The organism is Gordonia sp. CPCC 205333, assembly GCF_048537885.1.
Taxonomy (GTDB): domain Bacteria; phylum Actinomycetota; class Actinomycetes; order Mycobacteriales; family Mycobacteriaceae; genus Gordonia.
In genome coordinates, this window is record NZ_JBCLVI010000004.1 from 173,015 (window position 1) to 230,685 (window position 57,671).

The 57,671-nt window shown below is 62.5% G+C and carries 56 protein-coding genes and 2 riboswitches (2 of these 58 running past the window's edge); of the genes, 30 read left to right on the forward strand and 26 right to left on the reverse strand.

Translation table 11 applies throughout. The annotated features are described in order from the left end of the window. Nucleotides 1-1,241 carry the 3' portion of a thiamine pyrophosphate-binding protein gene (locus AAFP29_RS15310; RefSeq protein WP_419218256.1) on the forward strand. It extends 445 nt beyond the left edge of the window, so the window shows 1,241 of its 1,686 coding nt (coding positions 446-1,686); its start codon lies off the left edge, out of view; it ends in the stop codon at nt 1,239-1,241. Here AAFP29_RS15310 and AAFP29_RS15315 read toward each other — a convergent pair. The 4 genes from AAFP29_RS15315 to AAFP29_RS15330 all read right to left on the reverse strand — a co-directional run bounded on the left by AAFP29_RS15315 (nt 1,210) and on the right by AAFP29_RS15330 (nt 4,721). Beyond that, nucleotides 1,210-2,322: an adenosine deaminase gene (locus AAFP29_RS15315; protein ID WP_419218744.1), complete on the reverse strand. Its 1,113-nt coding sequence runs from the start codon at nt 2,320-2,322 to the stop codon at nt 1,210-1,212. The genes AAFP29_RS15310 and AAFP29_RS15315 overlap by 32 nt on opposite strands. 96 nt (nt 2,323-2,418) lie before the next feature. After that, nucleotides 2,419-2,991, reverse strand: a complete 573-nt coding sequence (locus tag AAFP29_RS15320) for a deaminase (RefSeq protein ID WP_419218257.1) — start codon at nt 2,989-2,991, stop codon at nt 2,419-2,421. A 36-nt stretch (nt 2,992-3,027) separates the two neighbouring features. Next, a complete protein-coding gene (locus AAFP29_RS15325; RefSeq protein WP_419218258.1) occupies nt 3,028-4,320 on the reverse strand; it encodes a thymidine phosphorylase in 1,293 nt (430 codons plus the stop codon). Next, complete coding sequence (locus AAFP29_RS15330; protein ID WP_419218259.1) at nt 4,317-4,721, reverse strand: cytidine deaminase; 405 nt, start codon at nt 4,719-4,721, stop codon at nt 4,317-4,319. The genes AAFP29_RS15325 and AAFP29_RS15330 overlap by 4 nt, the downstream gene beginning before the upstream one ends. Nucleotides 4,722-4,969: 248 nt before the next feature. Between AAFP29_RS15330 and sdhC the strand changes: the two genes are divergently transcribed. From sdhC to AAFP29_RS15360, 6 genes are all read left to right on the forward strand, one after another. Beyond that, a complete protein-coding gene (sdhC, locus tag AAFP29_RS15335; protein WP_419218260.1) occupies nt 4,970-5,374 on the forward strand; it encodes a succinate dehydrogenase, cytochrome b556 subunit in 405 nt (134 codons plus the stop codon). A 13-nt stretch (nt 5,375-5,387) separates the two neighbouring features. Then, nucleotides 5,388-5,849: a succinate dehydrogenase hydrophobic membrane anchor subunit gene (locus tag AAFP29_RS15340; RefSeq protein WP_419218261.1), complete on the forward strand. Its 462-nt coding sequence runs from the start codon at nt 5,388-5,390 to the stop codon at nt 5,847-5,849. A 60-nt stretch (nt 5,850-5,909) separates the two neighbouring features. Next, the gene (sdhA, locus tag AAFP29_RS15345) at nt 5,910-7,664 is read left to right on the forward strand and encodes a succinate dehydrogenase flavoprotein subunit (protein ID WP_419218262.1); all 1,755 of its coding nucleotides are present in this window, start codon (nt 5,910-5,912) and stop codon (nt 7,662-7,664) included. Further along, nucleotides 7,664-8,449: a succinate dehydrogenase iron-sulfur subunit gene (locus AAFP29_RS15350; protein ID WP_419218263.1), complete on the forward strand. Its 786-nt coding sequence runs from the start codon at nt 7,664-7,666 to the stop codon at nt 8,447-8,449. The genes sdhA and AAFP29_RS15350 overlap by 1 nt, the downstream gene beginning before the upstream one ends. Before the next feature lie 120 nt (nt 8,450-8,569). After that, on the forward strand, nt 8,570-9,004 hold the full coding sequence (locus AAFP29_RS15355; protein WP_419218264.1) for a hypothetical protein: 435 nt from the start codon (nt 8,570-8,572) through the stop codon (nt 9,002-9,004). Between the two features lie 41 nt (nt 9,005-9,045). Next, a complete protein-coding gene (locus tag AAFP29_RS15360; RefSeq protein ID WP_419218265.1) occupies nt 9,046-10,332 on the forward strand; it encodes a serine hydrolase in 1,287 nt (428 codons plus the stop codon). Nucleotides 10,333-10,360: 28 nt separating this feature from the next. Here the strand turns inward: AAFP29_RS15360 and AAFP29_RS15365 are convergent, their stop codons facing one another. The 6 genes from AAFP29_RS15365 to AAFP29_RS15390 form a co-directional block, all read right to left on the reverse strand. Then, nucleotides 10,361-11,419 carry a YhjD/YihY/BrkB family envelope integrity protein gene (locus tag AAFP29_RS15365; protein WP_419218266.1) on the reverse strand — a complete coding sequence of 353 codons (1,059 nt, stop codon included), beginning with the start codon at nt 11,417-11,419 and terminating at the stop codon, nt 10,361-10,363. Nucleotides 11,420-11,422: 3 nt separating this feature from the next. Beyond that, entirely contained in the window at nt 11,423-12,427 is a 1,005-nt protein-coding gene (trpS, locus tag AAFP29_RS15370) for a tryptophan--tRNA ligase (protein WP_419218267.1), read from the reverse strand. Between the two features lie 25 nt (nt 12,428-12,452). Continuing rightward, a complete protein-coding gene (locus AAFP29_RS15375) occupies nt 12,453-13,301 on the reverse strand; it encodes an exodeoxyribonuclease III (protein ID WP_419218268.1) in 849 nt (282 codons plus the stop codon). Nucleotides 13,302-13,408: 107 nt separating this feature from the next. Continuing rightward, entirely contained in the window at nt 13,409-14,656 is a 1,248-nt protein-coding gene (locus AAFP29_RS15380; protein WP_419218269.1) for an MFS transporter, read from the reverse strand. Between the two features lie 202 nt (nt 14,657-14,858). Continuing rightward, the gene (locus tag AAFP29_RS15385; protein WP_419218745.1) at nt 14,859-15,113 is read right to left on the reverse strand and encodes a toxin; all 255 of its coding nucleotides are present in this window, start codon (nt 15,111-15,113) and stop codon (nt 14,859-14,861) included. A 44-nt stretch (nt 15,114-15,157) separates the two neighbouring features. Next, the gene (locus AAFP29_RS15390) at nt 15,158-15,385 is read right to left on the reverse strand and encodes a ribbon-helix-helix domain-containing protein (RefSeq protein ID WP_419218270.1); all 228 of its coding nucleotides are present in this window, start codon (nt 15,383-15,385) and stop codon (nt 15,158-15,160) included. Between the two features lie 168 nt (nt 15,386-15,553). On the opposite strand from AAFP29_RS15390, the gene AAFP29_RS15395 reads away from it, so the two are divergent. The 4 genes from AAFP29_RS15395 to AAFP29_RS15410 all read left to right on the forward strand — a co-directional run bounded on the left by AAFP29_RS15395 (nt 15,554) and on the right by AAFP29_RS15410 (nt 18,771). Beyond that, a complete protein-coding gene (locus tag AAFP29_RS15395) occupies nt 15,554-15,751 on the forward strand; it encodes a (2Fe-2S)-binding protein (protein ID WP_419218271.1) in 198 nt (65 codons plus the stop codon). A 133-nt stretch (nt 15,752-15,884) separates the two neighbouring features. Next, a complete protein-coding gene (gene bfr / locus AAFP29_RS15400) occupies nt 15,885-16,370 on the forward strand; it encodes a bacterioferritin (protein ID WP_419218272.1) in 486 nt (161 codons plus the stop codon). Between the two features lie 77 nt (nt 16,371-16,447). Further along, nucleotides 16,448-16,624: riboswitch (M-box (ykoK) riboswitch) on the forward strand. A gap of 345 nt (nt 16,625-16,969) precedes the next feature. Continuing rightward, nucleotides 16,970-17,680 carry an MgtC/SapB family protein gene (locus tag AAFP29_RS15405; RefSeq protein WP_419218273.1) on the forward strand — a complete coding sequence of 237 codons (711 nt, stop codon included), beginning with the start codon at nt 16,970-16,972 and terminating at the stop codon, nt 17,678-17,680. 125 nt (nt 17,681-17,805) lie between these two features. Continuing rightward, entirely contained in the window at nt 17,806-18,771 is a 966-nt protein-coding gene (locus AAFP29_RS15410; RefSeq protein WP_419218274.1) for an acyl-CoA thioesterase, read from the forward strand. 20 nt (nt 18,772-18,791) lie between these two features. On the opposite strand, the gene AAFP29_RS15415 is transcribed toward AAFP29_RS15410, so the two are convergent. Then, a complete protein-coding gene (locus tag AAFP29_RS15415; protein ID WP_419218275.1) occupies nt 18,792-19,559 on the reverse strand; it encodes a hypothetical protein in 768 nt (255 codons plus the stop codon). 183 nt (nt 19,560-19,742) lie between these two features. After that, nucleotides 19,743-19,873, forward strand: a riboswitch (SAM riboswitch). Nucleotides 19,874-19,934: 61 nt separating this feature from the next. On the opposite strand from AAFP29_RS15415, the gene AAFP29_RS15420 reads away from it, so the two are divergent. Next, nucleotides 19,935-21,260, forward strand: a complete 1,326-nt coding sequence (locus tag AAFP29_RS15420; protein ID WP_419218276.1) for a bifunctional o-acetylhomoserine/o-acetylserine sulfhydrylase — start codon at nt 19,935-19,937, stop codon at nt 21,258-21,260. Nucleotides 21,261-21,303: 43 nt separating this feature from the next. Next, nucleotides 21,304-22,464: a homoserine O-acetyltransferase MetX gene (metX, locus tag AAFP29_RS15425; RefSeq protein WP_419218746.1), complete on the forward strand. Its 1,161-nt coding sequence runs from the start codon at nt 21,304-21,306 to the stop codon at nt 22,462-22,464. An 11-nt stretch (nt 22,465-22,475) separates the two neighbouring features. On the opposite strand, the gene AAFP29_RS15430 is transcribed toward metX, so the two are convergent. The 3 genes from AAFP29_RS15430 to AAFP29_RS15440 form a co-directional block, all read right to left on the reverse strand. Then, the gene (locus AAFP29_RS15430; protein ID WP_419218277.1) at nt 22,476-23,879 is read right to left on the reverse strand and encodes a hypothetical protein; all 1,404 of its coding nucleotides are present in this window, start codon (nt 23,877-23,879) and stop codon (nt 22,476-22,478) included. A gap of 170 nt (nt 23,880-24,049) precedes the next feature. After that, nucleotides 24,050-24,379 (reverse strand): DUF3017 domain-containing protein, encoded by a 330-nt coding sequence (locus AAFP29_RS15435; protein WP_419218278.1) that lies wholly within the window; start codon nt 24,377-24,379, stop codon nt 24,050-24,052. Nucleotides 24,380-24,387: 8 nt separating this feature from the next. Further along, nucleotides 24,388-25,245 (reverse strand): bifunctional methylenetetrahydrofolate dehydrogenase/methenyltetrahydrofolate cyclohydrolase, encoded by an 858-nt coding sequence (locus tag AAFP29_RS15440; protein WP_419218279.1) that lies wholly within the window; start codon nt 25,243-25,245, stop codon nt 24,388-24,390. A 118-nt stretch (nt 25,246-25,363) separates the two neighbouring features. On the opposite strand from AAFP29_RS15440, the gene AAFP29_RS15445 reads away from it, so the two are divergent. Both AAFP29_RS15445 and AAFP29_RS15450 read left to right on the forward strand, forming a co-directional pair. Continuing rightward, nucleotides 25,364-25,828 carry a tRNA (cytidine(34)-2'-O)-methyltransferase gene (locus AAFP29_RS15445; protein ID WP_419218280.1) on the forward strand — a complete coding sequence of 155 codons (465 nt, stop codon included), beginning with the start codon at nt 25,364-25,366 and terminating at the stop codon, nt 25,826-25,828. Nucleotides 25,829-25,988: 160 nt separating this feature from the next. Continuing rightward, on the forward strand, nt 25,989-26,933 hold the full coding sequence (locus tag AAFP29_RS15450) for an amidohydrolase family protein (RefSeq protein WP_419218281.1): 945 nt from the start codon (nt 25,989-25,991) through the stop codon (nt 26,931-26,933). 15 nt (nt 26,934-26,948) lie between these two features. Here AAFP29_RS15450 and AAFP29_RS15455 read toward each other — a convergent pair whose 3' ends face one another. The 4 genes from AAFP29_RS15455 to AAFP29_RS15470 form a co-directional block, all read right to left on the reverse strand. Next, nucleotides 26,949-28,196: a reverse transcriptase family protein gene (locus AAFP29_RS15455; RefSeq protein ID WP_419218282.1), complete on the reverse strand. Its 1,248-nt coding sequence runs from the start codon at nt 28,194-28,196 to the stop codon at nt 26,949-26,951. Between the two features lie 323 nt (nt 28,197-28,519). Continuing rightward, entirely contained in the window at nt 28,520-31,831 is a 3,312-nt protein-coding gene (locus AAFP29_RS15460) for an error-prone DNA polymerase (protein WP_419218283.1), read from the reverse strand. A 121-nt stretch (nt 31,832-31,952) separates the two neighbouring features. Next, complete coding sequence (locus AAFP29_RS15465; RefSeq protein ID WP_419218284.1) at nt 31,953-32,294, reverse strand: GntR family transcriptional regulator; 342 nt, start codon at nt 32,292-32,294, stop codon at nt 31,953-31,955. A gap of 14 nt (nt 32,295-32,308) precedes the next feature. Beyond that, the gene (locus tag AAFP29_RS15470; RefSeq protein WP_419218285.1) at nt 32,309-33,214 is read right to left on the reverse strand and encodes a hypothetical protein; all 906 of its coding nucleotides are present in this window, start codon (nt 33,212-33,214) and stop codon (nt 32,309-32,311) included. A 170-nt stretch (nt 33,215-33,384) separates the two neighbouring features. On the opposite strand from AAFP29_RS15470, the gene AAFP29_RS15475 reads away from it, so the two are divergent. The 4 genes from AAFP29_RS15475 (at nt 33,385) to AAFP29_RS15490 (ending at nt 37,607) form a co-directional block, all read left to right on the forward strand. Further along, nucleotides 33,385-34,326 carry a hypothetical protein gene (locus AAFP29_RS15475; RefSeq protein ID WP_419218286.1) on the forward strand — a complete coding sequence of 314 codons (942 nt, stop codon included), beginning with the start codon at nt 33,385-33,387 and terminating at the stop codon, nt 34,324-34,326. Further along, on the forward strand, nt 34,323-34,712 hold the full coding sequence (locus AAFP29_RS15480; protein ID WP_419218287.1) for a GntR family transcriptional regulator: 390 nt from the start codon (nt 34,323-34,325) through the stop codon (nt 34,710-34,712). Before AAFP29_RS15475 ends, AAFP29_RS15480 begins: the two co-directional genes overlap by 4 nt. A gap of 98 nt (nt 34,713-34,810) precedes the next feature. Next, complete coding sequence (locus tag AAFP29_RS15485) at nt 34,811-35,590, forward strand: putative protein N(5)-glutamine methyltransferase (RefSeq protein WP_419218288.1); 780 nt, start codon at nt 34,811-34,813, stop codon at nt 35,588-35,590. A 121-nt stretch (nt 35,591-35,711) separates the two neighbouring features. Then, nucleotides 35,712-37,607 carry an SDR family oxidoreductase gene (locus AAFP29_RS15490; protein ID WP_419218289.1) on the forward strand — a complete coding sequence of 632 codons (1,896 nt, stop codon included), beginning with the start codon at nt 35,712-35,714 and terminating at the stop codon, nt 37,605-37,607. Between the two features lie 89 nt (nt 37,608-37,696). Here the strand turns inward: AAFP29_RS15490 and AAFP29_RS15495 are convergent, their stop codons facing one another. The 3 genes from AAFP29_RS15495 to AAFP29_RS15505 all read right to left on the reverse strand — a co-directional run bounded on the left by AAFP29_RS15495 (nt 37,697) and on the right by AAFP29_RS15505 (nt 41,304). Next, nucleotides 37,697-39,274 (reverse strand): DNA polymerase Y family protein, encoded by a 1,578-nt coding sequence (locus AAFP29_RS15495; RefSeq protein ID WP_419218290.1) that lies wholly within the window; start codon nt 39,272-39,274, stop codon nt 37,697-37,699. Between the two features lie 26 nt (nt 39,275-39,300). Beyond that, the gene (locus AAFP29_RS15500; protein ID WP_419218291.1) at nt 39,301-40,053 is read right to left on the reverse strand and encodes a hypothetical protein; all 753 of its coding nucleotides are present in this window, start codon (nt 40,051-40,053) and stop codon (nt 39,301-39,303) included. Between the two features lie 219 nt (nt 40,054-40,272). Further along, the gene (locus AAFP29_RS15505) at nt 40,273-41,304 is read right to left on the reverse strand and encodes an Rv2578c family radical SAM protein (protein ID WP_419218292.1); all 1,032 of its coding nucleotides are present in this window, start codon (nt 41,302-41,304) and stop codon (nt 40,273-40,275) included. Nucleotides 41,305-41,373: 69 nt separating this feature from the next. Between AAFP29_RS15505 and AAFP29_RS15510 the strand changes: the two genes are divergently transcribed. Next, the gene (locus tag AAFP29_RS15510) at nt 41,374-42,648 is read left to right on the forward strand and encodes a serine/threonine-protein kinase (protein WP_419218293.1); all 1,275 of its coding nucleotides are present in this window, start codon (nt 41,374-41,376) and stop codon (nt 42,646-42,648) included. Between the two features lie 71 nt (nt 42,649-42,719). Here the strand turns inward: AAFP29_RS15510 and AAFP29_RS15515 are convergent, their stop codons facing one another. Further along, nucleotides 42,720-43,406 carry a response regulator gene (locus tag AAFP29_RS15515; protein WP_419218294.1) on the reverse strand — a complete coding sequence of 229 codons (687 nt, stop codon included), beginning with the start codon at nt 43,404-43,406 and terminating at the stop codon, nt 42,720-42,722. Nucleotides 43,407-43,413: 7 nt separating this feature from the next. Next, nucleotides 43,414-44,637 carry a PspC domain-containing protein gene (locus tag AAFP29_RS15520; RefSeq protein WP_419218747.1) on the reverse strand — a complete coding sequence of 408 codons (1,224 nt, stop codon included), beginning with the start codon at nt 44,635-44,637 and terminating at the stop codon, nt 43,414-43,416. A gap of 150 nt (nt 44,638-44,787) precedes the next feature. Here AAFP29_RS15520 and AAFP29_RS15525 point away from each other — a divergent pair, with 150 nt between their 5' ends. Both AAFP29_RS15525 and AAFP29_RS15530 read left to right on the forward strand, forming a co-directional pair. Then, nucleotides 44,788-46,230, forward strand: a complete 1,443-nt coding sequence (locus AAFP29_RS15525) for a PspC domain-containing protein (protein WP_419218295.1) — start codon at nt 44,788-44,790, stop codon at nt 46,228-46,230. Beyond that, entirely contained in the window at nt 46,223-46,435 is a 213-nt protein-coding gene (locus AAFP29_RS15530; RefSeq protein WP_419218296.1) for a hypothetical protein, read from the forward strand. The genes AAFP29_RS15525 and AAFP29_RS15530 overlap by 8 nt, the downstream gene beginning before the upstream one ends. Before the next feature lie 12 nt (nt 46,436-46,447). Here AAFP29_RS15530 and AAFP29_RS15535 read toward each other — a convergent pair whose 3' ends face one another. Beyond that, complete coding sequence (locus AAFP29_RS15535) at nt 46,448-46,690, reverse strand: hypothetical protein (protein ID WP_419218297.1); 243 nt, start codon at nt 46,688-46,690, stop codon at nt 46,448-46,450. Between the two features lie 322 nt (nt 46,691-47,012). Between AAFP29_RS15535 and AAFP29_RS15540 the strand changes: the two genes are divergently transcribed. The 8 genes from AAFP29_RS15540 (at nt 47,013) to AAFP29_RS15575 (ending at nt 54,640) form a co-directional block, all read left to right on the forward strand. Continuing rightward, complete coding sequence (locus tag AAFP29_RS15540; protein WP_419218298.1) at nt 47,013-47,663, forward strand: MspA family porin; 651 nt, start codon at nt 47,013-47,015, stop codon at nt 47,661-47,663. A 124-nt stretch (nt 47,664-47,787) separates the two neighbouring features. Continuing rightward, nucleotides 47,788-48,006: a hypothetical protein gene (locus AAFP29_RS15545; RefSeq protein WP_419218299.1), complete on the forward strand. Its 219-nt coding sequence runs from the start codon at nt 47,788-47,790 to the stop codon at nt 48,004-48,006. A gap of 19 nt (nt 48,007-48,025) precedes the next feature. Then, nucleotides 48,026-48,853: a hypothetical protein gene (locus AAFP29_RS15550; protein WP_419218300.1), complete on the forward strand. Its 828-nt coding sequence runs from the start codon at nt 48,026-48,028 to the stop codon at nt 48,851-48,853. After that, nucleotides 48,853-49,722 carry a hypothetical protein gene (locus AAFP29_RS15555; protein ID WP_419218301.1) on the forward strand — a complete coding sequence of 290 codons (870 nt, stop codon included), beginning with the start codon at nt 48,853-48,855 and terminating at the stop codon, nt 49,720-49,722. Before AAFP29_RS15550 ends, AAFP29_RS15555 begins: the two co-directional genes overlap by 1 nt. Next, the gene (locus AAFP29_RS15560; protein ID WP_419218302.1) at nt 49,715-50,296 is read left to right on the forward strand and encodes a hypothetical protein; all 582 of its coding nucleotides are present in this window, start codon (nt 49,715-49,717) and stop codon (nt 50,294-50,296) included. The genes AAFP29_RS15555 and AAFP29_RS15560 overlap by 8 nt, the downstream gene beginning before the upstream one ends. Beyond that, entirely contained in the window at nt 50,293-51,186 is an 894-nt protein-coding gene (locus tag AAFP29_RS15565; RefSeq protein WP_419218303.1) for a M23 family metallopeptidase, read from the forward strand. Before AAFP29_RS15560 ends, AAFP29_RS15565 begins: the two co-directional genes overlap by 4 nt. 74 nt (nt 51,187-51,260) lie before the next feature. Next, nucleotides 51,261-52,934 carry an ABC transporter transmembrane domain-containing protein gene (locus AAFP29_RS15570; protein ID WP_419218304.1) on the forward strand — a complete coding sequence of 558 codons (1,674 nt, stop codon included), beginning with the start codon at nt 51,261-51,263 and terminating at the stop codon, nt 52,932-52,934. Then, the gene (locus AAFP29_RS15575; protein ID WP_419218305.1) at nt 52,931-54,640 is read left to right on the forward strand and encodes an ABC transporter ATP-binding protein; all 1,710 of its coding nucleotides are present in this window, start codon (nt 52,931-52,933) and stop codon (nt 54,638-54,640) included. The genes AAFP29_RS15570 and AAFP29_RS15575 overlap by 4 nt, the downstream gene beginning before the upstream one ends. A gap of 16 nt (nt 54,641-54,656) precedes the next feature. Here the strand turns inward: AAFP29_RS15575 and guaA are convergent, their stop codons facing one another. Next, complete coding sequence (guaA, locus tag AAFP29_RS15580; protein WP_419218306.1) at nt 54,657-56,249, reverse strand: glutamine-hydrolyzing GMP synthase; 1,593 nt, start codon at nt 56,247-56,249, stop codon at nt 54,657-54,659. A 68-nt stretch (nt 56,250-56,317) separates the two neighbouring features. Then, a protein-coding gene (locus AAFP29_RS15585) for a GMC oxidoreductase (protein WP_419218307.1) crosses the window boundary here: on the reverse strand, nt 56,318-57,671 show its 3' portion. It continues 434 nt past the right edge of the window; the window shows 1,354 of its 1,788 coding nt (coding positions 435-1,788); its start codon lies off the right edge, out of view; the stop codon is at nt 56,318-56,320.

Sequence of the window (57,671 nt, forward strand, 5' to 3'; positions counted from 1 at the left end):
GCCTGCTCGAGCAGGCGATCGACGCAGCACTTTCGGGCGGACCGGCAACACTGCTGTTGCCCAAAGATATTCAGCAAACCGCCCTGATAGCCGACCATCCAGCGGCACCACGAACCAAGCCTCCTGCCGACGTTGTCGAGTCGCCGAACCGAGGTGCGGCGCTCGACCTGATGTCATCGACAGACGGACCGGCGGTGATACTCGTCGGTGCCGGTGTCGCCAGAACGGACGCTCGCGACGCACTTCTGCGACTCGCCGAGGTCCTAGCAGCCGGTGTGATCGTAGCTCCAGATGCGAAAGATGCTTTCCCCCAGTCACATCCGCTTTATGTTGGCGTATGCGGAGTGATGGGACATCGAGGCATCGCGGGTGTCGTCGCCGACGCCGCGGTATGCCTCGTTATCGGCTCGCCACTAACGATGACCGAACGTGCTGGCCTCGACAACGCACTCGCAAGCACCCGCATCCTGTATATCGGCGAGGGTCGACCCTTCGTCTCCGCTGATGCCAGTATCGGCGGAGATCTCAGCGAATCGCTGAACTGGTTGGCGGACAAGGTGACACGTAGACCACCGGTGCCGGAATTGTCGCGGGTAGGCAACCTAGATGTGCCTCGCGGGAATGGTCCCGGAGTGCGCTACCAACCGGCGATGGCGGCGATCAGCGCTCGACTCCAGGCTGGCGACGGAATTTTCGCCGACGCCGGCAACACTGGAGCTGCGGCGGTGCACTATCTGGCTGTGCCACGCGACGGACGATTCGTGGTGGCACTGGGGATGGGAGGGATGGGCTACACCTTCGGCGCAGGCATCGGCAGCGCCTTGGCCCGGAACCGACGAACATATGTTTTGGCCGGCGATGGCGCGTTCTACATGCACGGTTTGGAAATGCATACCGCGGTCGAATACCACGTACCGGTGACCTTCATTGTCTTCAACAACAACGCACACGCGATGTGCGTCACGCGTGAGCAGGCCTACTTCGACGCCGATTACAGCTTCAACCGCTTCTCCCCCGCCAATATCGGCGATGCGATCGCGACGATGTTCCCCACCATGAACGCGTGGACGGTTCAGACGGTCGACGCACTTTCCCGAGCGCTCGCCGAACTTGCCGACGTCGACGGTCCAGCATTCATCTGTGTGGAATGCGACCCCGACGAAATCCCGCCGTTCGCACCGTTAATACCCGATGCTGACGCAGGCGATGTTAGCCCAGCAGTACCGCGTACCCCGGCTTGATTACATCGTCGATCAACGCTAGTCGCTCGTCGAATGGGATGAACGCCGACTTCATGGCATTCACCGTAAACCGTTGGAAATCGCTCCACCCGTAACCGAATTGCTCTGCCAGACAGCGAAATTCGTTGCTCATCGTGGTGTCGGACATTAGCCGGTTGTCGGTGTTGACGGTGACTCGAAACCGAAGTCGGGCCAGAATATTGAATGGGTGGGATGCCAGATCGGCGACAGCGCCAGTCTGCACATTGGAGCTCGGGCACAGCTCCAGCGGAATTCGCTTGTCTCGCACATAGTTCGCGACATCGCCCAGTATCGCACCATCGAACGACTGATCGTCGGGTGCGGCACCTTCGGGCAACCTGATGTCGTCGATGACACGAACGCCGTGCCCCAGCCGGTCTGTTCCGCAAAAACCGATCGCCTCGTGGATCGACGGCAAGCCGAATGCCTCTCCGGCGTGAATCGTGAAGTGCGCGTTGTTGGCCCGCATATAGTCGAACGCGTCGAGATGCCGGGTGGGTGGATACCCCGCCTCAGCTCCGGCGATGTCGAATCCGACGACACCCTGGTGGCGGTACCGGACTGCCAACTCGGCGATTTCACGCGACCGCGCGGCGTGACGCATTGCGGTTACCAGGCAGCGCACGATGATCGGCTTCCCCCGCCGCACGGCGTCCTCCTCACCATCAGCGAATCCCGCCATGACAGCTTCAACGACCTCGTCAAGGGTCAGATCGCGTTCGGTATGCAATTCGGGCGCATAGCGCACCTCTGCGTACACCACGCCGTCTTCGGCCAGATCTGCGACGCATTCGCGCGCCACTCGGCGCAGCGCCGACGGCGTCTGCATCACCGCGACGGTGTGGGCGAACGTTTCCAAATAGGTCTCCAGCGACCCGCTGTTGGCGGCTTCGGCAAACCATCGTCCCAGCTCATCGACCTCAGTGGAGGGCAGTTTGTCATAGCCAACTTCCTCGGCCAGATCGATCACGGTCTGTGGCCGCAACCCGCCGTCGAGATGATCGTGGAGCACCACTTTGGGGGCGAGTGCCAATTTCGCGGGATCGAGTGACGTGATCATCAACTCAGCCTGCCAAAGATCGGCTGCCGATGCAGCGTCTGACACTGAGCGAACGCAATAACGCTGGCCGACGCCGGGATGAATTACCTCGCACGATCAGTCCAACGGAATGTCGTTGCCGCCCTTGGACTCCTGATAGTCCTGGGACAGACTCGCGTAACTGTCGCGTATTCGTTGAACCCTGCTCACCAATTCGGTGTCCGCCGAATCGACCAGTGCGGGAATCGAATACGCCGTCCAGAACGCGTTGCTTCGTCGATAGCCACCGACGGGCAACCCGAAAACCTCGTTGAGAATCTTGAGATCATGCGGAATCGCGAAAGCATCCCGGGAATCCTCATGGCTGAAGAAGTAGTAGAAATTGTCGAAACCCGCCCACGTGATCGCCGACATGCACATCGAGCAGGGCTCGTGGGTCGACAGGAAGATCAGCTCCGACGTCGGCGGCCGTTGTGGCAATTCGTAAAACTGCTTGAGGGTGTGAACCTCACCGTGCCACAGGGGATTCGACGTCTCGTCATTGGTTCCGGCGAGGACTAGCGAGAGATCCGACTTTCGAATCAGCGCCGCACCAAACACTTTGTTGCCAGTCGCGACGCCGTCTTCGGTCAGCGGAAGGACGTCGGACTCGATGACCTCGAGGAGTCTGGATACCAGCGTGTCAACCATCGGCCCAGACTAAGGGCGAGGCGTTGAGTTCGCTCGTCAGGTAATCCTGCCCAGTATCCGCTGCGGCACCTGAACAGCAACGTCGCTTACCTCGACCGCTCCAACCAAAGCCGCACGCGCCGTATCGAATCGCTCAGGAGTCTGGGTATGCAGCGTGAACAACCGATCACCCGCACGCACTTGATCCCCCAGCCCCACATGCCATTGCACGCCGGCCTCGGCCTGGACCGGGTGCCCTGGCGCGGCCCGACCTGCGCCGAGCAACCACGCCGCACGACCAACGGCCATCGCGTCGAGGCGACTCACCCTACCGTCGGCGGATGCCACGACGGCGTCGCGATCCGAGGCGACCGGCAACGCCGCATAGGGGTCGCCACCCTGCCCCGCGATCATCGCCCGCCAGGTATCCATCGCCCGACCATTGCGCAAATTCTCTGCTGGGTCGACGTCGGAAACGCCAGCCGAGGAGAGCATCTCCTGCGCCAGCGCCATTGTCAGTTCGACGACGTCGTCGGGGCCACCACCGGCTAGTACCTCGAGCGACTCGGCGACTTCCAGGGCGTTGCCCGCAGTCCGTCCCAGCGGCGTATTCATATCGGTGAGCAGAGCGGTGGTGGCAACGCCGGCATCAGCTCCCAATTCGACCATCGTGCGTGCCAACTCGGCGGCATCGTCGAGATTCTTCATGAACGCGCCTGACCCAACCTTCACATCGAGGACGAGTGCCGCGGTTCCCTCGGCGATCTTCTTGCTCATGATGCTGCTGGCGATCAGCGGAATGGATTCGACGGTTCCCGTCACATCGCGCAGCGCGTAGATCTTCCGATCGGCCGGCGCGAGATCGGCGCCAGCCGCGCACACTACTGCCCCGACATCGGCGAGCTGCCGCGTCATCTCCTCGACGGTCAAATCCGCGCGCCAGCCGGCGATCGACTCCAGCTTGTCCAGCGTGCCGCCAGTGTGACCGAGCCCGCGCCCCGACAACTGCGGTACCGCAACTCCATACGACGCGACGAGCGGGCCAAGCGGCAAGGTGATCTTGTCCCCGACGCCACCGGTTGAATGTTTGTCGACAGTCGTCAGTCGACGACCGTTGCGGCGAATCTCGGAGAAGTCCAGACGCGTGCCGGTCGCGATCATGGCCGCGGTCCACCTCGCGATCTCGCGTCGCGTCATCCCACGCCAGACGATCGCCATCAGCAACGCCGACATCTGTTCCTCGGCGATGTCACCAGCGGTGTACGACGCGACCGCATAGTCGATCTGCTCATCGCTGAGTGCCGCGCCGTCGCGTTTGGCGGCGATGATCGACACGGCATCGAGGGTCATAACCGACCTCCGGACAGGTCCTGCGGCCCGAAGGCGTCGGGCAGTAGGTCACCGAGTCGGCGCGGCCCTGCGGGCGAAGCAACCAGCAGCTCGACGCCGCCGTGTTCGAGCAACACTTGCCGGCACCGGCCGCAGGGCATCAGCAATTCCCCTCGCGAGTCGCACACCGACACCGCGACTAGTCGCCCACCCCCGGTAACCGCAAGGTTTCCGGCGAGTGTCACCTCGGCACAGACTCCTAGTCCGTATGAGACATTTTCCACATTGCATCCGTGGACTAAACGTCCATCATCGACTAGTGCCGCGGCCCCGACGGGGAAGCTCGAGTATGGTGCGTAAGCGTTACGCATGGCAGTAATTGCCTTGTCACGCAACATATCCCAATCGACTTGCGATGTCACCGACGTCCTCTCGCGGAGCCTTATCTAGCGAATCTCGCCTGTGCTTATAGCAATAAAAGCTTGGTAAGGCAATCCTTAGTTGAATTCTTTAGTCGCTCAGATCACTTCAGCCAGTTAACAATGGCACTCAGCTTAGGTTTAAAGTCTGTTGCTATGGGTCTGAGTGATCTAAGCGGTACAAGCCACTGTGTCGCTCGACCACACAGTTGAGCGGTCCAGCCCGAGAACAGCGGAGGCCATTTTTCGCCATGAGCACCCCCACCGAAGTTGCACCCGCACCGGTGCGCAAGATCTCGTTATACCGAGGCGATCCAGGCATGTGGTCCTGGGTCCTGCACCGCATCACCGGTGTGACGATCTTCTTCTTCCTCTTCGTGCATGTGCTCGACACGGCGGTCATCCGTATTGACCCGAACAAGTACTCCGAGATCATCGAGACCTACAAGACTCCGCTCATCGGCCTGATGGAGATCGCGCTGGTCTTCTGCGTGCTCTATCACGCACTCAACGGGCTTCGGATCATCCTGGTCGACTTCTGGTCGAAGGGCCCGCGCTACCAGCGCCAGATGCTCTGGACCATTCTCGCCGTCTTCGCCCTCGTATTCGGTGCGGCTGCCATCCGGTTGCTGCAGATCCTCATCCACTCGCTCTAAAAGGAGGCACCTGATGACCGCATCGCAAGCCGCGCCGGGTACCGCCAAGTCCCTGGGCAAGGAATATGACCGTCCGGCCAGCCTGGACAACCCCCGCTCACCTCGTAAACCCAAGGGCGGCAACTTCGAGAAGAACGCATGGCTGTTCATGCGCTTCTCGGGTCTGGCCCTGATCATCCTCACCATCGGTCACATGTTCATCATGCTGGCCTGGGACGACGGCGTGCATCGCATCGACGCCTCGTTCGTCGCAGCGCGGTGGAAGGAACCGTTCTGGCAGGTGTGGGACCTGACCATGCTGTGGCTGGCCCAATTGCACGGCGGCAACGGCGTGCGCACCGTGATCGCCGACTACTCCCGCAAGGATTCGACGCGTTTCTGGCTCAACGTGCTGCTCGCTCTGTCGATGATCCTCGTGCTGGTGCTCGGCACCTACGCGCTACTCACTTTCGACACCAGCAGCGTCGGCAACTAGAGCCACCCCGGACTATCGGCAACTAGCAGCTAGCCCCGCCCAGAGGAGACCCAGGGAAACATGCAGGAACACCGTTACGACGTCGTCATCGTGGGTGCCGGCGGTGCCGGTATGCGCGCAGCAATCGAATCAGCGCCGCGGGCCCGCACCGCAGTGCTGACCAAGCTGTACCCCACCCGCAGCCACACCGGGGCGGCGCAGGGCGGCATGTGCGCCGCACTGGCGAACGTCGAGGAAGACAACTGGGAGTGGCACACCTTCGACACCGTCAAGGGCGGCGACTACCTCGCCGACCAGGATGCGGTGGAGATCATGGCGAAGGAAGCCATCGACGCCGTTCTCGACCTGGAGAAGATGGGCCTGCCCTTCAACCGCACGCCCGAAGGCAAGATCGACCAGCGCCGCTTTGGCGGACACACCCGCGATCACGGTAAAGCTCCAGTGCGACGCGCCTGTTACGCCGCGGACCGCACCGGACACATGATCCTGCAGACGCTGTACCAGAACTGCGTGAAACACGACGTCGAGTTCTACAACGAGTTCTACGCCCTCGACATCGCACTCACCGAGAACGAGAAGGGTGAGCAGGTCGCCACCGGCGTCATCGCTTACGAGTTGTCCACCGGCGAGATCCACGTCTTCCACGCCAAATCGATCGTCTTCGCCACCGGCGGCTCGGGCCGCATGTACAAGACGACGTCGAACGCTCACACCCTCACCGGTGACGGCATGGGCATCGTCTTCCGCAAGGGACTTCCCTTGGAGGATATGGAATTTCACCAGTTCCATCCGACCGGCCTGGCTGGCCTGGGCATCCTCATCTCCGAGGCGGTCCGCGGCGAGGGTGGCATCTTGCGCAACGTCGACGGCGAGCGTTTCATGGAGCGCTACGCACCGACCATCAAGGACCTCGCCCCCCGTGACATCGTCGCCCGGTCGATGGTGCTCGAGGTACTCGAAGGCCGAGGCGCCGGACCGAATAAGGATTACGTCTACATCGACGTCACCCACCTCGGCGAGGACGTGCTCAACGAAAAACTCCCCGACATCACAGAATTCGCCCGCACCTACCTAGGCGTCGACCCGGTCACCGAATACGTGCCGGTCTACCCGACCTGCCACTACGTGATGGGCGGCATCCCGACCAATATCGAGGGTCAGGTGCTCTCCGACAACGACACCGTCGTGCACGGGCTCTACGCGGCCGGTGAATGCGCCTGCGTCTCGGTACACGGCGCAAACCGCCTGGGCACCAACTCGCTGCTCGACATCAACGTCTTCGGCCGCCGGGCCGGTATCGCCGCGGCCGACTACGCCAACTCGGTCGGCTTCACCGAGCTCCCCGAAGCGCCGACCGCGATGGTCGACGACTGGCTCGAGTCGGTCCTGTCCGAACACGGCAACGAGCGCGTCGCCGACATTCGCACCACCCTGCAACGCGTCATGGATGACAACGCATCAGTGTTCCGCACCGAAGAGACGCTGACCACCGCGCTCACCGAAGTGCGTGCCCTCAAAGAGCGTTACGCCCACATTCGGGTGCACGACAAGGGCAAGCGATTCAACTCCGACCTCCTCGAAGCCATCGAGCTTGGCTTCCTGTTGGAGATGGCTGAGGTCACCGTTGTCGGTGCACTCAACCGCAAGGAGTCGCGCGGTGGCCACGCCCGCGAGGACTACCCCACCCGCGACGACGCGAATTTCATGAAGCACACCATGGCCTACAAGCGTGGCGATGGTCTGCTTGCCGACATCGAGTTGGACTACAAGCCCGTGATCCAGACCCGCTACGAGCCGATGGAGCGTAAGTACTGATGACCGCTATCGTCGAAGAAAACCCGGCAACCACCGAGCCGCCGTTGCCCTCGGTGCCGCCGGAGGCAACCATGGTGACGCTGAAGATCTACCGGTTCAACCCGGAAGATCCCGACGCCGCCGGGTTCGAAAGCTTCCGCGTTCCCGCGCTGCCGACCGACCGGTTGCTCAACCTTCTGCTGTATGTGAAGGGCTACCTGGACGGCACGCTGACCTTCCGCCGCAGCTGCGCCCACGGCGTCTGCGGTTCCGACGCCATGCGGATCAATGGCGTCAACCGCCTGGCCTGCAAGCTCCTGATGAAGGACATGCTGCCGAAGGACAAGAATAAAGACGTCACCATCACCATCGAGCCGATTAAAGGCCTTCCCGTGGAGAAGGACCTCATCGTCAACATGGAACCGTTCTTCGACGCGTACCGGGCGATCAAACCGTTCCTGATCACCAGCGGCAACGAGCCGACCTACGAGCGCATCCAGTCGCAGAAGGACCGCGCGCGTTTCGATGACACCACCAAATGCATCCTGTGTGCCTGCTGCACCACCAGCTGCCCGGTGTTCTGGAATGAGGGAAGCTACTTCGGCCCCGCCGCGATCGTCAACGCGCACCGGTTCATCTTCGACAGTCGCGACGAGGCTGCAGTCGAGCGGCTCGACATCCTCAACGACTCCGACGGTGTGTGGCGCTGCCGCACCACCTTCAACTGCACCGACGCCTGCCCGCGTGGTATTCAGGTCACCCAGGCCATCCAAGAGGTCAAACGCGCATTGATGTTCTCGCGCTAAGACTTTCGACAAAGCCACCGCCCCGTCCGACGATCGTCGGGCGGGGCGGTTTCCAATTTCCGTCCGACGAGATCGCGTTCGGATGGAACCAAACCGTCATTGTGCTGCGTCCAAGAGGCCATGAACTACATCGCCGCTCGGATACGCACCGTCCTCACCGCCGCACTTCTCACCGCCGCACTTCTCACCGCCGCACTTCTCACCGCCGCACTTCTCACCGCCGCTCTTCTCACCGCCCACGCCGATGCGGCACCGCGCGTTGGTCACATCGTCGAGATCACGTTCAGCTCTGATAGTCGCGAGAACGTCGCGGCCGGCTGGATCGACTCGGCCAATCGACCGCGGACACAGCAGAAGCCAATCCTGCCCAGCTTCGACGACAAGACCCGACTGTGGTCGTCGACCTTGACCTACTCAACGCGCACCCCGACCACCGCCTTCGTCGTCTATCTGCAAACCAGCGGCTCCCATGCCAGTTGTGAAGTCGCGGTCGACGGTGCCGTAAAGACCCGCAACACGGTGAACCGACGTCGAGGAATCGCCGTCTGCGGTTGAGGTCACACGGCCGAATCGGGGATGACTTAGACTTCACGACGATGAGGTATGTCACACGACGGCCCGACGGGGGCACAGCGATCGCGGTCGCCGCACGATTCGTTGTCGTCGCAACACTGGTGGCGGTCTTCGGTCTCCTCACCGTCCCCGCGACGCCGGGTCACGCCTCCCCGGTGCCCACCGACCACTGCCCACACAAGGTCAGCACCCCACCCGCGGTCGACGAGTCGGAGGTGCCCAAACCCGGTGACACCGTGCCAACTCCGTTGCCAGTGCACTCCCCGACCATCGGCGGCGACCGCCTCGCACACTGCGGGATGGCCACGTCGTCACCGGCACCGCAGCTCGCCGCCATGGCTCCTGCCGGATGGCTGATCGCCGACCTCGATTCCGGAAAAGTGCTCGCCGCCAAGGACGCCCACGGGCGCTACCGCCCGGCATCGACGATCAAGGTGCTGCTCGCACTGGTGGCACTCGATGAACTCGACCTCGAGAAGACTGTCTCGGTAACCGCGGAGGATTACAGCACCGAGGGCGACTCCTGCGGCACCGGACCCCGCGGGCACTACACCAACCGTCAACTGCTGACGGGCCTGGTGATGGTATCGGGCAATGACTGCGCGAGTGCACTGGCGCGAGAGCTCGGCGGCACCGAAGCCACTTTGACCAAGATGAATGACAAGGCAAAGTCGTTGCAGGCGTACGACACTCGTGCTGCCTCACCGTCGGGTCTGGACGCGCCCGGAATGTCGACGTCGGCATACGATCTGGCCCTCATTTTCCGCGCCGCGATGCGCAACGAGACATTTCGCGAACTCATCGCCCTGCCGACCTACCGGTTTCCCGGCTATCCGCGTGACCCGTCGATCCCTGGCGACAAGGACCATCCGTCATATCTGATGCAGACGTCGTGCTCGTTGCTTCTCAACGGCTACCCGGGAATGCTCGGCGGCAAGACAGGTTTCACTGACGACGCCCGTAAGACCTTCGTCGGAGCGGCGCAGCGCGACGGTCGCAGGGTGGTCATCGTGCAGATGTACGGCCTCAATACCAAGACGTCCAACGACTACTGGGATCAGGCGAAACTCATGTTCGACCATGGTTTCGCCACGTCCGAATCCGACGCCGTCGGAACTCTGGTTGAGCCGGCGAACTCGGCGACCGAGCAGACAACCACGGTCGCAGCGGATCCGGAGAATGCCGCGCATCGCACGACGTCGGGAACCAACGAGTCGGGTAACTGGTCCAAGCGAGTACTTATCGGGCTGGTAGCGGCGCTGATCGCCGTACTGCTCGCGGCAGCGGGGCTGAGTATCAACAAGCGATAGCTCCGGCTAGGACTGCTGGGGCCTAGCGCTACGGCTTGTGACGCCAGCCGCTGGCGAGGTAGCCCACCAGCGCTCCGACTCCGACGCTGGCCAACATCGTTTTCGGGCTTGGCACGGGATGCGCCTCGTACACGGGTGAGAGATATACCGGCGGCAATGGCTCTGGTTCCTCGACGACCTGGAACTCTTCGTTGACTGTCGCCGTCGCGCACCACGCGCTCGCGTACAAAATGATGCGCGCGGCGAGATACGCCAGCACCATGAGACCCAGGAGCGGTCCGAACGCCACCCCGGCCGGACTGCCGATCACCGACTTGAAGTAGATGCCGGCCAGTTGTTTGACCACTTCGAAGATCAGCGCGGTTGCCAGCCCGGCGGTCAACGCTCGACGAAATGGCAAGTCTACCAAAGGAATCCGAGACAAGATGAAGCTGAACAACAACGTGCTCGCCGCAATCGACACCACGAAGGCGACAATTCTCAACGTACCGGGCACCCAGCCTTGATCCGACAATCCCAGCCACGAGAGCACCTCGCGCAACACGGTGCCGCCACCGAGTACCGATATCCCGATAGTCGCCAGGAAGGTCAACCCGAGCAGCACGAAGCTGCCCAGGTCGAAGACCTTCGACAGCACAGCGTTACGTTCGACCTTCCCGCCCCACATCTGGGTGAGCGCTCCGCGCAGCGCGGTCATCCACCCGATGCCGGTATACGCCGCCGCGACCAGGCCGACGATGCCCAGGGTGGTACGGGAGGCGATTGCCGAGTCCATGATCTTGTTGAGCTGGGTGCCGAGTTCGCCGGGCACGGCGTCGATGATCGCGTCCTTCATCGTCTGAATCAGATCCGGTCGCGACGCCAGCACAAAACCGGCGGCCGCGAAGGCAACCATCATTATGGGTACCAGCGCCAGCACGGTGCGATAGGTCAGACCCGCCGCGAAGACATTGCCCTCTTTGTCGTTATAGCGCCCGACGGTCCTTATCGCATGGTCGACCACGCCGAACCGAGCACGTAGCCGAGCCAAAAGCGCCTTCAACATCTCCACGATGTGCATTACCCATTGCTTGACACGGTCAAACATCCGTTAGCTTTCCGGTGGAAGGAATCCGACCTTGTCATAAACGGCCGCAAGGGTTTTCGATGCCACTTCACGCGCGCGTCCGGCGCCGTCGGCAAGGATCTTGTCGATATAGTCCGGCGCGGCGAGCACCTCGTCGAACTTGTCCCGCAACGGCGTGACGAATTCGGTGAGGACATCGGCGGTGTCGACTTTGAGGTCGCCATAGCCTTTACCCGTATAACCGTCGACCAGGTCGTCGACTGGTGTGCCGGTTAGCGCGGACTGAATGGTCAGCAGGTTAGAAACGCCCGGCTTCGTCTCACGATTGAATTCGATCACCCGGTCGTTGTCGGTGACCGCGGAGCGGATCTTCTTCGCCGATTTCTTGGGTTCATCGAGCAGACTGATCAGCCCGGCATCGGACTCGGCTGACTTGCTCATCTTGGCGGTTGGATTCTGCAGATCGTAGATCTTCGCGACATCGGCGACGATATACGCCTCCGGGACCCGGAGCGTCTTCCCGAAGCGAGAATTGAAGCGCTGCGCCAGATTTCGTGTCAACTCGAGATGCTGACGCTGATCCTCTCCGACCGGCACCGCGTTGACTTGGAACGCAAGGATATCGGCGGCCATCAAAATCGGATACGTGAAGAGACCGACGCCTGCGGCATCGGTGCCCCCCTTGGCCGACTTATCTTTGAATTGCGTCATGCGACTCGCTTCACCAAAACCGGTGATGCAGGACAACACCCACGTCAGCTGCGCGATCTCGGGCACGTGCGACTGTACGTAAATCGTCGCGCGGGACGGGTCGATCCCAACCGCGAGTAATTGCGCGACGCTGCGCCGAGTGCGCTCCCGCAGCACCTTGGGATCGTGCGGCATCGTGATCGCGTGCATATCCGGGATGAAGTAATAGGCTTCGTCGAATTCATCCTGAAGTGAGACCCACTGACGCACCGCACCGAGGTAGTTTCCGAGGTGGAATGAATCGCTGGTCGGCTGAATACCGGAGAGAACTCTGGTCATGCGGTCCAGTCTTTCAGACGAGTTTCTAGCCGAAGACGGCGGTCACCGGGGCATGATCGGACCACCGTAGGTCGTAGGCGTCGGGTCGGTCGACATATGCCTTGACTGCGCGGCGCGCCAATGCTGCGGTCGCCGCGTGGAAGTCGATCCGCCAGCCCGAATCATTATCGAAAGCCTTTCCGCGCCATGACCACCACGAATACGGCCCGGGTTCGTCGCCGACCAGATCCCGCATGACGTCGTTCCAGCCGTCGTCGAACAGACCTGCCAGCCACTCCCGTTCATGCGGTAGGAAGCCGGGGCTCTTCTTATTCGTCTTCCATGCCTTGATGTCGTTCTCGGTTGCCGCGATATTCCAGTCGCCGCCGACCACGACGTCGCGTCCCGATGCCGCGTGCCGGGCGAGGAAGTCGCCGAATTCGGCTAGGAAACGTCTCTTCTCGTCGAATTTCACGACATCTTTCTCAGTCGCGGTACGAGTGAGTTCCGGATCGACAGCACCTTTGGGCAGGTAGAGACTGCCCGCGGTCAGTGATTCGCCGCCGACCAGATAGTCCGCTTCGATATAGCGACCGAGATCGTCGAACTCGGTACTGCCGATGCCGGCGCGCACCGCGGTCGGCTCGCTGCGACTGAGCAGCGCCACCCCAGCGTGTCCCTTGACCGATGACGGAGCCGTCACCAAATACCAGCCATCGTCGAGCGCGGGGCCCAGGGATTCACGCGCTTCGTCGTCGGTCGCCCGAACCTCTTGCAGCGCAATGACATCCGAATCCGACGCGGCCAACCACGGCAGCAAACCGTGATTGTGCTCGTTCCGATGCTTTACCGCCGCGCGAATACCGTTGACGTTGATCGTGGTGATGATTGGCACGCGACCACGCTACCCAAGGCCTATGACAATCGTCCGACCGCCGCCGCCGTCCCGCGAAAATCGTCCGAATAGTGCGTCGGCGAGGGCATATTGCCCTCGCCGAGCAACTATTCGGACGATTTTCGACGCCGGGGGGTGGCGGCCGGGCGTCGAGCGGTCAGCACGGCGATGCCGAGCACCATCAGACCGGCAAACGCTAACAGAACACCGACCTCCGACGGGGCTCGATAACTCATCCCGGCCGCGATCACGACGCCACCGAGCCATGCCCCGAGTGCATTGGCGACATTTAGAGCAGAGTGGTTGAGTGCGGCGGCCAAGGTCTGCGCATCCTGTGCGACATCCATCAACCGCGTCTGCAGCGCGGGCACCAGCGAGGACCCGGACGCGCCGACGAAGAAGGTCAACACCATCGCCAGCCACGTTACGTCGACGACAGCGACGAAGACCGCGAGGGCAACGGCAACCGACGCCAGGCCCGCGAACATGCTCCACCCCACACTGCGATCGGCAGCAATGCCGCCGACGATATTGCCGGCGACCATGCCTAGCCCGAACAACGCGAGCGCCAACGGAATCAGCCCCTCAGAGACCCCGGACAGCGACGTCAGGGTTGTGTGGAGGTAGGTGTAGAACGCGAACATGCCGCCGAAGCCGACCGTGCCGATGAGCAGCGTCAGCCACACCTGTCCGCGGCGCAGCGCGCCGAGTTCGGTCATCGGGTTGGTGATTTTCATATCGCGGAGCGCCGGCAGGCTGCGCTGAAGTGCCAGCACGGTCACGACGCCAATGGCGACGACCAGAATCAGTGCGACTCGCCAGCCGAATTGTCCACCGAGCCACGCCGCGATCGGCACCCCCGCGACGTTGGCGACCGACAAACCCAACATCACCTGCCCCACCGCCTTAGCTCTGTTACCCGGCTTGGCAAGATGCGCGGCGACCAGTGCCGCGACGCCGAAGTACGCACCATGCGGAAGTCCGGCGACGAATCGCGCGATCATCAATGTCGCATAGTTGGGAGCGAGCACCGAAGCCGCATTGCCGACGACAAACGCGACCATCAAACCGATGAGGAGGGTACGCCGGGACATTCGTGCGGTGAGTGCCGCGATCAGCGGCGCACCGACGACCACACCCAGGGCATACGCCGAGATCACGTGCCCGGCCGTCGGCTCGGAGATTCGCAGCGACTCGGCGATGTCGGGCAGCAGGCCCATCGCGACGAATTCGGTTGTGCCGATACCGAATCCGCCCAGCGCCATCGCAATCATGGCTGCGCGACGAGCCCGATCGGTGATCGGGACTGTTACGGGAGCATCGACGGAGGTCGAGGAGTCAATGGAAACCGGCACCTTTGCGTAACTCTTCCGCAATCACCAGTCATCCCCGATCAGTGGTGAAATCGTTCACAGTCGGTTGTACTTACGTTGACGATGGTCGCGAAATGTCGGGATTGAGTCGAAATGCTCAACCATGTTTCATGCCGACGGGGAACGCACGAATACGGGCGACTGCGACTCGGCCCGCCGATACCGGCAATCGAACCCCGAAACATCACCTCACCAGTGCCGCTACGACAGCGGCGGTCCGATGAACTACGTCCGCCCCCACGTTACCGATCGATTCGCCGAGAGCGACATCGGGAAGCCACTGTACAAGTTCGGGAAGCACGACACCGACGGGTCGGTCCACTGGTACGACCATTGCCGTCGCATCGGCGGGGATGGCTCCGGGGATGAATGGGCAGGTGATCACGCGCCCGGTGTTCGCAGCCAAATGGATCGAGTTCGACAACACCACCACGTACATTTCGTGGTCGGTATCGCGACGTGGCGATATGTCGCCGGATACGGTCACAGTCCACCGGCCCGGTTTGCCCGGTAGATCTTCTCGGCGTAGTCGTCGATGTTCAGCGCCGGGACCGTCTGCTCGGTGTAGCGGCGCAGAGCGAGTCGGAGATGCTCGTGCCGCAGCGCTTGTTCGATCAACTCCGACCGATTCAGTCCAGCCGCTTTGGCGTCCCCATCCGCCTCAGCAAGCACTGCCCGATCTAGTGTCACCGATACCTTATCTTTTGCCATATTCTCATCCTACCGTTGGTCGGATACATCAGGCGACAATCACTCGCACACCAGCGGGCATCGTTTCCTGATCGCACGCAGTCGCCCTAACCCCTGCAAGGTAAGCCAACCCTTGATATGTCCTGGCTCGGTATGTAATCCTTACCTAATCTGGATCAGGAGTTCTACATGTTCGTTTGTATTTGCCGCGGCGTTACCGAAGACGACGTCAATGGTTACCTCGATGAGGGCGCAAGCAGCGTCGACGCCATCGGGGATCGCTGCGGAGCCGGCGAAGGATGCGGAACATGCCTGGACAGACTCGATGAAATGGTCTGCGAACGCGCAGCAACATGTGGCCTCAGGAGGGCAGTAACGGCAGCCTGACCTCACTAAATACGCACCGCACGTCGAACGGATTCACCCGACGCGCGGCTTTTTCGCGTGTTACGTTCAGTTCGGTACGTCCCGTGTTCACGGGACGTCAGCCCGAGAACTTTCAGTACTGAACGGAGAGATCATGCGTGGGGACGACGAGGTCATTACCCTTCTGAACGAGCAGCTCACCAGTGAGCTGACAGCCATCAATCAGTACTTTCTGCATGCCAAGATGCAGGCCAACTGGGGTCTGACCGAGATCGCCGCGAAGACCCGCGCCGAATCCATCGAAGAGATGACGCATGCGGAGATCCTCACCGACCGCATCCTCTTCCTCGAAGGCCTACCCAACTACCAGAAGCTACTGCCATTGCGCATCGGCCAGACGTTGCGGGAGCAGTTCGAGGCGGATCTGAATATTGAGGTCGAGGTGGTCGAGCGGCTACGTCCCGGCATCAAACTTTGCCGCGAAAAGGGCGACATCACCTCGGCCAAGCTTTTCGAGCGAATCCTCGGCGAGGAAGAGGAACATATCGACTACCTCGAGACACAACTTGAATTGATGGATCGCCTCGGCGACCAGCTGTACCAGGCGAAGACCGTCGCCACTCCCCCGTCCAACGGATGAGGTCCGACGGGTGAGTTAGCCCACGACTCGATAGCCGCGCTTGGCAACCAGAGCCGAGTGCGGCTATCGTCGTCTGCGCAGCGCTTCGTTAGGCGAGGCTCCTGCACGAATACAGGCCACTGATCTCACGACGTCGAGAGACGCCCAAGGTTAGGACAGGTCCTCCCGGATTAAGGGTTGACCCAAAGTGGCTATCGGCCGTCCGCGGTACGAACTACGTCGTGCAGTGCCAAAGCTCAACGTGGAGGCGTCTTTTCAGAACTACTCTGACCAATTCACCTGCGCCGCAATATTTTTGGTTCGCGCTCGGCATAAGGCCGGGCACTCTGGGCGAGGAGGTGACGGTGTGGACGACAGTCGAAGTAGCACGGCGGATTCACACCGCCTTCTCGTTGTCGGCGCCGAATCGCGCTGATTCAACGCCACGACGCCTCGGCATCCCCGGAGCTCGATCATCGAGGCCCAACCTGACCGGCAAAGCAGGTTCGCTTCTTACGATCTTTCGCTATGCCCCAACACCTTTCACCCGGCTACGGCACATGTGACATTCCTAAGCGTGTCCCGACGCCAATGCATCTTGATCTCGGAGGTACCGACCAATGACTACCTGGGATATCGCGCTACGCGTGGGCAGCGGATTGCTATTCGGCGCGACCATCGGATTCGAGCGTCAATGGCGGTCCCGGTCTGCCGGCCTACGCACCAACGCATTGGTTAGTCTCGGTGCGGCGCTATTTGTGGTGATGGGCGCCTATTCGTTCACCGGCCCCGACGCCGACCCCACTCGCGTTGCGGCACAAGTTGTTTCGGGTATCGGCTTCCTTGGAGCGGGTGTCATCATGAAGCAGGGATCCACGGTGTCGGGCCTCAATACCGCGGCGACCTTGTGGGCGTCGGCCGCCGTCGGCGCGTTGGCGGGCGGCGGAATGATCTGGGTTTCGCTGGCTGGTGCGGTCGCCATCATCGCGGCGAACATGGTGCTGCGCCCGCTCGGACGGGCGATGGACCGACAGCACCGGGACAGCCGTGAGGACAACCCGGCCGAGTACCAATTCGAAGTCCGCTGCCCCACCGACTCCGAGGCCGCGATACGTCGACTGGTATTCGACGCGATCTCTCGCCCCGACCTCACCGTGCAATCAATCGCCGCCATCGATCTCCCCGACGACGACGGCGTCCGGATCACCGTGACCGCACTCGCCGACGAACGCAACGATCGTGAGATCGAAGCGGCAATCGCCGACGTCATCGTGGCGCCAGCGGTGAGCGCGGTGCGGTGGACGGTCGTCGATCTCTCCGCGGTCGACTGAGTTCAGCACCAACCGCCCAGATGTAAACGGAATATGGCGACATTCTCACAACAACGTGCCGGACGGCTGCGAGATTCGAGGTCAGGCCATGATCGCTGGATCATTGCCCACGTCAGGAGAACACCATGTCCGCTACGCCGCCTCGCGAGATCACGCTCCGCTTTCTCGCCTCCCCCACCGATGCCACGACATTGGGCGGCGCGGTCCGCGGCGGGCGGCTATTGTCCTGGATCGACAAGGCCGCCTATGCGTGCGCGGCCGCATGGTCGGGCGGCTATTCAGTGACCGTCTACGTCGGCAACATCACCTTCACCCGCGGTATCGAACCCGGCGACATCGTCGAAGTCACCGCGTCGCTGGTCCACACCGGAACGTCGAGCATGCATATCGCCTGCACGGTCCGGTCGGCCGATCCGTATACGGGCGTGTTCACCGTCGCCAGCGACTGCCTGGTCATCTTCGTCGCGATGGGCGAAGACAATCGTCCGCGTCCCGTTCGGCAATGGATACCCGACAACGACGCCGACCGCGCCGTCGAGGCATACGCCACCTCGCGTATCCCAGTTCGCAAGCGCATCGAATCCGCGATGTCGACGATGACGTATTCCGACGCCGGGACCGCACCCCGGTCCCAGACCCGATTCCTGGCCGCACCGACCGACGTCAACTGGGGCGGAAACGCCCACGGCGGGCGAGTGATGGAGTGGATGGACGAGTCCGCATACCTCACCGCGGCGCGCTGGTGCGGCGGCCGGTGCGTATCCGCCTACGTCGGCGGCATCCGGTTCTACGCGCCGATTCACATCGGCGATGTCGTCGAACTCGATGCCAGACTTATCCACACCGGAAAGCAAACAATGCATATCTCCGTACATGTGCGGGCCGGTGATCCGCATACGGGCGTCCTGCGCGACTGCGCGCATTCGTTGACGATTGTCGCGGCCGTCGATGCCGACGGTGACGCGACGGCGGTTCGACGCTGGATTCCAGTTACCGATGAGGACATCGCACTCGAAAGACATGCACGCGACCTCGTCGCACTTCGTGCCAAACTGCCGCGCCGCCCATTGCATAGCGTCGCGTCGGTGTGACATCGGCTGCCTCGTGCGATCTACCGCCCGGCGGATCGGTACGCCAGTGCCAATCGTTCGAAGGCTGCCGCGACATCGACCAACGCGTCACTGATCAGAGCCGCGTCGGCTGACCTGACATCGGTCGACGCATTCGGAGTATTTATCGCGCGGCGATCAGCAGCAAGCAGTTCCATGCTCTCGCGAATCGTCGCGTCTATCCGGTCGAATGTTTCGGCACGGGTCGACTCGACCCCGTTCAGTTCCGGCGTCTGTCCGCGCTCGGGCCGCGCTTGCGGCTCCGGCTTGGGCTGCGGGGTGTCGATCATCCGGTGCCCACCCCGATAGTCGAGTCCGCGCGCCGCCACTGTCGGGGCTGGGGCGGACGACGCGGCGGGCGGCGTCGTGGATTGCGGTGCCACCGGCGGCGGAGTCGACTGTGGCGCAGACGCCTGCGCTACTGACGCCTGCGGCGCGGGGGCGGGCTGTTGGTTGACAGTCCGCGATGGGATCGGCGCATAGAAATGCAGTCCGCCGTGACCGACGAACAACTCGCAGGCCGCGCCGGTTCGCCCGTGGACCGGGCACGGATCGCGTTCCAGAAGTGAATGCGGATATTCGCTGAAGTCAGTCCACTCGAGCCAGCGACGGCGAGTTGGCGCGGCCCCACGATCACCGTCAGTCGCGTGATTGCCGTCGTGTCCGGACGATAGTCGGCACTGCAACGCCCACTCCTGGCCGGGATATCCCACCGCAGCACGCTCGGACGCATTACAGATGACCGTTGACCAACAGCCTTCTACATTCATCAAGCCTCCCGGGCACATCTGCGCCACCGGGATACTCGTCAGAACCAGATACGGCAGCTACTTCACCGGCCACCCTACCCCGCCGAGGGCACCCGTCGCGTCGCCACCTCGCCGCCCGATTTTTCCTCGCCGTGATCGAGAGGGTTCAGTTCGGCGACGAACGGTGTTATACCCTTGACGCCAGGTCATGAGCATCAGCGGCAAGCCCCGGCTGGCTGATCAGCAACCCTCCTCCGCGGTGGGGTGCTCCGGGTGATGACCGGGTTGTAGGTCACTCATCGGCAACGATGCGGGACATGCGGCAAGCGCGGGTCCGAAGGTCGGACCCTCCAAACGGGGTAACACCCCGCCGACCGAGAAAGAGACTTCACCGAAATGTCTGACACCCCTGACACCACTGTGGATACGACTGCCAACTGGAGCTTCGAAACGAAGCAGATCCACGTCGGACAGTCGGCCGATGCTGCCACCAACGCTCGCGCTCTGCCGATCTACCAGACCACCTCATACGTCTTCAACAACACCCAGCACGCCGCGGATCTCTTCGGTCTCGCCGAACCCGGCAATATTTACACCCGCATCATGAATCCGACACAGGACGCCGTCGAGCAGCGCCTCGCCGCCCTCGAAGGCGGCGTGGCAGCTCTGCTCGTTGCCTCAGGGCAGGCCGCGGAGACCTACGCGATTCAGAACATCGTCGAAGCCGGCGGCCACGTCGTCTCGAGCCCTCGTCTGTACGGCGGCACTTACAACCTCTTCCATTACACCTTGCCCAAGTTCGGCATTGAGGTGTCCTTCGTGGACGACCCCGACGATCCCGTGTCGTGGCAGGCCGCGGTCCGCCCGAACACTCGCGCCTTCTACGGCGAGTCGATCTCCAACCCCAATATCGAGGTGCTCAATATCCCGGTCGTTGCCGAGGTCGCGCACCGCAACGGTGTCCCGCTGATCATCGACAACACCGTCGCCACGCCATACCTGCTCAATCCGATCGCTCATGGCGCCGACATCGTCGTGCATTCGGCCACCAAGTACATCGGCGGCCACGGCACTGCAATCGGCGGCGTGATCATCGACAGCGGCACTTTCGACTGGCGGGTCCAGCGTGACGGTGTCGACTTGTTCCCCGGCTTCACCACACCGGACCCGAGCTACCACGGCGTCGTGTTCGCTGACCTCGGTGCGCCCGCCTACGCCCTCAAGGCTCGCGTGCAGTTGTTGCGCGACACCGGTGCTGCTATCTCGCCATTCAACGCGTTCTTGCTTGCGCAAGGTTTGGAGACGCTGAGCCTGCGCGTCGAGCGTCATGTAGCGAACACCGAGAAGGTCGCGGCTTTCCTTACCGGGCACGACCAGGTGGAGAGCGTCAACTACGCCGGTCTCGAATCGTCGAAGTACTACGAACTCGCAAAGCAACTGGCCCCCAAGGGGATTGGCGCAGTCATCAGCTTCGAGCTGTCCGGCGGCGTTGACGCGGGCAAGAAGTTCGTCGATGCGCTGACCTTGCACAGCCATGTCGCCAACATTGGCGACGTGCGCTCGCTGGTGATCCACCCGGCATCGACCACGCACAGTCAGCTCACCCCGGAGGAGCAGCTCGCCGCAGGCGTTACCCCCGGCCTGGTGCGACTAGCTGTCGGGATCGAGGGCATCGACGACATCATCGCCGATCTCGAACAGGGATTCGCCGCTACCGCGTAGTGTCCGGCAGCCGCCACCATAGTTCTACCGAGGAAGACCACCGCTGTCCGTGAGTATCGACCTACCCGCTGCCCCCTTGGGGCACAACACTTTCGATGACTGGGAGACGTCAGCAGACGCCGTCTTGCACAGCATCGGGGTCGGGTCGATCGCGCTCGACAACGGAGCGACGCTCGACGATGTGACCCTGGCGTTTCAGCGCTGGGGCGCATTGTCGCCGTCTCGGGACAACGTGGTGCTGGCCCTGCATGCACTGACCGGAAATTCCCACGTCACCGGCCCGGCCGATGACAGCTTTCCGATGGCCGGCTGGTGGGATGGGCTGATCGGGTCCGGCTGTGCTGTCGATACCGACGAATGGTGCGTTGTCGCGGTAAACGTGCTCGGCGGCTGTCACGGCTCAACCGGACCGGGAAGTAGTCATCCCGCCGACGGCCGCCCCTATGGTTCACGTTTTCCGCAACTCACCGTCGCCGATCAGGTGCGCGCGGAAGTCGCGCTGATCGATGCGCTTGGAATCCCTTCGGTCGCAGCGGTTCTCGGCGGTTCAATGGGCGGGGCTCGGTCGCTCGAATGGGCCGTCGCCTACCCAGACCGAGTGCGCTCAGCGCTGGTTCTCGCCGTTGGCGCGCGAGCCACCGCAGACCAGATCGGCACGCAGACAACACAAATCGCGGCGATCAAAGCAGATCCCGCCTGGCAGGGCGGCGACTACTACGGCACCGGCCAGGTACCGGCGACCGGCATGGGCATCGCCCGGCGCATCGCGCACCTCACCTACCGAGCGGAGTCCGAGCTCGATGAGCGATTCGGGAATCATCCTCAGGCCGGCGAACTGCCGCTCGCCGGTGGGCGCTATGCCGTCGCGAGCTACCTTGAACATCAAGCGGCCAAACTGATTACCCGATTCGACCCAGGCAGCTACGTGGTTCTGTCCGAGGTTCTCAACCATCACGACGTCGGCCGCAACAACGGAGGCATCGACGCCGCTCTTGCCGGCTGCCCGGTCCCGGTGATCGTCGGAGGCATCGAATCCGATCGACTCTATCCGATCCGATTACAGCGTGAACTCGCCGACAAACTCGGCAATTGCGTCGGCGGTCTGCAGACTATCGATTCCGACAAAGGCCACGACGGATTCCTCACCGAATTCGCCGCGATCGCCGAATTACTCACGTGGACAATGGATCTCGCACGACGCTAAGTCGCTATCAGCTAGCGCTGCGGCACTACCGGTGGTGGTGGCGTGCGGGGCGCCCGCTGCGTCTGACCGCCCTCGCCCGGCGCACTCTGCGGTCGCGGCGCGGGCGATGGCGACGGAATCAGGCCCGACGGAATCAGGTCCGGCGGCAACGGAATTCCCGACGGGACAAACGGGATCGACGGAGACGTCGTAGTTGAGGTGGATGGCCCACTGGTAGGCGGTTTCGACGACGATTCTGAACTTCCCGACGACGAGCCCGTTGGCAAGGTCGTCGGCACCAACGTGCGGGTGCGCGCCGGGGTGGTCGGATTCAATTGCGTTGTGGCCCAGCCTGGCCCGGCACCATCGCGCGTGTCTGGGGCCAACGTCGCATCGCCCTGCGGACCGAAGTCGCCGGCAGCGGTAGTCCGTGTCGTCAAAATCGACGCTTCACTGACCGTCGGAGTACTGGGACCAGATGGCACAAAGCGGCTTTCGCTACTCGTCAGCGAACCGCTCGCGTATACCGACATCGCGATCACACCGACCGCCGCCCCCACCACTATCAGAGGCGCAGTGGACAACCAGTCACGATTGCGGCGACCACCGATCGTCGCCAATTTCGTTAGGCCGGAATCGGTTTCGCGTGCGGTTAGCGCCGCGCCAAGTGCGGCTGCCAACTCCGGGGACGGTGCGGCCAGGACTGCCGCGCCGGCAGCCTCGCCGAGTCCGGCCACGATCTGCGGAATATTCGCGAGACCACCGACAACTATCACCAGTTGCGGCGTCGGACCTCCGCGCGCTACGTACTGCGAAACCTTGTACGCGGCTGCGGAAATCAGTGGTCGCGCCGCGTTTTCGACGTCGTCGGCGCGCACAAGCACATGTCCCGAGGATGACCGTTCCTCGGTGCTGAAGAGCTCTTCCTTAGCGGTCCGGCATGCCGCGATCTGTTCATCGGTCGGGCGCTTGAACCATCCGTGTTCGTCGGCGACGGCCGCCGCGATCCGCTTGTCCAATTCGCGCCCAGATAGCGCAGCCGTACGAACGACGTCAGTGACATCCTCGGCCGACGGCGTGGTGGTGAACATCGTCATACCGGAGTCACCGCAGTCGATGACCAGGACCGACTCGTAGGAAGCAAGTAGTCCGGTACTGGAGAGGTACCGGACCACTGCGAGATTTTCGTCGACAATGCGCACCCGTCGTCGACGGCCGGTCCCGCGGTTCAATTCCGCGGTTTCGCCGTCCGGGCGGACCGCGACACAGATCGCCGATGCGTCTGCCACGTCGGTACTCGCCGTCTGCATCACGTCGATAGCGGAGTTGACCCTACTCGCCTGATTCAAACCATCTTCAGGATCGACATCGAGAACCCTGCTGTCGATGACACTTCGACCAGCCGGATCAAACCCAACCCTGGCGACATGAATCATGCCTCGACCTGCGGACACACCCAACGTCGGACTGACGTCGGTGATATCTGTGTGCAACTCGGGTGAACTGATGTCGACTAACCCATCGCTTTGCTTGGCTAAAAAGTATTCCTCCCACTGTATACCAAAACGTTACCTTTACGTCAGGCGGCATCAGCGGCAGCGATGAATCAGTCAGTCCCGAGCGCCGCAATCGAGGAGGCCAACCACAACATCAACAAGCCCATCGAGGCCATCGCCGAGACGTCGAAAAACCGGCTGCGTACCTGTAACAGGCCAACCCGGCCCACCGGTAGAAGTGCGCGGAACGTCGCGCCGAGCAGCAACGCCCCGCTGAATACCAAGGCACCTTTGCGCCAAAATCCGAAGATGACCAGGATCGCGGCCACTCCGATGACACCCAAGACGATGAAGTACGGGATCTGCACGATGTAGCGACGCAGCTGTCGGGCGCGTCGGATCCGGTCGGTCCGATCGTCGAGGGCGGGCTGCTCGGCCATAGTCAGATTTACGCTTCGGCGAGCTGCGCTTGCGCGCGCTCGACAACGTTGACCAGCAAGAATGCCCGGGTCAGCGGGCCGACGCCACCCGGATTGGGCGATACATATCCGGCGACATCCCAAACGTCGGGAGCGACGTCGCCGACCAGTCCGGCATCGGTGCGGCTGACCCCGACGTCGATCACGGCAGCGCCCGGCTTGACCATATCGGCGGTGATCAGGTGCCCGACGCCGGCGGCCGCGACGACGATATCAGCGCGACGCACTTCGGCAGCGAGGTCACGGGTTCCGGTGTGGCACAACGTAACCGTGGCATTCTCGCTGCGCCGGGTCAGCAGCAACCCGATCGGACGGCCAATCGTGACACCACGGCCGATAACGGTGACATGAGCACCGTCGATCGGAATGTCGTAGCGCCGCAGCAAGTGGATCACGCCACGCGGCGTGCACGGAAGCGTCGACTCTTTGCCGAGCACTAGCCGACCCAGGTTGATCGGGTGCAGGCCGTCGGCGTCCTTCTCCGGTGCAATGCGTTCGAGTGCCGCGTTCTCATCGAGGTGTTTGGGCAACGGAAGCTGAACGATATAGCCGGTGCAGGCGGGGTCGGCATTCAGCTCGTCGATCACTTCCTCGAGCTGCGCCTGGGTGATATCGGCGGGCAGATCCCTACGAATCGATTCGACGCCGATCTTGGCGCAATCAGCGTGCTTTCCCTTGACATAGGACTGCGATCCGGGGTCGTCGCCGACCAGAATAGTTCCCAGACCTGGAACGATGCCGTTTGCGCGGAGCTTGTCCACGCGGGCCGACAGGTCGGTGAAGATGTCGTCGCGGGTTGCTTTGCCGTCAAGTCGTATCGCCGTCACGACTCCATTGTTTCATTAGCCGAGCGGTACTTCACTCAGCGGTCGACCGACCACGACCTCGCCGAACATATCCAGCGGTGACTGCTGGCACTTGATCCTCCTGCTAGCGTGCATTTTCATGTTCCGCATCATGTTTTATCAGCCCTGCATACCACCTAACACGGGTAATGCGATTCGGCTGGCGGCCAATACCGGATGCGAATTGCACCTCATTGAGCCGCTTGGTTTCCAGATCAACGACACCCAGGTGAAACGCGCCGGCCTCGACTATCACGAGATGGCCACCGTCACCGTGCATCCTGATCTGGATACCGCATGGGAAAAGCTTGCGCCGCAACGGGTTTACGCATTCTCGGCACACGCCACTCGCTTCCATACCGACGTTTCTTACCAGCCCGGTGACGTACTGCTCTTCGGACCCGAGCCCACCGGATTGCCCGACGTTGTCCTGCAAGACGAGCACATCACCGCACAAATACGCATCCCGATGCTGCCCAAGCGCCGCTCACATAATCTCGCCAACTCGGCGAGCATTGCAATCTACGAAGCCTGGCGGCAGAACGAATTCGACGGAGCGATCTAAGGCCACCTCGCGTATCACTGAGACTGTCCACGTGGGCGCGGCAGACGCCGATATGGCGCCTGCGTCGGTCAGGGGGACAGTTCCGGCTGGAAGGTGTCGTGTCCACCAATCATCCGACACACCGCTGCGAGGAACGCTTGCGATTCCTAGCATGAAACCCGTGCGTATCGATATCCATGCCCACCTGTGGTCAGACGAGTATCTCGCGTTACTCGACTGGCACGGGCGAGCCGGCACCGACGTCCATCGCAATCTTGGCGCCGGGGCGTCACGCAGCGATCTGGACGGTCGATTCGCACTCATGGACGAAGCGGGAGTCGACCTGCAAATCCTAACCGCGACACCGGCTTCCCCACATTTCGAGGATGAGGCGACAGCCGTGGATAGCGCGCGTTTCGTCAATGACGAGTACGCGAGGCTCTCGAACGAGAACCCCGGGCGATTCGGAGCACTCGCGTCGCTGCCACTGCCCCACATGTCGGCCGCGTTGACGGAACTAAATCGCGCCCTGGATGACCTGGGTATGCGCGGGGCGGCGATTACGACATCGGTGCTCGGACAGTCGATCGCCAGTCCAGTTTTCGATCCGCTCTACGCTGAGTTGAATCGCAGGGGCGCAATACTTTTCGTCCATCCGGCCGGATGCGGGGCGGAGTCCCCGCTCATTTCCGACCATTCGCTGACGTGGTCCATCGGTGCGCCGATAGAAGACACCATCGCGATCATGCATCTGATTCTGGCGGGCATCCCGTCGCGGTACCCGGATATGAAGATCGTGACCTGCCATCTGGGCGGCGCGTTACCGATGGTGTTGGAACGGGCGAATCGACAGATCATGGAGTGGGAGGCACCGGATTGCCCGGAAGCGCCCAAGGACGCTGCCCGCCGAATCTGGTTCGACACCGTTGGGCATGACCATGCACCCGCACTGCAAGCGGCTGTCGCATCGTTGGGTGCCGACCGGCTGGTATTCGGCTCAGATTTTCCCTACCAGGGCGGTAACCGGTATGTCAGGGCCGCGACGTACATCGAGGAGGGCCTGTCCGTATCAGACGCGGCAATGATCTTGGATCACACCGGCGCTCAGCTCACCGGATTCGCTTGACGGCTAGATCGACGATCAGTTATCCCAGTCGACCTGCGCTGCCAACGCCAACAACTTCTGACGCCGAATGTCTGACCCGGTAGCGACCCAGCCAATGCGGCCGTACACGTACGCCCGGAAATCACCGCGCTCGCTGTGGTTCTGTGCGGCTGCACCGGTTCGAGTCGCATTGTGCAGCAACGCTTTGAGCGCATCGTATTCGGATCGCCTTGAGCGTGGCCGCTCGTTGACAACGAGGCCGGTTAGCTGCTGACGCTGGTGATCGCCCATCACCCGGACCTTATCCGGGTGGATGGTGAAACCCTCATCGGCGATGACTTGACTCACCACCCACAGCGCACGGCCCATGGTCATGTCGCCGGACAAGGCCAGATCGTCCCCGTATCGCGTGTAGTTCATCTGGTTCGCCTTCGCATAGCCGGCGACGCGAAAGTCGAGGCGGCGCAACGCCAAATTGACTAGTGCGGGTGATGTCGGCGCCCCTTGCGGGACATGGCGATTCCGCAGTAGCCCCGCATGAAATACGTCGTCGATGGGTAACTCGCCTGGCGTGGTCGATGTGGTGCAGATCGCGGCGAGGTAACGCGACACGGCGGGGCTATAGCCGATCGCGGTGAATACCGTTTGCACGCGTCCGATCGTGACGTGTTCGAAGCAGTGCTTAAGATCGATACGAATCACGTTGTCGTGCAAAGAATGCGGTCTAGCGAACGACTCGGGCGACCGCCCTTTGACGAAGCCGTGCGCGGCAGGATGGGCCGGTACCAAATTCAAGATCCCGGCGAGGACCCGCCGTTGTAGCGTTGCCAATCGCTCCTTCGGAGCCTCTATCACTCGAAACCCACCATGCCGCTTGGGAATCCGGCGCACCCGATAGTGCTGAAGCCGAGGTACGGACTTGCGCAGCCAGTCGCCCCGATCGGCGAACCACATCAGCTCATCGATGGTGATGTTCAACCAGGCAGCCAACGCGTCGACGTCGTTGATGGGCGGCAAACCGAATTCGGGTGCTCCTGAACGTATTTCATCGAATTCGACGATCCGGGGTCGCGGTGGCATCCCAGCAATCAGCGTGGAGAGTGCCGAACGCAATCTCACCGGTGGCACCGCGAACTTCTCGAGGATCTGCCGGGCCACTTCCTCCGCATCTGATGGTTCGATCGCTTCGACCAATGCGCCGCTTAATTCCGGTCGTATCCAGACGGTGTGGTCCCATGCACTGTCGCGCTGCGATCCGACCATCCGCTCTACTGCGGCAACCATGCGTCGTACCTCGTCCGGCGTGAAACGAGCGCCTGCCCCTAATCCCTTGCCGATCATCGGCCCTCCGTATCAACAAGTCAGGCGCGGGCGGGCAGAACGACCAAAACTTGTCGTCGGCCGCGCAAACGAGCACACGAAGTGTGCCGCGTTGCGCGAGACGCAATGCCATGCTGTACATGAACCCAGGGGTATCCCCTGAGACGGATCGCTGATCCAACCTCGTCCGTGCCCGCCACGCAGGACCCACCCTATCTTCTCCATCCTGCAACGGCACCTAGCCAACCTGGATCGGTGGAGGTCACTCGCCCCCTGGCTCGCTTAATCTAATGCCAGTCTCTCGACCGCATCCCTACCCGCAGATCCAACCGTTGTAGACGATCGGCCACCACAGTCACCGCACCCTGCGCATTCTGTACCTTGCCGCGCACTAGCAACGCCGTCGCCGTGCGCGCGAGTTCGGAATACCGCGACCACAACCCCACCGAACAGACCACATTCACCATGCCCGTCTCGTCTTCAAGATTGATGAACGTCACTCCCGACGCCGTAGCCGGGCGCTGCCGGTGAGTGACCGCTCCCCCGACGATGATCCGCGCCCCATCGGGCACCGACAGCAGCCGGTCCGCGACCACCACTCCCAGTGCGTCGAGCCGCGGGCGTAGGAATTGCGTCGGATAACTCGACGGCGTCACTCCGATCGCCCAGACATCCGCACCGGCCAACTCGATGTCAGACATGCCGGGCAGCATCGGTGGCGTCGCGACGGTCGCGGCTGCCAACGGCAACTGGTCGGGACGGTCGGCCGCCGCAGCACCGGCCGACCACAACGCCTGACGGCGGGTACCGCCGAACCGGGTGAGTGCTCCAGCGGTGGCCAGCGCCTCCAATTGGCGTTTAGTCAACCCGGCACGACGGGAAAGATCCGCGGCGCTGACATACTCGCCGCCACTGGTTCGTTCATCGACAATCCGTTGCGCAACCTCATCGCCGACACTGCGCACACTCGCCAACCCCAACCGCACCTCGGCACCCTCGGATTCCAGTGTCGCCCAAGACAATGACTGGTTGATGTCGGGCCGGTGTACCGTAACTCCATGCCGTCGCGCATCGGCGACCAACGACTGCGGCGAATAGAAACCCATCGGCTGCGCCCGCAGTAAGGCGGCGCAGAACGCCGCCGGATGATGCAACTTGAGCCACGACGAATAAAACACCAGCGAGGCGAAACTCTGCGAATGGCTCTCCGGGAAGCCGAAATTCGCGAACGCGGCCAGCTTCTCGAAGACGCGATCGGCGAGTTCTCCGGTAATACCGTGCAGTTGCGCCATCCCCTCGAAGAAGCGTTCTCGAAGCCGTTCCATCTTCTCCGGCGACCGTTTCGATCCCATCGCACGACGCAATTGATCGGCCTCGGTTGGATTGAACCCGGCGACGTCAACAGCCAGCTGCATCAACTGTTCCTGGAATAATGGCACTCCGAGAGTCCGTTCCAGCGCGTTACGCATCGACGGATGTTCGTAGTCGACTTTCTCATCACCGTTGCGACGGCGAATATACGGATGCACCGACCCACCCTGGATCGGACCGGGCCGGATCAGCGCCACTTCAACGACAAGGTCGTAGAAATTGCGCGGTTTCAGCCGCGGCAGCGTTGCCATCTGCGCCCGCGATTCCACCTGGAATACACCGACCGAGTCCGCCCTACACAGCATGTCGTAGACGGCTTCTTCGGTGAGATCGATCTTCGCGAGATCCACCTCGATACCTTTATGCTCAGCCAGCAGATCGATGGCGTAGTGCAGTGCCGAAAGCATGCCGAGGCCGAGCAGATCGAATTTGACCAAACCTATCGCGGCACAGTCATCTTTGTCCCACTGCAGCACGCTTCGATTCGGCATACGCGCCCATTCGGTCGGACAGACGTCGGCGATCGGCCGATCGCAGATCACCATGCCACCCGAATGAATACCCAAATGCCTTGGCAGTCCGGCTATTTCACCGGCGAGTCGCTTAACGTCGTCGGGCGCTTGCTCGGGAGTCTTGCTCCACGCATCCTGTTGCCCCGAGGCATATCCGAGTGCGCGAGCCATATCGCGGATACAGGAGCGGTGGCGATAGGTGATCACATTGGCCACCTGCGCGCTGTAGCGGCGGCCATATTTTTCGTAGACGAACTGGATGGCCTCTTCCCGGCGATCCGACTCGATATCGACGTCGATGTCGGGCGGGCCATCGCGTTCGGGCGACAAGAATCGCTCGAACAGCAGCTTGTTACGCACCGGATCGACCGAGGTGACCCCCAACGCGTAACAGACCGCCGAATTGGCCGCACTCCCCCGTCCCTGGCACAGGATGTCGTTGGTGCGACAAAAGCTGACGATGTCGTGCACCACGAGGAAATAGCCGGGAAAGTTCAACGCTTCGATAATCGTGAGCTCATGTTCGATCTGCTTGTACGCCTTGGGATTCGACGATGGCGCTCCGTACCGGCGCACCGCACCCTCCATTGTCAATTCGCGCAGCCAGGTTGCCTCGGTATGTCCGTCGGGCACCTTAAATGGCGGCAATTGCGGTGCGATCAAACCTAATTCGAAGGAGCAGTCGTCGGCCAGATCAACCGCGTTGGCGATGGCTTCGGGGTGCGCGAGGAGCAGCCGAGCCATTTCGTCGCCGCTCCGCAGATGCGCCCCGCCGACGGCTGGCAACCAGCCGGCGATGGTGTCCACATCGGTTCGGGCACGCGCCGCGGCCATCGCCATCGCGAGCCGTCGTCGATGTGGTCCGGAGAAATGCGCGCCGGTGGTAGCGACCGTCGGCACTCCCGACGCTGCGGCGAGGACCGCCAGCGCCGCATTGCGCTCATCGTCATCAGGCTGACCATAAGAAGTCAGTTCAACGACGACGTTGTCGGAACCGAATCGATCGACCAACTCCCCCAACGCTTTACCGGCCGCAGGCGGTCCGCCGCGGTCCAACGCCCGACGCACCGCGCCCTTGCGGCAACCGGTGAGGATCAGCCATTGCCCGACCGCGGCATCAGACAAGGCATCGACGTCGTAACGCAGTATCCCCTTCTCTCCCCCGGCCATATGCGCGTCGGCGATGGTGCGCGACAACCGCCGGTACCCCTCGGCCCCGCGGGCCAGAACCAACAGATGTTCACCGGAAGGATCGTGCACACCGGTACGAACTGCGTCATGCTCCAGTGACAGTTCCGCACCGAATACCGTCGGCATGCCGAATTCACGGGCTGCCTCGGCGAACCGGACGATGCCGTAGAAACCGTCATGGTCGGTCAGAGCCAGAGCTTTGAGGTCCAGGCGCTGCGCTTCCTCGACCATCGCCTCGGGCATTGATGCCCCGTCGAGAAAACTGTAGGCACTATGCGCGTGTAGTTCGGCGTACGGAACTGTCGAGCTGACTCGCTTGATCGACTCATCCGCGTGATACGCGTCGCGCTTACGTGACCAGGCCGGACCGTCACCACCATCGGGAACACCCTCATCAGCCAGGCGATCAGAGCCCGCCGGATAGGGCGGCGCGAACGTCTCCCCCGATCGGCCGCCCGATGGCGCTCGACCGGAGAGCACTCGCTCCATCTCCGACCAGGTCGGAGGTCCATTATGCCAGCCCACCCACCAAGTATATCGAACATATGTTCGCATCCATTGCGGAGGCGGACACGACCATGGCCAAGCCAGCTAGCGCAGAAAAATACGAGGTCGGCAGTCGGCACTAAGTGAGGTCATGGGCCGCTTAGCCGAGACTGCGAGCTACCGCAGCGACGATCGTATCGTCGTCGACACCGAGGGCCCGAGCTTGGGCGATATACGCCAGCGTCTGTTCCTCGAGAAGGTCTGCGGTTGGTCGCGGGGACGCGAGCACGGTGGTCCCCTGCCCACGCCGGGAGTGAATGAGTCCGCCGTGTTCGAGTTCGCGGTAGGCACGAGCGACGGTGCCCGTGGCGATGCCGAGATCGTTGGCGAGTTGTCGCACCGAGGGGAGTTTCGCTCCAACCTCGAACGCACCTTGCTCGATAGCGGCGGCAATTTGCCGGCGAATCTGCTCGTACGGGGGTGTGGGGTCAGTGGTGTCCACCGTGACCGCGGTACTCATCCGATAGTCGCGGACATGCGAGTGGCGATGGGGCGCGAGACAATCTGGACCACACCCCAGGTGTACACGGCAAACCAGGCGATCAGCGACCACCACAGTGCGACGCCAATAGGGTTCCACCAGCTCGGCGCTCCACACGGTTCGAAGTCCGAGGTGAGGACTTCGGCGAGGACCAGCGTGAACACCGCTCCCAGGATCGCGGCGAAGGAGGTGTAGATGCCAACTGCTGCTCGAATCGTCGAGCGCCGCAGGGCGTCATCTTCGGCTGCGGCGAAGACGTGGGTATCGGGTCGTGCACGGTTGGTCGCGGCGCGCGCCACAAGAGCGGTGAGGATCGCAGCGGTAGCGATGCTCCCAAGGCACGCCCAGGAGGTCGAGCGCTCGATAGTGGAATGTGAGCTTGCGCCATAGTCGTTCGGGTAGGGGCTAGCGCAAGTGATCATGACGCTGCCGCGATCATTGGTGAGAGCCAATGTTGCGACCGCCAGCGCAAAGAAGCCCAGGGAGGCGACTAGCGGGACAATCACGCCACGGACGGTGATGTACCGACTGGCGACGCGTGCGGCGAGGTTGGCGCCATGCTGGCCGGCAGCCGGGCGGTAGGCGACGTGCTCGCCGATGAGGAGACTGAGCAAGTATACGAGCGCGAGAGCAACAGGCGCCCAGACCAGAATCACTTCGGGCGAGTCGATCCCTAAGAGTCCGAGTGCGACAAAGGGGATCGCTATGGCCAAGGCGATCCCAACGACGAATCCCCCGATGCGCCAACCGATCAACCGCCGAAAGACCTTCGTGATGACGACGTGATCACCGGAAAGCGCGGATCGCGATCGCGAAAGCAGCGCAAGTCCAAATGCAGACGCGATACCAAGGACGGTTGGCAGGAACAGGATTAATCCCATGTGAATGTCTCCATGTATCGATGTAGCAACTGATTGATACGGCCAAGGTAATGCTTCCGTATTAGTGTGTCAACTTATTGATACGGATGGCTGAATTTGAACTAGTTGATTGACACAAGCAGTCGGTGCGTGAAAGCCTTGTATCAGTTTAATGACACAAGGAGAAGCGAATGTCGCCATTTCTGCTATCGATCGCCGCAATCGGCGTCCTCGTCTACGTCGTGACCAAAACCGTTATCCCTGCGGACTCGGCTCCACAGTCAGCGAGTTACCTCAACTACCGGCGAACGATGCGCAGGCGACTAAAGGTTGCCTTCATCATTCCCATCGTGGCAATGGCGGCTTCGCTGCTGTACGGAATGATCACGGTCGCGATCGACTCCGAACAGCCGCCGGACATCAAGGTCCTGCGTGTAGCACTCGGCGCACTATGGTGGCCCGGCCTCTTCCTTCTCCCCCTAATAGCGATGATCATCACCGAACGAACAACGCGACCATCGGGCCCTCGAATAGCCACCCTCGCACCCCGAGGCATCCGCACCCTGTTACCTCGGTGGATCCTCATCGCGGTCGGCACCGTCGGAACACTCGCCGCACTGAGCCCTATCGTCCTACTCTCCCCGATCGGCCGATCACGCATCCTCCTCAGTGCGAATAACCCTCCCCACCAAAGGTATTCGATCGACGCCACCGACCTCTGGATCAGCTACACCACTTTCATCACAGCCGCCGTCCTCGCCGCAGCACTCATTCACGCAACTACCCGCCGCCCCGACATCGACCCACTAACCGGCAGCGACAGTTGGTCGCGAAGCGGCACCGCAGTGCGCGCCCTGTGCCTGCTCTATATCCCGGCCACCGGAGTTATCGCCGACGTAGCCGCCATCGTGAAGAACGCTTCACTGGACTACGTGGACCACCTGCGCGCACATGGCGACACAATCGTCGGCTTGGGGTGGCTCAGATCGGGCACTGTCCCCTACATCGCCGAAGGCTTCGCCGCCCTGCTCTATCTGGGGGTCATCGTCGCGCTCGTCGCATTCGCCCGACCACCCGCACCCCGCGCCCTTGCCGCCCCGGCGCCGAGGAACGACCCAACCCCAGCCGCATGACATCACCACGCATTCGCATCGATGACACCGACCCCACCCCCGCATTCGAGCAGATCAGACAGCAAATCACCGGCCACATCGCCTCCGGCGCACTACCTGCTGGCGCGAAACTCCCACCCCTGCGGCAACTCGCCCGAGACCTAGGAATAGCCGTCGGAACCGCAGCACACGCCTACCGCGAACTGGAGGCAACTGGACTCATCGCGAGCCGACGCGGCGCCGGCACCCGCGTCACCGCCACACCTGTACCCGACGAATCGCTCAACCACGACGCACAGGCACTCCACGCCGCCGCAGTGCACTACCTCACCACAGCTGACCTACTCGGCGCTCCACCCCAAGCCACGCTCGACGCCGTGGTAGCAGCCCTACGCGCCCAACACTGACCGATCCTCCAGCACACAAGTTCGAAGGACGCCAATCGCGCAGCCACCCCTCGACCGACCTGCAAGACAAGTTCCTGTTATCCAACTAACGTCGAGACGTGGCCTCCCCTTTAGCGTCGGACGACTCACTTGTCGCCACCTTACGTTCTGCCGGATGCGTCTTCGCCGAAGAAGAGGCAGCTATCTTGCGCGACTGCGCCCGCTCCGACGCCGAGTTGGCAACAATGCTCGAACGTCGTTGCGCGGGCGAGCCTTTGGAGTATGTCGTCGAATGGGCAGAGTTTCATGGACTGCGAGTCGAGGTCACTCCCGGCGTCTTCATCCCGCGACGCCGTACCGAATTCTTGGTCGACCAGGCTATCGCACTGTCTCCCGACGACGCTGCCATCGTCGACATGTGTTGCGGCTCAGGCGCTATCGGCGCCGCGATCGCCGCTGCCAAGCCAGGCGCACATATCTACGCGGTTGACATCGATCCACGCGCGACAGCCTGCGCACGACGCAATCTGGCCCATGCCGCCGCGTCGGTCTACGTCGGTGATCTGTTCACCCCGCTGCCGGCATCGCTGCGCGGGCAGGTCGACGTCGTCGTAGCTAATGTGCCCTATGTCCCCCGCGGGGAAATCGGACTGCTGCCGGCCGAGGCTCGTGACTATGAACCGATCGACACCCTCGACGGCGGTCCCGACGGATTGCGGATCGCGGCACGGGTCATCGACGCCGCACGAGGGTGGCTCCATCCCGATGGTCACATCCTCTTCGAGATCAGCGATCCGCAGGCGGAGACGGCCGCAGCGATTCTGGCCTCGACCGGGTTCCGGGCACGCATCGTCGACGACCATGAACTCGGCGCAACAGTCGCCATCGGATCACGCTGACTCCGGTTCACAATATTTTCCGTCGCAAATCGTTGCCATGCGCCAATGTAAGTGTCACTCTGAGTAACAGATGTTTGCGCCTTCGCGCGAACTTGCCCGTGACAAACCTGGAGTGACCCTCATGACCAGCTATTTCATTACCGGTGGCAGTGGATTTATCGGCCGTCGCGTGATCGCCCGTATCCTCGACATCGCGCCCGACGCTCAAATCTACGCGTTGGTCCGCGCGTCGTCGGTGAGCCGCTTTAGCGAACTGATCCATTCCGATCGGGTCATCCCGGTCATCGGAGATCTGACCGCACCACGACTCGGTCTCGATGATTTCGACGCCCCCATCGACCACGTCGTCCATCTCGCCGCCATCTACGATATGACCGCCGACGCCGATTCACAGCAGCGGGCAAATGTCGAAGGCACGCAGCGTGTCATCGACTTCGCCCTCTCTCGCGGCGCGATGCTGCACCACATCTCCTCGATCGCGGTGGCCGGCGACTACGCGGGGGTGTTCACCGAGGATGATTTCGAGAAGGGCCAAGGATTCCCGTCGCCGTATCACCGCACGAAATTTGAGTCCGAGCGGTTGGTCCGGGATCAACCCGGACTTTCGTGGCGGGTGTATCGGCCGTCTGTCGTCGTCGGCGATTCCCGTACCGGTGAGATGGATAAGATCGACGGCCCGTACTACTTCTTCGGCCAGCTGGGATTGCTCGGATACCTACCATCGTGGTTGCCGTTGCCGATGGCCAACTTTGGCCGGACGAATATGGTTCCGGTCGACTATGTGGCCGACGCGATCGTCGCTCTGCTCGATCATCGTCCCGAGGAGTCGGGACTGACATTTCATCTCAGCGACCCGGAGCCGCGGTCAATCACCGGAATGTATAACGCACTAGCGCCAGCGTTCAACGGCCCACGCGGCCGCAGCGTGGTTCCCTATCGAATTACCGATGCCGCGATGACATTGTCGAAGGTTGGACCACTTGGCATCGGCCGCAATCTGGTCGCCAAGCAGCAAGGAATTCCGCCCATTGTGTTGGACACCTTGGCATTCCGTGTTGATTTCAGCGCCGATGCCAGCGTCTCCGTCCTGCGCAGCCTTGGCGTGCGATTGCCCGATCTCACCGAATATGGCCCCCGATTGTGGACCTACTGGGCGAGCAACCTCGACCCCGCTCGGCATCGACGCACCGACCGACGCGGCGAATTGATCGGCAAGAACGTCTTGATCACCGGTGGCTCATCCGGCATCGGCAAGGCCACCGCTCGAATGTGCGTGCAGCGCGGCGCCAATGTCATCATCGTCGCTCGCAGCGATGGCGATCTTGCCGAGGCCACCGCTCAATTGAACTCAGCGGCAACCAAACCCGGAATTCCTCCGGGCCGAGTGTCTTCCTATCGCTGCGATATCACCGACGAACACGATGTCGCGGCTCTGGTGAAAACCGTTCTCGCCGAACATGGTCGGGTGGATGTTCTGGTCAACAATGCCGGCCGCTCCATTCGGCGGTCCACCATCCACTCGGTCGACCGCCAGCACGACTACCAGCGCACAATGGCGGTCAACTACTTCGGCGCGGTCTACCTGACGCTCGCCCTGCTACCGCATATGGTCGCGCGGCAGAGCGGCCATGTCGTCAACGTGACCTCGATCGCCGTGCAGACACATGGTCCACGGTTCGGCGCCTATGCTGCGTCGAAGGCCGCATTGGAAGCCTTCAGCGACTCGACCGCAGCCGAAACCCTTTCCAGCCATGTCACTTTCACCAATGTGCGACTCCCGCTGACCCGGACCAAGATGATTGCCCCGACCGAGGCGTACGGAGCAGCCCCAGGCGTCTGGAGTGCGGACAAAGCCGCCAGCCGCGTACTGCGCGGCATCGTGAAACGACCACGTCGAATCAGTTCCTCCCTGGGACATCTGGTCGACTTCGGCCATCACTTCACACCGAAGCTGACGAACCGACTGCTCCACCAGGAATATCTCTTGATCGGTGAATCGAGAGCGGCTAAGTCCTGATCGCCTGCACACCTCGCGCTTTCGATCATTCCCAGTACTTTTCGACGCAGGGAAATGATCGAAAATGCGGGGTGTGCGATGCGGGCGCATCACTCATACACACCCTCGACCCACCATTGCCCCAACCGGTACAGCAGCAACAAAGCTCGTGAATCATCCAGCAGCACTTGAGATCTCGCTTGCACAGCGTCATCGGAATCCAACCCCGACGGCCACGGTCCGGCCCACCAGCTCACCGTATAAGTTCGCCTGTTCAGCAGAAGTTGAGTAGGTTCGGCGCTAAACGCGCCCCGCGGGGTAACGGTGACCGGATCCGCCTCGGCGTCGACGAGCCGCACCTGGACATCGGTGAGAGTCACCGCAGGTGCCGGCTCCGGCAATCGCCCCGGCCAGGGCGCGGCGGGATCGGTGGTAGGTTGCAGCTCATCGCCGAGGGCGACCATGGTCACCTGCTCCGCCGGACCGCGACCACCACTTCGCACGGGGAGTCGCACCGAATCTCCACCGAGCAGCCCCTGCACGCGCGCCAACGCGCGACGAGCCCGCTCGGCCATCTCCCGGTCTCCGGTGAACTCATACTGCAATGCCCCGGCTGAGGCCACCTCGACCGGCTCCAGGATGATCGTGACGATCGGCGAATCGGGCTTCTCGATACCCCCGCCACGGCCGGCAGCAGCGGTCAGCCACCCCTCCAGTTGCCACCGGATCCGATCGGCGGTTGCGTCAGCGGTCAGCGGCTGCGCACATCGCCAAATTCTCGAATGTTCTTGTCCACGTTCAGTTATCGCATGTACGGCGAGCCGGGTACAGGCAACCGCGGCAGCCGACAGACCCCGATGGAGTTCCTCGGCCAACCGGCGACCGAGAAAGGCTGCGGCATCGATCCGCTCGATCGGTGGATCACAGCTGTGTTCGACAGTCAGATCAGTCAGTAACGGCTGTCCCGACGGTGGCCTGGAGGGATTGGCCCGCGCTTGCCGATGCGCGAGCACCGCATCGTCGTCGAATCGGGTAGCCACATCGGTCGACGTCAGCGCCGCGAACGCACCGATGCTGCGTACCCCCAAATGCCACAACAATTCAACGAGCTCGGCGCGTCGTTCACCACACAGGCTCGGCTCGATCATCAGCTCGCCGATCGGGCGTCCGGCCAGGAAGTCCGCGTCGGTGTCGGCGGGCACAAAGATCCCCTGCCGGGCGGCCAGTACCGCGGTGAACATCTCGTCGGCCACTCCGACCGACGACTCGACTCCTAACGCGGACACCGCATCGACGAGTGCTTCGGCGAGCACCTCAACCGAGCCGAAGTAACGCACACCGGCCGAGACCGGCAGTACACACAGTCCGGGCCGCAGAACCTCGACATTCGGTACAAGCTGTGCCACCGCTGCGACCACCGGTTCGAAGAGCCTGCCATCACGATGCATATCGTCGTCGGCGACGACGAGTTGCGGGCAGTTGGCCTGGGCTTGCCGTTTACTCATGCCACGCCGTACGCCCTGCCGTCGGGCCGACGCCGAACACGCTGCCACCCGATTGGCTCGCAACACCGCGATCGGCTCATGTGGCGCCAGATCGTATTCGGCACCAGCGGCAGCGGCTGGCCAGTCCGGCGCCCACAACGCCAAGACCCGACGACTCGCCCCGACGGCCGGTTCGGCCGACATTGTGTGCAGTTGAGTTGAGCAGCCCATCAGTTCGCAACCGCCAATGGCACCGTGGAAGACTGCCCGACCGTGCTTATCCGGACCAAGCCATCATTGGCATCGCTTGAACTGCAATCGATTTCAGAGGACATCGGGCGTTGTCCCCGACCTTCGACGCAGATCTGCAACCGCCATCCGAGAATCCGGCCATAGCCGGGGTCGGCAATCCGCGGTCCTTCTCGCCGCATTGACGGGGTCTGCCGGTAGGCCACCACCCGGGCACTCAATCGCAGTTGCGCACCCGGCCAGCGACCGCCGGTCACCATCAGCACCGACGACTGCTTACGCGCGCGCCCGGCAAGTACCTTCGCCCGCGCCGGCGGCACCGCCACACCGCCTAACCCGAGTACCACCAAGTCCATACCGTCGAGCAGAATTCCGCCGATTTCCACCGGATCCGGACCGGGATCTTCCACTATCGCTATACACGAAAGATCCGCCCCCATCTGGACCGCCGACAACATGCTCAACTGCGGCATACCCACTACCGCGACCTGGCCGCCCGCACCGCTGACAGCGGCGATCAACGCGACGATCATCGACCGGGCACCATCGGCCGCAATCACCGATCCGCGCGCGATTCCATTGCGCGGCAACAGATCAGCCAATACCTGAGGTACCGCCAATAACTCGACCGGCCGCTCCTCGGCACTACCCGCGTTTCGTTGGCCGGCCCGCCCGGACAACGCCGCCATCTGCTTACGCAGGATACTAAGATCAACATCAGCCCGGTCACCCACGGCGCATCCTCCACCTCGGGGGCCGGGAAGTTGCCCACCATCGCGATATTCGAACTTTTGTTCGATGACACAAGCGTAGGGGCGAGGTATGACATCGGTCAACCGGGCAGGTCAGGACGATTGAGCACGACTGGAACTGTCCCCCTGCCCGACGCAGGCGGCAGCATAGTGCCCACATCGCCCAGGGCACAGTTCCAGCAGTGATACCGATCCGACCACCTAAAACAGCGTCAGTGCCCGCGCCAGCTCCGGCTCGGCGACCGCCGGCACCGGCGCCTGCCTATCCCGCTTGGCACCCGCCAGCCCATGTTTGGTCACCAGCGGCTCCATCCGCTCGCGCAGCCATCGCGAATATTCCGGATTCACATACGCGCCACGCCTATAGAGACTGCGATAGCGCTTGATGAGCGCCGGATGTTCCTGCGCAACCCAAGACAGAAACCAGTCTTTGGTCGCGCCGCGCAGATGCATCGGAAACGCGGTCACCCCGGCAGCCCCTGCATCGGCAAGCTCACCGAATAGTGAATCGAGTACGGGCACGCCGTCGGTCAAGAACGGGATCACCGGAGCAACCATGACATGCGGAGAGAAGCCGGCGTCAGCAATGGCTCGGATCAACTGCAGCCGGGCTGCCGCGCTCGGCGCCCCCGGCTCGATCTGCTTTTGTAACTCACGCGATCCCTCATCGGCCGCCGCGAATGCCAGCGAGACCGAGATATCCACCCGCACTTGGCTTGCCGCTTGCCGCAGCAACGGTAGATCACGATGCAGCAAGGTGCCCTTGGTGAGGATCGACATCGGCGTATACGCCTGAGTCAGCGCCCCGATTACGCCCGGCATCAGGCGGTAGCGTCCTTCCGCCCGCTGATAAGGGTCGGTGTTGGTTCCCAGCGCGACGACGTCGCGCTGCCATGAGCGGCGCCGAAGTTCCTTACGCAATACCGCGGCAGCGTTGAGCTTCACCACCACCTGCGAGTCGAAATCCTCCCCGGCGTCGAGGTCGAGATATTCGTGGGTCGGTCGCGCGAAACAATACCGGCACGCATGTGTACAACCGCGAAAAGTGTTGACGGTGAAGCGAAACGGAAGCGCCGACTTCTCCGGAACCTTATTCAGGATAGATTTGCATACAACCTCGTGGAACGTGACTCCTTCGAATTCCGGCGTCTGCACCGAGCGCACCAAACCCGCTCGATCCAGCCCCGGAAGAGCACCGTCGGATGCTTCGATCATCTGTTCGGACCATCGCACCCGCCTATGCGAACACACGTTCGATATACTTGTCAATAGCAACCCTCATCCACCCGCTATCATCGGCGTATGCCACCAACCGCACAGCGCCCTGCCGCAGGCCCTGATTACCTGGTCGCCGGTCGTTACCGCCTCCGATCACGGATCGGCGGCGGCGGCATGGGCACCGTCTGGCTCGCCAAAGATCAGCTTCTCGACCGCGAAGTCGCCGTCAAGCAGGTCATCTCGACCGAAGGGATGAGCGACGAGACCGCCGACAACATGCGCCAGCGCGCCATGCGCGAAGGTCGTATCGCGGCAAAACTGGCTCACCGCAATGCGATTGCCATGCACGACGTCGCGCTCGACGGCGGGTCGCCGTGGCTGGTGATGGAGTATCTGCCCTCACGCAGCGTCGCGCAGATCTTGCACGCCGTCGGTACCCTTGACATCGCGCAGTCCGCGCAAATCGGCGCTCAGGTCGCCGACGCCATGACCGACGCCCACGAGTCGGGCATCGTGCACCGCGACATCAAGCCCGGCAATATCCTGATCTCCAGTGCGGCCCGCAGCGCGGGCCTGGTAAAAATCACCGACTTCGGCATCTCCCGAGCCAAAGACGACGTCAACCTCACTCAGACCGGGATGATCACCGGCACTCCAGCCTACTTCGCCCCCGAGGTTGCCCGCGGCGCCGAGCCGACCGAGGCATCAGATGTGTACTCCCTCGGTGCGACGGTCTACACGATGGTGGAGGGGCAACCACCATTCGGCGTCGACGACAACGCATTAGTGTTGCTGCACAAGGTCGCTCGCGCACAGATCAACCCGATGCGCAAAGCCGGCGTTCTCGAATCGGTGCTGCTGCATCTCCTCGAGCCGAGTCCCGCCAATCGCCCGACGATGGCGCAGGCCCGCGATGAACTCGCCGCGGTGGCCGCCGGTTCACACGCCACTACTGAGCAGATACTGACTCGCCCACTGTCGAAACCCGATGGCGGAGTTCCGTTGTGGGTCTTGCGCACTCCCCCGGCAACACGTGGCGGAGCTACTGGCAACTACCCGCCGGTTCGACAGCCCTCGGGTCGCACGACACCGCCGACGCCTCCCCTGCCGTCGAATCCAAGCTTTGCGCCGACCGTAACTCCCCAGCCGTATACTGCTGGGGCACAGTCACTTTCGGGGCAATCGCACCCCCAGGCGAGCGCTCAGTCATATGTGTACAGCTCACCGCCGACGTCCAATCCCTATCAGCCGCAACCATCGTCGCGCCACACCTCTCCCGCCGCACTGGCCATAACCGTACTGCTGTTCTTCGCGGTCCTGGCCGCGATCGCCGTACTGGTTGTGCTGATGGTGCGGTAGCGCCCGAAACCGCATACAGCGCACCAACCGAGGGCGGTGCACCCTGCTCTCGGCGGTATCACGAAGCAGCATCAGCCGATATGCCGCGTCGCCGCCCACCTCGTCAAGGCGTTTCGGTTGGACTGCTGTGTCTTGCGGAGGACGTTCGAAGCGTGTGTCTCAACGGTTTTGATGGAGATGAACAACTCTTCGGCGATCTCCCGATACGTATAGCCGCGCGCCAACAGCCGCAACACCTCCAACTCACGACGGGTCAGCGAATCGAGTTCCGGATCCAGCGGCGGTTCCCCCACCGCCGACTTTCCGGTGAACGAGTCCAGCACAAATCCGGCGAGTCGAGGACTGAAAACGGCGTCTCCCTCCGCGACTCGGCGCACCGCGTCGGCAAGTCCATGACCATCGATGGTCTTGGTGACATAACCCCGAGCGCCAGCGCGGATCGTCGCGATCACATCTTCGGCCGCGTCGGAAACCGACAATGCGAGGAAGACCGGGGCATCGCCGCCGAGTCGGTCGGTTACCGCGCGTAGCACCGACACTCCACCGCCGTCGGGCATATGGACATCGAGCAGAACGACATCTGGTCGGGTCGCGAGAATTCCCTCTACCGCCTGCGCGACGGTACCCGCCTCGCCAACGACGAGAAACCCGGGTTCCCCGGATAACTCGGCCCGCACCCCGGACCGGAACACGCCGTGGTCATCGACCAGAAAGACGCGATATCCGCGCTCAGCCGATGCTTCCGATTCACTAGTCACGTGAAAGTCATCCTCGCTCAGTAGATTTCTGCGGCGCCTGGACCGCGCTCTTTTCTATCCGACTGTCGCTGGCCCGCGGTATTCGCATCCCCACGTTGGTACCTCGCTCGGGCGACGACGTGATGGTCACAGTACCTCCGGCACGGTCGATACGACCTTTGATCGACCCTGCGATGCCCTGCCGATCTTCGGCGACGGCATCGACGTCGAATCCAGTACCGCGGTCGCGCACAAAGACTTCCACCTGCTCGTCTTCGATCTCGCAATACATGTCGACCTTACGTTGCCCGGAATGTTTGGCCGCGTTGACCAATGCCTCCCGACTGGCCGCGACCAATGCGTTCCAGCGTCGGTCACCCGCCGGGTTCAAGTCTCCGACGCTCACCACGTCGACATCGACGTCGTAGGTGTCTTCCACTTCTGCCGCAACGGATTTCAATGCACCTGACAGCGAATCCACCCGGCCGCGCGTGTCGCCGAACAGCCATCCGCGCAATTCACGTTCCTGGCGCCGGGCCAACCGGGCCACCTCGTCCGGGCGGTCCGAACGTTTCTGGATGAGGGCGAGGGTCTGCAGCACCGAATCATGAAGATGCGACGCAATCTCCTCGCGCTCGGCGATGCGGATTGCCGCCGCACGCTCCTCGTTCAGCGCCCGCCACAACCTCATCCACAGCGGAACCGTAAGCAGTACAACACCTATCAAGGTTGCGATGACGGCGACGATCGTCGAGTTGAGCCCACCGAACGACGTATCACCGGCCCACACGACGACAACCAGTCCGCCGATCACCAGGACCGCACCACCGACCAGTCGACTCCAGGTGAGCAGCAGACTGCGCGGTGCCGACCGGGATTTGTCGAATTCACGCCACACCAAACTGGCACCGATGGCGACGACAACCACTGGAACCAGTTGCGCGGCAGGGGTACCCGAGGCAACGAAGCCGACGAGGAACGCCGCGACCAGCCCGAGGAGCGCCAACCCGTAGGCCTGCTGCCGTTCCCGCTGAGACGGCGGCGCGGTGTCGTTGCCTTGCGGACAGAAGAACCACAGCAACGCGTACGCGATCACACCAGCGCCGGCGAGTGCGGCGAGCACCACGAAAACTACCCGCACGCGGAACACGTCGACAGAGAAATAGTCGGCGATCCCACCGGCGACGCCAGCCACCACTCGCCCGCCATCGCGCCGACACACCTTGGGCGGCGGCGACTGCTCGGGCAGCATGGGCACGGTACGACTCACACTATCGATACTGGCACGTCCGATCCCCACTGCCTATCGGGGAACACACCTGTGGGGCGTAGAGATCTTCCAGAGAAAACTCAGGGTGATACCCGATTGGCCCGTGGCACGCATCGCAGCAGGATAAATGCCATGGACACCAAGCAGGCAGGGCGGTCGGAGCGCCGGGAAACTCTCGAAGGACTGTGGTCCACGCGACCCATCCGGCCGGCCAACGGTCGCACTGTCGCCGGCGTATGCGTCGGAATCGGCAATCGATACCGAGTCGATCCAACGCTGGTCAAGGTGGCATTCGTCGTTGCCGCGATGTTCGGTGGCAGCGGCATTCTCGTCTACATCGCGGCCTGGCTGGTGCTGCCCTCGCAGCGGCGCCTGGCCGGTGCGGCAACACAGGCCGCGACCGCACAGTGGTACGCCGACCACGCACATCTGCACTACGACCAGTGGCGCCGCGAGCACACGCATCTCCAGATCCCGGCGCTCGACGGGTTGGCACGCCACGGCCTGCGCCGCGGACATGTCATCGGCCTGATAATTCTGGCGATTATCGCTGCCAGCTCCTTCGGCCCGAATTCGACGTGGAGTTCGAGCGGACTGGTCGGAGCCGCGTTACTGGCAATCGGATGGTGGCTGCTGCACCGCCGGACGCCGGTTCCGCCACCGGGGACTAGCGTCGACACCTATCAGCAGGCTTTCACGCAGGCGATCACCACCGGCACTACCGTGGCTGGTTCGCCCACATCCGGCGCCGAGTTCATCCCCGGCGCACCGACTGCCGGACCCCCGCCCCTTGCGGCGCATATGCCGACAGCCACCCCAGCCGACCACATCGACCTGAGCAAATCCGGCAGTTTCGCGGCCGAGCCGCCAGCGACGACAACCGCAATTCCACCCGTCGCACAACCCGTTCCGCCAGCCTGGGATCCGTTGGGAACGGCACGCTTTGCCTGGGACCTGCCCGAGCCGAGGCCGCAGGCCGAGGTCGTGACACAGCCTAGACGCCGTTCACCGTTCACGCTGGTGGTCGTCGGCGCGGCGGTACTGACCGCTACCGGCGCGAGCGCGGCCGCAGTGGCCGGCGTCGAGTGGTTCACCCCAGCACGTATCGCTTCACTGACTCTCGCGGTGCTGGGAGTCGGCCTGGTCATCGGCGGACTGCACCGCACCACAGGCAAACACGCACCCGGCCTGGTTCCGTTGGCCATCCTCGCCGCAGCCGCAGTAGTGGGGCTTAGCTCGGCGGCCGATATCTCAGTGCCTTCAGGTGGCGTTGGCGAACGCGTGTGGGCGCCGACGTCGGAGACCGGTCTCGACGAGTCCTATTCCTTGAGCGTAGGCAGCCAGATTCTCGACCTGCGCTCTATTACGCTGACACGGGACCGAAAGGTCAACGTAGACACCGGAATCGGCGAGACTGTTATCCGCGTCCCGGCAACGATGGCGGTGGACTCCACCTGCGAAGCCGGCATCGGGAGCGTGAAATGCCCGACCGGCCGGAGTGGCCCGGCGAATTCACCAGTGCTGCAACTGACTGCCCACACCGGCATGGGAGAAGTAAGGCTAACCCGTGAGTGAGCAACAGAACGAGCCGCAGCCGCGACGCGCTCCCGCACTGATTCTCATCGGCCTAGTCGCGATAGGTATCGCCGGCTGGGGACTTTCCGGCGGGGCGCCGCTCCCCGACTTTGTGAGTCCGGTGTGGGCGCTCATTGGCCTTGCCGTGGCGATCGGCGTTGGGCTGATCGTGCTTGGAGCGCGGACGGGTTCGTCGGGCGACTAACTTCTCAGGTCATCACGCCGTCCCTGTGTCATGAGGGCCATTCTCCAAGTCCGCGAAAAGCCGCTCGAGCGTCGACAACGGCTGCGCCCGGCGTGGGCAGTGCGCCGAGTAGCCAGGTCGCCACGGCGCGATCGGGTCTCCGCCGCAGCTCTCGCGGCGTACTCCCGATTGCCCGCGCGATCGCGCATACGCGACCATCGGATGCAGTAGGGCATCCCAGCGGCATCGCACACAACAGAACTGTCGATCAGTCATGGCACCACCTTTCGCCGGTCGCAACTGAGGATTGAGCTAGTCCAAGTGTCTACCCGACTCACGACGTCGGACACGCGTGATGCACCACCCGAATGAGGGAAGAACGCCCAACCCAACCTGCCGCTCGATCCCGAGATTTGCCACCTCAACTGGGCGCCGGATCAGCACAATCGTGGGTAACACTCAGTCGTACAACACTTTTCACCCTTCTTGAGCCAAGCCAAGACCCCTCCCGCGAAACCGCCGACGCAGGTACCTGTTGCCAAGAACCAATCGCGCAGGTATACATGTTTCACAACTTGTTGTGCAGGGAGGCAAACACATGGTGTGGGGAAAGAACTACTTATTGGCCGTTATGACGGCCGCATTGGCCGCAACGTGCGTAGGCACGCAAGCGGCAGCAGACACGATCAAACTGCCGGGGCATCAACGCACCTGGACGACCGACGACGGATGGCGAGCCACGGTCTCGGCCGACAAAGAACAAATCCTTCGGGTGCAGCCACTAACCGCCTCCGGGTTTTCCCGCGAGGCCTATGTGACACTGCGCGCGCGAGCCGGAATCGCACGGGCTCGAGCCGCGAAACCCGACGCAAAGATCATCGCGACGTTGGAATCCGGCTACCAAATCGGTTGTATGGCAACGATGAATGAGGTGACACCAAGCCTCGGCGGAAGTTTCGGCCTCAGCGGAACGGGCGGTTCACAGGGGCTGCCGGTGCTGCTGCTCAACCCGCAAGCGTTGATACAACCGGGAATTCAGGTTTCCCTGACTCCTGGCAAGTCGATCATCGTGTCGCTCGGCAAGAAGCCGCTGGAATCGGCCCAGGCCAGTGTGACAGTCCGTTCGGGACATATCACCGTCGACGGCTGCATCGGGACCGCGAATATCCGCAGCTTCTCCGTCCTGTCGATCCGAACCTCGGAAGTCGACGATCAGAACGCGGTTTACGGACGGGTCTCCCGACTCTGACCCACGTCGGGCAGCAGGAGTCACAACCGGCGACGGACGCCGCTCACCCAGACCTCGAGGGAACCCCCTCGCGGATACACGAAACGCATCAGCATTTCGTGACCCAAAAAGTAAGGACCAAACAATGAAGATGTGGGAAATCGAAAACCAGATCAACGGTCGGAGCCTTCGGCCCGTATCGCCTTCGATCGGCGGCACAAGCTCACTGGCCAACGGCATTCCGCAACGAAGCGCGCTGGCCGATGCCGCTGCGACGCTGTCGATGTCGAGTTCGATGGCCAGCCTGATGACGTCTTGTTATGCCTTGAGCCGAAGTCGCGCCTGCGGCGAAGTCATTCGGTGAGTGAGGATTCGCGATTCCTGTGATCGACACTCGGTTGAGCAACTACTCGACGTCGAGGCTGCTTGCCGGTGTGGCGCGCATCGTGGACGGCTATGCCGGGCTGCGCGCCCATGAAGCATATCGGCGTACCGGCCTCCTCGCGGGCCGGTACGCCGATAGTCACCCGGCGATCGCACAGCGATATCCACGCTTCGCCGAGCTCGTCGACGCACCGGCCACAGCCGTCACCGCAGAAGCCCTACGGACTGCGGTGGGTATCGGGATGTGTCTGAACGCAGGAGACCACCGACGCCAAGGCATGCTCGCCGCCCTCGACATCGGATTGAGTCGCCTGATTACCGCTCGGTCGAACTTCGGACGGGAGGGAGCTGACGACATGATGGACGCCTTGTCGCTGCTGACTTTGCTCACCGCCGGAGAACGTGATGCTCAGTCAGCACACAAGGCGTACCTGACCGCGGTCAACGTGCAGCTCAGTCTCGCATACGCGATGGCTGGCCTAGCGAAGGTCGTCTCATACGAATGGACCAGTGGTGAGGCTGTCCGGATGATCATGAGTACCGAGTCCTTCGGCGACCCCAAACTGTATGCCTGGTTCACCAACCATCGCGAGGCAGGCAAAATCATGACGCGAATGGTCGCGGTCGCCGAACTCCTATACCCGCTCATTTATCTAGTGCCCAATCGGCAGGTGGCGCGCATTCTTGCCTGCTCGGGTATGGGATTTCATTTTATGGTAGCGGCGAAAATGTCACTGCCTCAGTTCGTCTACGCCTTCGGGGCGGCCTACCCAGCTGTATTCTGGGCGATTGCCCGGCGCGATGCGACTAAGCGATCGGGTACCTGATGAGATCACGCACCGGGTCCCCGGTCAGCGACCCCCGCTATTGCCTATTAGGACAGATACCGCCGGAGAAACCCATCGCGGTGCTGCTGCTGGAATCCGATATCGGAGAACCACCCGAATACTGGCATCTGCTGGTCGACCGACTGGCCTCGGCGGGCTTGCTCTGCCTGATTCGCATCCGCCCCGGATATCTATGGAGACCCACGGGCGGCGCAGACATCATCGGTCGAGAATTCGTCACACAACTGGTCACCGAGGCCGAGACCCTTATCTACCTCGCACATTCACTCGGGGCGCTCATGGCGATACTCGACGGTGCGGCCCGCCCGCTACACAGCCGCATACCCGATACCGTGATGCTGCTCGATCCGGCGACGCCGGAAATGATCGCCGAACTTCGTTCCAACAAATTCGAGTTGGGCAGAATCCGTCGTTCCCTGGATATTTCGGCGATGTCGGTTGGCCTGGGGATAAGTCGGTTCTCCCAACCGATCGAACAGGCCTATCTGTGGTATCCGATACGGACCTATCGCCGGTGCAAGGCTTTCCGGCACAACCTACACAACGCGATGACCGCACGCCGCGAATTCAACATCGTCGTCAGTCAAGATCTGTCGATTGAGCCGATCCGGCATCCAACTACTGCGACGCTGATTCACTCGGAATTCGCGATCCCGGACGCGGACCGTTATGCCGACAGCCAACGGCAGCTTGCGGCCAGTCTCCAAATCGCCCCGTCGAGGATAGTGACACTGCGCCAGACCCGTTTCAAATCTGCGCTGACCTCACCGGTCGCACTCAACGCTATCGCGTCTACCGTCCGCGAATTCATAAACCATTCCCACCGGGAAGGGATCGGCAGTGATTAAGGAAGTCCTTTCGACCGGATCGCGCCTAATCATGTGGATATGGGTCGGCGGCACCCTGACCTTCAACATGCCGGGCGATCAGACCAAGATGCAGCACATATTCAGTCGCGTCGGGCTACACCTGCCCACCTGGAAGTTCTTCGCCCCGACACCGGCGACGACGGACCTGGTGATCATGTATCGCGATCTAAATCGCGAGCGCGACGTCATCACACCGTGGAAAGCCATCGACATAAATCGTGATCGCGGCCGAAGAATCGTCTGGCCACCACCTGGGCGGGATCGAAAGGCCTATGTTGACCTCGCCCAGGAATTGCACACAGTATTCAGAGAATTCGATGGCGCCACACCAGCGGTCCGAGAGACGCCAATCTACGCACTCACCGTACGGCACCTCCGAAGTCTTCCCGCGCAGTCGAATCTATCTGAAATGCGCGAGTTCATGATCGTCGAGGCCCACACAAGTATCGATAGTCCCACAGCAGTACCGATATTCATTTCGGAAAGCTTCGAATTGACGTCCGACTATCCAGCGGCGACCGATCGTCCGGAATCGAAAGCGGTGCCCCAGTGAACGGAAAAGAATTTCGTGGGCCACTCGCCGTCGCGATTATGGGAATCGTACCGTGGACTCTCGTCACGGCCTTCTGGCTGTTCAAGACGTGGACGGCGGACTCGTTCGACAATTGGGTTCAGTTCGCAGTATTCGGCGTAGCGAGCATTCTCTGTCTCGGCGCTATCTCGATACCACCACCGTGGATCTACGGCACACACGTAATACTCGCACTCCGAAACATCGTCGTCATCGCATTGCTCGTGTCGCTCATTCGCGTATGGCCCGAAAACCCGAGCCTGCTCACTCTGCTGTCGCTCATCATCGCGGCCGGCGGGCTCGTGATAGCCGTGCGCTTTGCGGCCCGATCGACCGCGGACGAAGTGCTGGACCTGCACCACCCGGTGCCAGCCACTCTGATCGCGAATCAAGCTGGTCGATTCGGCAACCACCACAAGTCTGCAATCGAACAGCGATGGGCGGCGGATCTGTCAGCTTTGGGGCCCGGCAACCGGCGAGCATCCCCGATCTGGTCGAGCAGAGTGGACGATTACGCGATATTCGGCCTTCCCGTCCACGCCCCCTGCGACGGCGTCGTCGTCGACTGCGCCGACGGACGTCCTGACAATATCGACCTGAACGAGGTACCTCGATATACCGATGGTCGCGGCAATTTCATCGCAATCGCGACCGACGGCGCGACGGTAATTCTGGCGCATCTGAAACTCGACTCAGTCGTCGTTGAGATCGGTGATCCCGTCAGTGTTGGCCAAATCCTGGCGCGAGTGGGCAATTCGGGCCGAACGTCGGAACCACATCTGCACCTGCACTGCGAAGCCGATGGCAAAGGGGTGCCATTCACGATCAACGGGCAAAGACTCTTCCGCGGCGTAAGGCTCCGGCAGCGATGAACCGATCCGATTACCCGCGGCCACCTCGGTTTCACCGCCTCACGGTGATCGCCCGATCGTGTTTAAATCGGCGTTTGTCAGCGCTGGCACTTGTCATCGTTGTTCTGCAGTCGGCCGGCATCATCTTCGAATTGATCCTGCCCATAATGTACGGCCGTCTCATCGACGGTGGCCTACTGACCGGTGACGCCTCGCATACCTTACGGATCGGTCTGGCAATGGTCTTCGCCGTTGCCGTCCAAGCGCTGCTCGCCTACCTAACTGTCCGACTCATCGCGCAGGTCGTCATTTCGATCGGAACAACTCTTCGCCGAAGGCTGGTCGATGCTGTCGTCAGCGAAGGCACTGACATCGAAGCGGGTGGAATAGTGACCCGCGCGACCCGTGATGTCATGCAGGTTCAGTCTTTGCTGTCGACGGCACTGGGTCCGTGGTACCTCTCGGTGGCGATTACTGTCTTCGGCCTGTCCACCCTGTTTGTCATCGCCCCGACGGCAGCGCCATTCGCTCTGGTCATTCTCGTTGTCTATTTCGGTCTCGGACTCATATACGTCCGGCGGCTCGGCCCCGGCGTCGTCCGGATCATGGCGTTAAAGGACCGATTGAACACTATCTATTCCGACCGTATCCGCGGCAGCGATGTACTCGGTGCGATGCCCCGAGTGCGGGCCGTCGCCGATCCATTCACCGGAACCAACCGAACGCTGCGCGACACGGAGGTAAACCTCGGCAAGATCATGGCGATGATGGCGCCGACGACGACCATCCTCACCGCTGCCGGTGCAGTCGTCATCGTCGCAACCGGAGCTGCCTCCGTTCATTCGGGGGCCATGCAAGTCGGTCAGTTGTCGGCGGCTGTCACCATTTTTCTGCAGGCCGCGCTGGGTCTCACGATGCTGCTTCTGAGTGTGTTGTCGTTACCGATGAACCTTGCCAGCGTCGATCGCATCTACAGTGTGCTGGCGACGGCCTCTGCCGAACCGCCGGCCATCGAGTCGCCGCTCCGCCGCGGACGCGGCTATTCATTGTCTGTCCACAACCTCGCCGTCATCGATTACGACTCCGGTCGGAAGGTGCTCGATATTCCCACCCTCGACGTGAACGCGGGCGCGCGGGTGGGGATCGCCGGTCCGACCGGAGCCGGAAAGTCAGTTTTGGCACGAGTTATCGCCGGGCTCGTCTCCCCCGACGAGGGCCGGATAGTCGCATGGAACGCTACGACTGGTCCGGCAGACCTACTATCTGTGTGCGGATATCAAGGGCAGGAACCATATCTCGCCACCGGAACGATCCAATCGAATCTATGCCGCGACGGCACAGCCCTACCAACGCCGCCCAGCTTGCTCAAAGCAGTGCGAATCGCAGCGGTCGACGGTCTGGTTCGACGCCGCGGACTGGACTCACCCGTCACCGGCGGCGGCGCCGAGTTCTCCGCCGGTGAACGCCAACGCCTGGCGCTGGCGGTAGCGCTACTGCACTCGCATGGTCTGGTAGTACTTGACGATCCGGTATCTGCCATCGACCCGACAACACGCGCACAGATCCTCGACGGGCTGTTCACCGAAGATCATGGCACGGTCATCGTCACCACAACCGACATCGATATCCTCTCGCGATGCGACCACGTCGTGTACTTGCAGCAGGGAACGCTGGTCGACGTCGGCCCCCATCGCGGGTTGATGGACTCACATCACGACTATCGACTGCTGGTGGCCGACGCTGATCGCGAAGGAGCTGTGCGCGGATGAGCGGTTCAGCCGAGAAACAGACAAATACCGGCGTCGGAGCCCTGCTCGCCGCAACCGGTCCCGGTGTACGCGGATTCCGATGGCGGGTCGCTCTCGTCATGACACTGTCGGTCAGTCTAGTCGGTTCAGCCATCGTTATCCCCTATCTGCTGGGCACTGCCACCGACGCGGTGATTCGCAGTCTGTCAGTCGATGCGTTACCGACGCGTGAGCTCGTTGTACCACTCGGCGTCGTGGGCGCGGTGTCGCTAATCGGTGCCGCCACCAGTTACGCGCGTGATCGGTTGCTCATTCAGCTGATCGAGGACTGGGACAGTTCGGTGCGAGCACGTATCGTCGCCATCCTCAACCGGACACCGGGTGGTCTGGCCCAGTTCGCGCCCGGCGACCTATTGTCGCGCTGCGTCACCGATCTCGACACCCTCACGCGGACCGCGTCGATGACATTGTCGGCCGCGGCAACAGCAATAGTCTCGATTCTGGGCTCGTTGGCCGTCATGCTCTGGTTCGACATCTGGTTCCCGCTGATCACAGTCGCAACACTCATTGCGATCGCCGCCGTGGGCCGTCTGCTGGCGAAGCGGGCACGGCCCCATTTCGAGCAACAGATGCAGGAGTACGGCAGCCTCACCGGGGTGGTTCTCGATGCTTACATGGGACGCGATGCCTACCGCTCCGGCCGCAATTCCGCGGGGCTGCATAAGCAACTCGCCGACGTCGACGAAGGTCTCTCGGCAAGTACCTTCCATTCCACCCGGCTGTCAGGCGCCGCGGGTCCAGCATCGTCAGTACTCGAGAGCATCGGGTTCGTCCTCGTCGTGGTGCTCGGCGCGTTCCGTATCGCGGCGGGGTCACTCACCGTCGGCGAGGTGCAGGCCACGATCCAGTATTTCCGCCAGGCCACGGGTCCGATCGGGATCCTCACCGACCTACTGCACTCGTTGCAGCAGGCAGCGACCTCCGCCCGCCGAGTACTCGCGGTCCTGCGTAGCGACGACGCCCGGCTGCAAGTGGCCGCCGTCGCCACCGTTGACTTGCCCGGAGGTGCCCTGGAGGTCTCATTCGATGACGTCTGCTTCCACTATGGTGACGGCGCGCACATAATCTCGGGTTTATCGACGACACTGCCAGCCGGTTCACATACCGCGCTGGTCGGGCCGTCGGGCGTCGGAAAAAGCACGGTTATCCGGCTGCTGTTGAGTCTTCTCCAACCCGACTCGGGCGCCATCACCCTCTCGGGCCGGGACCTCCGGTATGTGCACCACGACAGCCTCGTCAACCGAATTGCCATCGTGCCGCAGGAGCCGTGGATCTTCACCGGCACCGTCACTGAGAACATCCGATGTATGCGCGCCGACGTGTCAGTCGTCGGCGTTCGGGCGGCCGGGGCACGCTGCGGCCTCGACAGGTATGTCGAGGCGCTGCCAGCCGGCTATGACACCGTCATCTCAGCCGACGGACGAGAATTGCCGTCGAACGCTCGAAGACTCGTGGCAATCGCACGAGCGCTGGTTGGTTCGCCGGGACTCGTACTGATGGACGAGCCGACCGCGGGAATGGATCCGGCATCGGCCGCACATATCGAAGCCATGATTGCCGAGGAATTCCGCGACGTGACGGTACTTGTTGTGTCCCATCGCAATTCAACGATCGCCGCACAGCAGAACACCCTGGCGCTCGCCGATGGCCGCTCCGTCGCGAACTAGCCGCCAGCAACCGGCCTCATTCCCATTCGATGGTGCCTGGCGGCTTACTCGTCACATCGAGCACCACCCGGTTGACGTCGGGCACCTCGTTGGTGATCCGCGTCGAGATACGCTCCAGCGTCTCGTAGGGCACCCGTGTCCAGTCAGCGGTCATCGCATCCTCCGACGACACCGGCCGCAACACGATCGGATGGCCGTAGGTACGACCGTCGCCTTGCACGCCCACGCTGCGCACGTCGGCGAGCAGTACCACCGGACACTGCCAGATCTGGCCGTCGAGGCCGGCAGCCGTCAGCTCTTCGCGGGCGATCAGGTCGGCCTTGCGCAACAGTGCCAGACGGTCCGCAGTCACCTCGCCGACGATGCGAATCGCCAAGCCGGGCCCCGGGAACGGTTGGCGCCCAACGATTTCCTCAGGAAGGCCGAGTTCTCGACCAACCGCGCGTACTTCGTCTTTGAACAGCAAGCGCAAGGGCTCGACGAGCGAGAACTCAAGATCGTCGGGCAGACCGCCCACATTGTGGTGGCTCTTGATATTGGCGGTACCCGATCCGCCGCCGGATTCCACGACGTCGGGGTACAGGGTTCCCTGAACCAAGAAGTCGATCTTCTCGCCCGACTCCGCACTCTCGCCGAGTACGTCATTCACCGCACCTTCGAAGGACCGGATGAACTCACGGCCGATGATCTTGCGTTTTTCCTCCGGGTCACTGACGCCGGACAATTCGGATAGGAACTTCTCCTCGGCGTCGACGGTGACCAACCGGGCTCCAGTCGATCCGACGAAATCGTGCTGCACCTGTTCGCGCTCGCCCGCTCGGAGCAGTCCGTGGTCGATGAACACGCAGGTCAGCCGATCGCCGATAGCGCGTTGCACCAGAGCAGCCGCCACCGCGGAATCGACACCACCGGACAGACCGCAGATGGCGCGGCCGGTACCGATCTGATCGGAAACCGCGTCGATCAGCGCATCGGCGATATTCGCGGGGGTCCAACTGGCCTCGAGGCCGGCCACCTCGTACAGGAACCGCGTCAGCACCTGCTGGCCGTGCGGGCTGTGCAAAACCTCGGGGTGATACTGCACACCGGCCATCCGGCGATCCAGGTCTTCAAACGAGGCAACGGGTGCCCCCGGCGTCGAACCCGTGACGGTGAAACCCTCCGGAGCCGACTGCACCGCGTCGTTGTGGCTCATCCACACCGGCTGCGCATCCGGCAAGCCCTGATGCAGGACGCCAGAACCGTTGGGCGTCAACGTGGTTCGCCCAAACTCCCGGCCACCGGTATTGGCGACAGTACCGCCGAGAGCCTGTGCCATCGCCTGGAATCCGTAGCAAATACCGAAGACCGGGACGTCGAGGTCGAGGATCGCGGGATTCAACGCCGCGGCGTCGTCGGCGAACACCGACGCTGGACCACCCGACAGGATCAGCGCGACCGGCTTCTTGGCGCGGAACTCCTCGATCGGGGCATCGTGCGCGATGACTTCGGAGAAGATCCGTGCCTCACGCACCCGCCGCGCGATGAGCTGCGCGTACTGCGCACCGAAGTCGACGACGAGGACTGGACGAGGACTACCGGAGAGATCGGCGGCGAAAGTGTCTGTCACGCCTTCGAGTCTAGTGGGACGGGATCGCCGCGACGTGAGGACCCGCGCGTTGCCGGGTCTTGGCTTACTCAGCCGACCGCGCGCGCGTCCTTGCGCTCGTCCTTCGACGCGGCCTCCCGCGTCGCGGTCTTCGCCGGAACGGTCGGCATCGGCAGAATCAGCGCGCCGGGCGCGTCGGCCGGCACCACCGGCGACTTCGGCTCAACCGGCGCGATCCGCCGATATCCCACTGCCTGCTCCGGCCGGGTGTCGGCCTCCCCCTTGTTCGGCCACATCGCCGCAGCACGCTCGGCCTGCGCGCAGATCGAAAGTGACGGATTCACACCAAGATTCGCGGTGATCGACGCGCCGTCGACGACGTAGAGCGACGGGTAGTTCCACACGCGGTGATATGGATCGATGACGCCCGACGTCGGGTCGTCGGAGATCACGCAGCCCCCGAGATAGTGCGCGGTGAGCGGAATATTGAAAATGTCGCCCCAGGTGCCGCCTGCGAGGCCGCCGTCGAGCTTGTCCGCGATACGACGCGTCGCCTCGTTGCCTGCCGGAATCCAGGTCGGATTGGGTTCGCCGTGCCCCTGTTTGGAAGTGACATATTTGAACGGTCCACGCTTGCGAACGAACGTGGTCAGCGAGTTGTTGGTCGACTGCATCACCAATGCGATGACGGTCCGCTCGCTCCACTTGCGCACGAGGACCAAGCGCACCAACAGGAATGGGTTGCGGGCGATCTGGCGCACGAGCTGACCGAATCGATGAGTTCGCGAACCGCCGTCGGTCAGTGCGGTCTGCAAGTAGGCCATCGCGTTGGATCCCTTGCCGTAGCGCACCGGCTCGATATGGGTATCGGGCTCGGGATGGAATGAGGATGTGATCGCCACGCCGCGCGAATAGTCGTGTGCCGGATCGGCTTTACGCGACATCGCGCCAAGAATCGACTCGGAGTTGGTGCGGGTGAGGACCCCCATCGCGTCGGAGATCATCGGCAAGGTCGAACCCTTTGCGGCATGCATCAGCTTCTGCGTGTTGAAAGTGCCGGCCGCCATCACGACATGGTCGGCGGTGAATGTCCGGGCCCGCTTTCCCAGCGGACCCCACGCTGACGACCCTTCCGTATCCACTTCCCAACTACCACTTGATGTTTGACGCACCTGAGTCACCGTGGTCCGCGCGTGTACCGTCGCACCCTTTGACTCAGCCAGTCCGAGATAGTTCTTCAGTAGGGTGTTCTTCGCGCCGACCCGGCATCCGGTCATACACGCACCACATTCGGTACACGCGGTCCGCGTTGGGCCGGCACCGCCGAAGTAGGGATCGGAAACGGTGTCGCCGGGCGCGCCCTCGCCACCGGTCTTCTCACCGAAGAACACACCAACCGGTGTCGAAACGAATGTGTCGCCCGCACCCATCTCGTCGGCGACC

What these genes read in the sequence shown, in the direction of transcription:
- AAFP29_RS15365 (WP_419218266.1), bottom strand. Translation starts at nt 11,419, where the DNA reads ATGTTTGACCGTGTCAAGCAATGGGTAATGCACATCGTGGAGATGTTG.
- AAFP29_RS15510 (WP_419218293.1), top strand. Translation starts at nt 41,374, where the DNA reads ATGCCACCAACCGCACAGCGCCCTGCCGCAGGCCCTGATTACCTGGTC.
- AAFP29_RS15480 (WP_419218287.1), top strand. Translation starts at nt 34,323, where the DNA reads ATGACATCACCACGCATTCGCATCGATGACACCGACCCCACCCCCGCA.
- AAFP29_RS15340 (WP_419218261.1), top strand. Translation starts at nt 5,388, where the DNA reads ATGACCGCATCGCAAGCCGCGCCGGGTACCGCCAAGTCCCTGGGCAAG.
- AAFP29_RS15435 (WP_419218278.1), bottom strand. Translation starts at nt 24,379, where the DNA reads ATGGCCGAGCAGCCCGCCCTCGACGATCGGACCGACCGGATCCGACGC.
- AAFP29_RS15520 (WP_419218747.1), bottom strand. Translation starts at nt 44,637, where the DNA reads ATGCTGCCCGAGCAGTCGCCGCCGCCCAAGGTGTGTCGGCGCGATGGC.
- AAFP29_RS15395 (WP_419218271.1), top strand. Translation starts at nt 15,554, where the DNA reads ATGTTCGTTTGTATTTGCCGCGGCGTTACCGAAGACGACGTCAATGGT.
- AAFP29_RS15495 (WP_419218290.1), bottom strand. Translation starts at nt 39,274, where the DNA reads ATGTCGGCCGAACCGGCCGTCGGGGCGAGTCGTCGGGTCTTGGCGTTG.
- AAFP29_RS15475 (WP_419218286.1), top strand. Translation starts at nt 33,385, where the DNA reads ATGTCGCCATTTCTGCTATCGATCGCCGCAATCGGCGTCCTCGTCTAC.
- AAFP29_RS15355 (WP_419218264.1), top strand. Translation starts at nt 8,570, where the DNA reads ATGAACTACATCGCCGCTCGGATACGCACCGTCCTCACCGCCGCACTT.
- AAFP29_RS15470 (WP_419218285.1), bottom strand. Translation starts at nt 33,214, where the DNA reads ATGGGATTAATCCTGTTCCTGCCAACCGTCCTTGGTATCGCGTCTGCA.
- AAFP29_RS15405 (WP_419218273.1), top strand. Translation starts at nt 16,970, where the DNA reads ATGACTACCTGGGATATCGCGCTACGCGTGGGCAGCGGATTGCTATTC.
- AAFP29_RS15575 (WP_419218305.1), top strand. Translation starts at nt 52,931, where the DNA reads ATGAGCGGTTCAGCCGAGAAACAGACAAATACCGGCGTCGGAGCCCTG.
- AAFP29_RS15320 (WP_419218257.1), bottom strand. Translation starts at nt 2,991, where the DNA reads ATGGTTGACACGCTGGTATCCAGACTCCTCGAGGTCATCGAGTCCGAC.
- AAFP29_RS15455 (WP_419218282.1), bottom strand. Translation starts at nt 28,196, where the DNA reads ATGGTTGCCGCAGTAGAGCGGATGGTCGGATCGCAGCGCGACAGTGCA.
- AAFP29_RS15360 (WP_419218265.1), top strand. Translation starts at nt 9,046, where the DNA reads ATGAGGTATGTCACACGACGGCCCGACGGGGGCACAGCGATCGCGGTC.
- trpS (WP_419218267.1), bottom strand. Translation starts at nt 12,427, where the DNA reads ATGACCAGAGTTCTCTCCGGTATTCAGCCGACCAGCGATTCATTCCAC.
- AAFP29_RS15390 (WP_419218270.1), bottom strand. Translation starts at nt 15,385, where the DNA reads ATGGCAAAAGATAAGGTATCGGTGACACTAGATCGGGCAGTGCTTGCT.
- AAFP29_RS15415 (WP_419218275.1), bottom strand. Translation starts at nt 19,559, where the DNA reads ATGAATGTAGAAGGCTGTTGGTCAACGGTCATCTGTAATGCGTCCGAG.
- AAFP29_RS15385 (WP_419218745.1), bottom strand. Translation starts at nt 15,113, where the DNA reads ATGTACGTGGTGGTGTTGTCGAACTCGATCCATTTGGCTGCGAACACC.
- sdhA (WP_419218262.1), top strand. Translation starts at nt 5,910, where the DNA reads ATGCAGGAACACCGTTACGACGTCGTCATCGTGGGTGCCGGCGGTGCC.
- bfr (WP_419218272.1), top strand. Translation starts at nt 15,885, where the DNA reads ATGCGTGGGGACGACGAGGTCATTACCCTTCTGAACGAGCAGCTCACC.
- AAFP29_RS15445 (WP_419218280.1), top strand. Translation starts at nt 25,364, where the DNA reads ATGTTCCGCATCATGTTTTATCAGCCCTGCATACCACCTAACACGGGT.
- AAFP29_RS15540 (WP_419218298.1), top strand. Translation starts at nt 47,013, where the DNA reads ATGGTGTGGGGAAAGAACTACTTATTGGCCGTTATGACGGCCGCATTG.
- AAFP29_RS15555 (WP_419218301.1), top strand. Translation starts at nt 48,853, where the DNA reads ATGAGATCACGCACCGGGTCCCCGGTCAGCGACCCCCGCTATTGCCTA.
- AAFP29_RS15525 (WP_419218295.1), top strand. Translation starts at nt 44,788, where the DNA reads ATGGACACCAAGCAGGCAGGGCGGTCGGAGCGCCGGGAAACTCTCGAA.
- AAFP29_RS15545 (WP_419218299.1), top strand. Translation starts at nt 47,788, where the DNA reads ATGAAGATGTGGGAAATCGAAAACCAGATCAACGGTCGGAGCCTTCGG.
- sdhC (WP_419218260.1), top strand. Translation starts at nt 4,970, where the DNA reads ATGAGCACCCCCACCGAAGTTGCACCCGCACCGGTGCGCAAGATCTCG.
- AAFP29_RS15420 (WP_419218276.1), top strand. Translation starts at nt 19,935, where the DNA reads ATGTCTGACACCCCTGACACCACTGTGGATACGACTGCCAACTGGAGC.
- AAFP29_RS15490 (WP_419218289.1), top strand. Translation starts at nt 35,712, where the DNA reads ATGACCAGCTATTTCATTACCGGTGGCAGTGGATTTATCGGCCGTCGC.
- AAFP29_RS15535 (WP_419218297.1), bottom strand. Translation starts at nt 46,690, where the DNA reads ATGACTGATCGACAGTTCTGTTGTGTGCGATGCCGCTGGGATGCCCTA.
- AAFP29_RS15325 (WP_419218258.1), bottom strand. Translation starts at nt 4,320, where the DNA reads ATGACCCTCGATGCCGTGTCGATCATCGCCGCCAAACGCGACGGCGCG.
- AAFP29_RS15430 (WP_419218277.1), bottom strand. Translation starts at nt 23,879, where the DNA reads ATGATTCATGTCGCCAGGGTTGGGTTTGATCCGGCTGGTCGAAGTGTC.
- AAFP29_RS15350 (WP_419218263.1), top strand. Translation starts at nt 7,664, where the DNA reads ATGACCGCTATCGTCGAAGAAAACCCGGCAACCACCGAGCCGCCGTTG.
- AAFP29_RS15315 (WP_419218744.1), bottom strand. Translation starts at nt 2,322, where the DNA reads ATGATCACGTCACTCGATCCCGCGAAATTGGCACTCGCCCCCAAAGTG.
- AAFP29_RS15410 (WP_419218274.1), top strand. Translation starts at nt 17,806, where the DNA reads ATGTCCGCTACGCCGCCTCGCGAGATCACGCTCCGCTTTCTCGCCTCC.